This window comes from Methylibium petroleiphilum PM1 (genome assembly GCF_000015725.1).
Classification (GTDB): Bacteria; Pseudomonadota; Gammaproteobacteria; order Burkholderiales; family Burkholderiaceae_C; genus Methylibium; species Methylibium petroleiphilum.
Genome location: NC_008825.1, coordinates 54,356 through 110,385 on the forward strand (window position 1 = coordinate 54,356; position 56,030 = coordinate 110,385).

A 56,030-nucleotide genomic window follows, 5' to 3' on the forward strand; every position below is an offset into this window, starting at 1 on the left:
GTTCGCCGCGGGCTATTCGGCCTGCTTCCTCGGCGCGATGAAGTTCGTGGCCGGCCAGAAGAAGCAGACGCTGCCGGCCGACACCACCGTGACCGGCAAGGTCGGCATCGGCGGGATCCCCCAGGGCTTCGGCATCGAGGTCGACCTGGCGATCAGCATCCCCGGCATGGCCAAGGCCGACGCCGAGGCGCTGGTCGAGGCGGCGCACGGCGTGTGCCCGTACTCGAACGCCACGCGCGGCAACATCGAAGTGCGGCTGAGCGTGGTCTGACGCGGGCAGCATCCGCGCAGGATCCGCGGCTCGCCGTGTATCCTGCGCGCCATGAAGATCCTCGTCCGATGGCTGCTGCTGGCGGCCGCGCTGCTGCTGGTGGCCCATCTCTACCCGGGCGTCGTGGTGCAGAGCTTCGGTGCCGCGATGATCGCGGCGCTGGTGCTCGGCCTGTTCAACGCCGTGCTGCGCCCGCTGCTGGTGCTGCTGACCCTGCCGGTCACGCTGCTGACGCTGGGCCTGTTCCTGTTCGTCATCAACGCGCTGATGTTCTATTTCGCCGCCAGCGTGCTCGACGGCTTCAGCGTGCGCGGCTTCGGCGCTGCCCTGATCGGCTCGCTGATCTACAGCGTGTGCGGGCTCGTGATCGACGCGGCGATGGAGCGGCTGTTCAGCCGCTGAGGTGCCGGTGGGTCGTGCCGTCGCTCCGACGCGCCGACCTCAAAGCTCGCCGCGCTCCTCGGCAATGATCTGCCGGCGCTGCAGCTCCAGCTCGCGCAGCCGGGATTCGAGCACCGAGGCCTCGATGAAGTCGCTGCCGGTCGCCGTGCGGGCCAGCTTCTGCGCTGCACGCAGCCGCTCGACGGCGCCCTGCACGTCACCGACCGCCGCGCGCGACTCGGCGTCCGCGCGCACGGCCCGCAGCCGCTGACCCAGCCGTTCCCACAGTTGCGCAGCGCTGCCCCAGGCCAGCGCATCCTGCCGGTGGACGGCCACCCAGGTCTGAAGGCGGTCGACGGCCGCGCGCTGCATCTCGGGCGGGCTGCCTGGCAGCAGCGCGCGTTGCGCCTGCGCAAGCAGCAGCGTGCGGGAGTCCTGCCCTCCCGGCGCGGCCAGCAGGCTGCCGAGCACGGGGTCGGCGCGCATGCCATCGCTGCGCACCAGCAGACCTTGCAGCGTCAACAGCGCCAAGGCATTCATGGCGTCCTTGTCGCCGTCCGCCAGCGGACGTGCAGCGCTCAAGGCCGCGTCGGCGCGCGAGAAATCGCGCCGCAGGATCGACGCCAGCGCACTGCCGTACAGCGCCCCCAGCCGGTCGGCGGGCGCGGCGACGGTGGCCAGGGCCCGCTCGGTGTCGAAGTCCTGGGCGCGCTGGAGCGCGCTGTCGCGCGTGTCCATCAGCACGCGGGCGCGGGCCTGCATCAGCACGTGCAGCAGCGGCCGGGGCGGCGGCGCGGTATGGGCCACACCGAGGCGCGAGCGGGCTTCGCCGATGCGTTCGGTGGTCAGCGGGTGGCTGCGCAGGTAAGGGTAATTCTGGCTGTCGTTCAGGCGCGAGGCCTGCAGCAGCTTCTCGAACATCGCCGGCATGCCGGCCGGCGAGTAGCCGGCGCCGGTGAGTACGTTGAAGCCCACGCGGTCGGCCTCGCGCTCTGCATCGCGCGAATAGTTCAGCTGCCCCTGCACGGCCACCGCCTGCCCGCCGGTGATCAGCGCATTGGCGGCCTCCGGGCTGCGACTGGCCGCGAGCACGCCGAGGATCAGCCCTGCGATTCCGGCCAGAGACGTGAGCTTGTTCGCGCCCACGCTGCGCGCGATGTGCCGCTGCGTCACGTGCGACAGCTCGTGCGCCAGCACCGAGGCCAGTTCGGCAGGCGTCGCCGTGATGGCCATCAGGCCCAGGTGCACGCCCATGTAGCCACCCGGCAGCGCGAAGGCGTTCACCGTGCGGTCGCGCACGAGGAAGGCCTCCCACGCGAAGCGCTCGTCCAGCTCCGTCGGGATGTTGCCGCGCTCGCGCGACGACACGATGAGCGCGCTCATCATGGTCTGCACGTACTCGAGCAGGATCGGGTCGTCGAGATAATCCGCATCGCGTCGGATGTCGCGCATGATGCGGTCGCCGATGCGGCGCTCGTTCGGTACCGAGATGTCGTCGGACGCGCTGTCGCCCAGGGCCGGCAGGTTGTTGCGCGAGCCAGGACTGCCCTGCTGCGCCAGGGCGGCGGGCGCCAGGCCTTGTGCGGCAAGGGCCAGGCTCAAGGCCAGCGGCAGAGCACGCGGCCAGCGGCGGCGTCGGTCAGAAGCCATCGAAAGGCGCATAGCCCACCAGTTCGCCGCTGCCGGCGTCGAGTAATGCGACCCAGTCGGCACGGCGCGCGAACAGGGGGAGGAACTTCAGTTGCTCGTCGCTGCTGCCAGTTGCGGCAATGTACTTCTGCAGTTCGGCGGATCGCGTGATGTGGCGCTTTCGCAGTTCGGAGAGAGGTTTTGCGCTTTGAAGCAATGCGGCCTTCGTTTCGGACGCCGGCAGCCAGAACTCCGGGCGCTGACCGATATCGACGCCGGCCATGGCCATTTCGATAGATTCGAGGCGTTCTGCATCCGTGGCTCGGCGCGCGGCCAGCACATGGATCCCGTGCCAAGGCAAATCCCTGAACTCTGGTGGGGCCTTGGCAAGCTCTGCCGCAGGGAGGTCAACGGCAGTGAGGACTCGAAGCCGATCCACCTCGAGGACCATGACCGCTGGGCGCGCCACGTAAACCGTATGCAACCCGTACAGCAGGCCCGCAATTTGTATGATCCCGACGATGGCTAGATCGCGCCGCAGCTCGCGCCACGGCTTGCGCCGATCGAATACGGCGAAAGTGATCAACGGGCCCAGCACCACATCGACGGCCACGACGATAAAGAACAACTCGCGCCCGCCGGAGATCTCACGGAACGGCGTGGGGTACCAGAGCCCGAACACGAGTGCCGCGGCAAGGGCTGCGATCACCGCGCTCAAGCCAAGGTGGATGCCGGCGGCACGCAGCCGAGGACCGAGCGAGAAGCGCTGCGCCGGGGGCGGCGAGGCGGGAGAAGGGAAAGACTGGTCCATCGGGCAGGTCGGCGGCGGGTCTCGGGTGTGACCTTCGCGCAGCAAGGCAGTTCAGCAAGGCGTGCGTCTATGATGCCGCAGCCTTGTTTCCCATTGTTGCCGCAGCCATGAGCGTCACCCCCAAGTCATCTTCACCGGCCAGCGGACTGACCCACTTCGACGCCCAGGGCCAGGCCCACATGGTCGACGTGTCCGCCAAGGCGGCGACGCACCGCGTGGCGGTGGCCGAGGGCTGGATCCGCATGCTGCCGGCCACGCTCCAGGTCATCTCGCAGGGCAGCGCGAAGAAGGGGGACGTGATCGGCATCGCGCGCATCGCGGCCATCCAGGCGGCCAAGCGCACGGCCGAATTGATCCCCCTGTGCCACCCGCTGCCGCTGACGCGCGTGGCCGCCGAGTTCGAGATCGATGAGACCGCCACTCGCATTGCCTGCCGCGTGACGGCCGAGACACTGGGGCCCACCGGCGTGGAGATGGAGGCATTGACGGCCGTGCAGATCGGCCTGCTGACCATCTACGACATGTGCAAGGCGATCGACCGGGGCATGGTGATCGAGGGCGTGCGGCTGCTCGAGAAGCATGGCGGCAAGTCGGGTTCGTTCGTGGCCGACACCGCGGGCTGACGGCGCCCCCCGGCTCAAGGCTCCAGGTCGCGCCAGGTCAGCGCTACCGGATCGGTTCGGCACTGGAAGGGCGGCACCGGGTTGTCGGCCGTGCAATTCTTGAAGTAGGCCTGCGCGTCTTCGCGCCGAAATTCTCGCAATCGCTGGGCTGCGTACAGCGCCTCGGCATCGCGACCATTGGCCTTCAGCGCCTCGACGTACGCGATGAGCAGACGCACATCGACCAGGTGGTGCAGCGGACGGCGAAAGCTTGCAAGCGCCTGATCCTTCGGCTCGTTGGTCACGGCGGCGTAGTCGGCGTGATAGCCGAACAGCACGCTCTCGCGTCCGGCGGCGATGCGTTCCGCCAACGGGCCGGCGCCGGCCGGCGGCGCGAAGATCACCTCGACGCGGCGGTGATCCCAGGCGGCATACGCGGCGCCGACGATCATCAGTGCACCGGCCGCACGCAGAAGGAACGTCGACCACCGCGCCATGATGGCGACCGCCGGACTCGCCGGCTCATTCAGATCGGAGGCAGGCTCCTTCGTCGGCGCCGACCCGAGAAACACACCCAGCGCCCAGGCTGCCGGCAGCAGGAAGTAGGCATACCACAGCGGGTACTCGAGCAGGCTGTGCACCCCCAGCACCACCAGCATCACGAAAGCCGCGCGCGCCGGATGGCCCGGCTGTTCGCCCGCCACCCGCCACGCGCCGCGTGCGCGCCACAGGGCCCATCCGAACAGTCCCAGCACCAAGGCCGTGGCCGGCAGGCCGATCTCGACCGCGAGCTGCAGCGGCAGGTTGTGCGTGTGGTCGAAGAACGCGACCGGCCGGTCCGGGAAGGGCGTGAAGGTCCACGCGAAGTTGAAGTTGCCCCAGCCGACGCCGGTCCACGGGTTCTGTGCGATCAGCGTCAACGCATTGCGCCAGATCGCGAAGCGGGAGCTGCTGATGTCGCTGTGTGACTGCAGTCGTTCGGCGCCGTAGAAATGGGCCTGCTGCCACTCGGCGTACTCCGCCAGGCCGGCCCAGCAGAAGAGATAGACCACGGGCGTCAGCGCGAGCGTCCATCGGGCGGCGCGCGGCAGTGTGCGATCGACCGCGGCCCACAGCAGCAGCACGCCGACCGAAAGCGCGCCGGTCCGCGAGGCGCTAAGCGCCACCGCCAGCACCATGGCGAAGAGCGAGGCGACGGCCCAGGGCGCGCGCAGGCGACCCGCCTGCCAAAGCCACGCAGTCATGACCATCGCGCACAACAGGGCGGTGGCCAGATGGTTGGGTTGGCGCATGTTGCCGACGGCGCGACCGGCAGCACCGGGGTTGGCGACCAGCCAGCCATTGGCCAGCGACGGGGCAAAGTACTGCACCAGTGCCACGGCCACGCAGGCCATTCCAGCGATCCACCAGGCCCAGGCCATCGCCGGCGCACTGCACGGGCCGGCGTTGCCGCTTGCGACCAACAGCGCTACGCTTGCTGCGAGTAACACCAGCGACGGTCCGCCCTGACCGTCATCAAATCTCGCTAGGGAATACACGATGCAAACAACGAACGCCAGAGTTGCGGCCCATCGTGCTGCTTGATGCTCCCCGTTCAACGGCGGTGCCGAACCGCATGATGAAGCAATCAACAGCACGCACAGCCCCCATCCAGCTGTTCCGACAATCTGGTTGTAGAACACCGAGTCCGGAACCGTTGCTGGCGCGAGTAGCAAGGGAAGAGAGACACTGACTAGGGCCAGCAGCAATCCAAGGGGCGCTTGCGTCGAACGTGCGGGACAAGGCATGGGCGCGAGGCCGAGACAGCAAGGCCGAGGAGCGGGGGACCAAACGATAACGGCTACGGCGTAAGCGGTCCCAGCGTGTGCACTATTCTGGCCTTGGTTGTTGAATCCCGAGAAGTCGCCCGCAGAGGCGATACGGATTCTGCGACGTCACGAGGGGAAGTTTGAGAGCACCCGTCGATTCGCGTGTCACGAAGATCGATTTGCCATTGCGCTTGGCTGTCCGCAAGGGCGAGCAAGCACTGCGAGGCGCCCTTTTGCATTGGGGCCTCGGCAATGCAAAAGGGCGCCGAAGCGCCCCTTTGTGGTTGAGTCAAGTCCGTATCAACGGCATTCGGACGGAGCCAACCGAGCAGCAAGGGTGCCGGCGGCTTGACCGGGGTTCAAGTTGCCCGCGAGCGCAGCCGCACAGCGCCACGTAATGTTGCCTTGCGGCGGAGTGAATGCACCGGTGCCGACGGGCAACGCCGCCCCCGCAACTGCGGGCCCAAGTGTGAGCGTGTTCGCACCAGCGGCAGCGACAGACGGCGCATACGAGATCGTGATGATGCCTGTACCAGCAGCAATCGCAACACCGTTGGCGATGACGTTTCGGGTAACACCAGGGGGAACATAGCCAAGGCCATACCCAGCAGCATCAGCTCCCGGGTTGCCGGAGGCCAGAATATCTGCGACGTTGACTTTCGCAGCCGAAGCGAGGCTCAAACCTTCCGTGACGCGCGAGCGGATCGTGTAGTCCTGGTACGCCGGCAACGCAACCGCTGCCAGGATGCCAATGATCGCCACGACGATCATCAATTCGATGAGGGTGAAACCCTTCTGAATGTGCTTCTTCATGATCTGAACTCTCCTTGAGCGGTTGAACCGAGTGAAAGACGTGGTTTGAAAGGCAGGCTCCATGCCAACGGCCTGAATCTGTCGAATGTGCGCTAAACCACGGAGCGTTTGCGCATGGCGGTGAAACTGGGACAGATCACGTCACATGGGACGCTGATTTGAGGAACCGTGGCCATCCGATGTCGACACTTTTGGTCGCATCGCGAAGCGCGCTCAAAGGGTGAACACCAACCCCTTCACCAACGGCTCCACCCGATGCGCCGTGTCGATGGCCCGGATCTGCGCCACCACTGCCGCCACCTCGCCGGGCTTGGGATGGGTGATGTGCACCGGCACGCTGCCGTCCAGCTGGGCCAGCTCGGTGGCCAGGCTGCTGGGCGCGAGGTGGCCGCTCAGGTCGGCGAGCCAGCGCTCGTCGTCGCCGAAGGCAGTCTCGATGATGAGGTGAGCGATGCGGCGGCCCTTCAGCGCCGCCCACAGCGCCGGGTTGGAGCCGGTGTCGCCGCTGTAGACCCACCAGCCTTCTTCGCTGTCGACGGCGAAGCCGCAGGCCGGCACGGTGTGCGATGCCGGCAGCACCTCCACGTGCCGCTCGGCATCGCCGCGGCCGAAGCGCAGGGTGTCGCCAATGGCGAAGGGCAGCAGCCGGATGATCGGGTAGGCGGCGCTCGGGATGCTGGTGAAGTCGGGCCAGAGCTGGCCATTGAAGAGGTGGGCGCGCAGCGCCGCCAGCGTCTCGGGCAGTCCGTGCACGCGGATCGGTCCGCGTTCGGGCTGCGCCAGCCGCAGCTTCATCACGCTGTCGGCGAGCAGCGGGATGGCCAGCACATGATCGAGATGGGAATGCGAGACGAGGATGTCGTCCACGCGGGCCATCGCGTCGAGGGCCAGGTCGCCCACGCCGGTGCCGGCGTCGATCAGCACGTTGTCGTCGAGCAGGAAGGCAGTGGTGCGGCTGCCCGAGGCGATGGAGCCGGAGCAGCCGAGCACCTGCAGGCGCACGGGGGCGCGGCTCATGGAGATACCACCGTCGCGGTAGCGGCGGCAGGGGTCGGCAGAACGGGAAACGTCACCCAGGGATGGTGCCGCCGGGGCGAACGGCGGGCAAGCGCTGCGCTGTGCGATGCCTCACGGCGCGGCCGGCGGCGCACCCGGGGTTGGCGCAAAGCGGTCGCGCGGCGGCATTAATGCCTGCAGCGCCGTCCCGGACGGACGAGGCGGCCCGAGGCCTGCTCAGTTCTGCACGAACTGCATCTGCGTACCGGCGAGTTCGATCACGTCGCCGTTCTTCAGATGCACGGGGTCGCTGCTGACCTCGCTGCCGTTCACCGTGGGGCGGCTGCCGCCCTCGACGTGGGCGAACACGTAGCCGCCGGGGCGCTTGGTGATGGACGCGACCTGCACGCCGGGCTTGCCGACGGTCGTGACCACCTTGGTCAACGCCACCTCGCGGCCCACGGCCGCCCCGTTGAGCACCTTGATCAAGGCCGAGCTGGTGCCGGTCAGCGCTGCGAAGTTGGTGTTGCTCATCGGCGCCGTGTGCTGGAAGTTCGGCGCCGTGGCCGCCGCACCCGGCTTGATGATCATGGTCTTCTCGTAGTCCGAGCTCTCTACGCTCAGGTACTTGATCTTGTACTTGCCGATCTCGACGGTGTCGTTGTGCTGCAGCAGCTGCTTCTTCACGGCCTTGCCGTTGATGTAGGTGCCGTTGGTGCTGTTGAGGTCTTCGATGAAGACGTCCTGGCCCACCATCTGCAGCACGGCGTGCTCGCCGCTGACGGCCAGGTTGTCGATCACGATGTCGTTGTAGGGCCGGCGACCGAGTGTCGTCTTGTCCTTGGTGAGCTGGACTTCCTTGATGACGACCCCGTCCAGCGATACGACCAGCTTGCCCATGCGTGACCCCGTGCGTCTGACTTCTGATGTAGTGGAACCCGGCGACCTGCTGCGCGCCTGAATGTCCGGACGCCGCCCCTCAGCGGCGGAACGGCCACCAGGCCCGCGACACCGGCGCGGTGCCCGAAGCGCGCACCAGAACGACCGAGATGTTATCCCGTCCGCCCGCGTCGTTGGCAGCCTGGACCAGCGCCTGGGCGGCCTGCGGCAAAGAGTCGTGCTGGCGCAACACGGCAGCGATCTGCTCGTCGTCGATCATGTCCGACAACCCATCGGAGCAGAGCAGGATCCAGTCGCCGGGTTGGGTCTGGTGCAGGTGCGTCTCCAGCAGCACGGTGTCCTCGACACCGACCGCCCGGGTGACCAGGTTCTTGTTGTTCGAGGCCGCCGCCTGTTCGGGCGTGATCAGGCCGGCATCGAGCTGCTCCTGCAACAGGGAATGGTCGCGGGTGATCTGCGACAGCTCGCCCTCGCGCCAGCGGTAGCCACGCGAATCGCCGATGTGCCCGAGCAGCAGCCGCGCGTCTCTCAGCACGGCCACCACGAGCGTCGTGCCCATGCCGGCGTATTGCGGATTGGAGTTGGCGGCGTTGAAGATTGCGCGGTTGGCGTTGTCGACGCAGATGTCCATGGCGCGCCGCACGTCGGTGTCGGTGGCCTGGGCGCTGGCTTCGCTGAGCCAGCGGCCGAGCTCGGCCTTGATGAAGCTGGTGGCCATGCTGCTGGCCACCTCGCCGGCGTTGTAGCCGCCCATGCCGTCGGCAAGGACCGCCAGGCCTGCGGCCTCGTCGATCACCACCGCGTCTTCGTTGTTGTTGCGCGATCGGCCAGTGTCCGTGGCACTGACGAACTCGAAACGCAAGGCAGGAGGGGTCGGGAGCGTGGGCATCGGAAAGCGGCTGAGCGCGCCAGTGCGCGCGAACACTAAGGATTGTGCCCGGCTTCTGGCGCGTCGGGCGCCGGCCGGGCGCCGCCGGACGGTGCGTCGGCGGGGGGGGGCGCCGGCTCCCGCGCCTGCTCGCGCAACTGGACCAGCACCGCGTGCAGATCGGCGGCCATCGCCTCGCCGTCGGCGTAGCGGATCTCCGGGCGCTTTTCCAGCGCCAGGGCCACGATGTCGGCCAGCGCCGCGGGCAGTTCGGGACGCAGCGTGCGCACGTCGGGCGCCACGTCGTTGGCGATCGACCGGATCAGCTCGGCCATCGACTCGGGCCGGTGCGGCAGCACGCCGGTCAGCAGCTGGAACAGCGTGACACCCAGGGCGTAGAGGTCGCTGCGGCCGTCGACGCGGGCCCCTGCCATCTGTTCCGGCGACATGAACGAAGGTGTTCCGAGCACGATGCCGGTCCGCGTCTGCGTCGAGTCGATGATGCGGGCGATGCCGAAGTCGGTGACCTTGACCATGCCGCTCTTGAGCTCGACCATGATGTTGGCCGGCTTGATGTCGCGGTGAGTCACGCCCTGACGGTGGGCGTAGGCCAGCGCCTGGGCCACGCGGGCGATGATGCCCAGCACGGCGGGCACCGGCAGCAGGCGGCCGGGCTGGGTGAACTCGCTGAGGTCGCGCCCGCTCAGCAGCTCCATCGCGATGTAGGCGGTGCCGTCCTGCTCGCCGGCCTCGCGGACCGAGACGATGTCGGGGTGCTGCAGCCGGCCGGCCATCTGGGCCTCACGGAAGAAGCGCTCGCGGGCGTCCTCCAGCGCGTCGCCGTGGAATTCGCGGCCGAGCGCCATGGTCTTCAGCGCCACGGCTTCGCCGGTGCGCTCGTCGCGGCACAGCAGCACGGCGCCCATCGCGCCGTGGCCGATGTCGCGCTCGACCACATAGGGTCCGATGCGGCGCTGTTGCGCGTCGAGGACGCGCGGGTCGAGCACGGTGTCGGCTACCGCGTCGTGCTGGGTGCTGACGAAGCTGAAGCCCGATGCCCGGTCAGACCGGCGCTGGGTCCGGGCCGCGCGTTGACGGCGGCGCCAGGCCCACAGCAGGGCGGCGGCCGCAACGCCCAACGCCAGCCCCGCCCAGAGGAGGCCCGTCATGCCGCGCGTGCTGCTGCGGCAGGTGCCGCCGGGCAGGCTGTCCTCAGGCGGCAGCCCGGTGCGCGTTGGCGGAAAAGAGGTATCGCAGCGAGGGAGACGGTCGGTGCCATCCCCGGACGTTAGCAGGCCGCGCGCGCGTTCAGGTGCTTGGCGCCGGAGTGCGGTTGCGCGCCACCCACTTGCCGATCGCCAGCACCAGCAGCGCGCCGCCGATGCCGGCGGCGTACTTGAGGGTGTCGGTCTGCTCGACCAGATGCGTCACGGCAGGGTCGGTGACGGCCATCGTCCCGGCGATCCAGCCCAGCAGCATGCCGCCGACGGTGATGATGATCGGGAAGCGGTCCATCAGCTTGAGCACCAGCTGGCTGCCCCAGACGATGATGGGAATGCTGACCAGCAGGCCGAAGATCACCAGCGGCATCTTGTGATCGCCGCCGGCGCTTTCGGCGGCTCCGGCGATGGCGATCACGTTGTCGATGCTCATCACCAGGTCGGCGACGATCACGGTCTTGATGGCGCTCCACAGCTTGTCGCTGCCCTGGATGTTGCCGTGGCCGTCCTCATGGTCCGGCGCGAGCAGCTTGACGCCGATCCACACCAGCAGCACGGCCCCCACCAGCTTCAGGTAGGGGATGGCAAGCAGCGTCAGCGCGAAGAAGATCAGGATGACGCGCAGCAGGATGGCGCCGGCGGTGCCCCACAGGATGCCCTTGGTGCGCTGTGCCGCGGGCAGCTGGCGACAGGCCAGCGCGATGACCACGGCGTTGTCGCCGCCGAGCACGATGTCGATCAGGATGATCTGCCCCACCGCGACCCAGAAGTCCGGGGTCATGAACTGTTCCATCTGGCTTCCTTCTGCTGCGCTGTGCGGGCCGTGCCCACGGACCACGGGCAGTGTAGAGGCCCCATACCCCGGCGCGGCTTGCGGAGACTACGCATGCGACGCCCGCCCGGCGCCGGTAACGGACAAGGCCGCCCTGGGGCGGCCTTGCGGAGTTGTCTGGGCGTCGCGCGACGCCCGTGCCTGCGGTCAGAGCAGGCCCTTGAGCAGCTTGCCCATCTCCGACGGGTTGCGGGTGACGGTGAAGCCGCACTCCTCCATGATCGCCAGCTTGGCGTCAGCCGTGTCGGCGCCGCCGGAGATCAGCGCGCCGGCATGGCCCATGCGCTTGCCCGGAGGCGCGGTCACGCCGGCGATGAAGCCGACGATGGGCTTCTTCATGTTCGCCTTGCACCAGCGTGCGGCCTCGGCCTCGTCCGGGCCGCCGATCTCGCCGATCATGATCACCGCGTCAGTGTCCGGATCGTCGTTGAAGGCCCTCATCACGTCGATGTGCTTCAGGCCGTTGATCGGGTCGCCGCCGATGCCGACCGCGCTCGATTGGCCGAGGCCCAGTTCGCTGAGCTGGGCCACCGCCTCGTAGGTCAGGGTGCCGGAGCGGCTGACCACGCCGATGCGACCCTTCTTGTGGATGTGGCCGGGCATGATGCCGATCTTGATCTCGTCGGGCGTGATCAGGCCCGGACAGTTGGGGCCGAGCAGCAGGGTCTTCTTGCCGCCGGCGGCCTCCTTGGCCTTCATCTTGTTGCGCACCAGCAGCATGTCCTTCACCGGGATGCCCTCGGTGATGCAGATCGCGAGGTCGAGGTCGGCCTCGACCGCCTCCCAGATCGCGGCCGCGGCACCCGCCGGCGGCACGTAGATCACGCTCACCGTTGCGCCGGTCTGCCCGGCGGCTTCCTTGACGCTCGCGTAGATCGGGATGCCCTCGAAGTCCTCGCCGGCCTTCTTCGGGTTGACGCCGGCGACGAAGCAGTTCTTGCCGTTGGCGTAGTCGCGGCAGCCGCGCGTGTGGAACTGACCGGTCTTGCCCGTGATGCCCTGGGTGATGACCTTGGTGTTCTTGTTGATCAGGATGCTCATGTTCGGTGTCCTTCGAGGGCTCAGGCGACGGCGGCGACAACCTTGGTGGCTGCTTCGGCCATGGTGTCGGCGGCGATGATCGGCAGGCCGGAGTCGGCCAGGATCTTCTTGCCCAGGTCTTCGTTGGTGCCCTTCATGCGCACCACCAGCGGCACCTTCAGACCGACCGCGCGCGAGGCGGTGACGACGCCGTCGGCGATCGTGTCGCAGCGCATGATGCCGCCGAAGATGTTGACCAGGATGGCCTTGACCTCGGGGTTCTTCAGCATGATCTTGAAGGCCTCGGTGACCTTCTCGGCCGTCGCGCCGCCACCGACGTCGAGGAAGTTGGCCGGCTCGCCGCCGAACAGCTTGATGGTGTCCATCGTCGCCATCGCCAGGCCCGCGCCGTTGACCAGGCAGCCAATGTTGCCGTCGAGCTGGATGTAGGCGAGGTCGAACTTGCTGGCCTCGATCTCGGCCGGGTCCTCCTCGTCGAGGTCGCGGTAGGCGACGATCTCGGGGTGCCGGAACAGGGCGTTCGCGTCGAAGTTGAACTTCGCGTCGAGCGCGATCAGGTTGCCCTTGCTGTCGCAGTTCAGCGGATTGATCTCGACCAGCGAGGCATCCGTCTCCATGTAGCAGCGGTACAGGTTCTGCAGCAGCGTCACCGCCTGGGCGTGCGAGCCTTCCGGCAGGCCGATCGCGGCGGCGATCTTCTTCGCCTGCGCGTCGCCGAGGCCGGCCAGCGGATCGATCACCTCGGTGATGATCTTCTCGGGGGTGCTGTGCGCGACCTCCTCGATGTCCATGCCGCCTTCGCTCGAGGCGATCAGGGCCACCTTCTGCGTCGCGCGGTCGGTCACCAGCGAGACGTAATATTCCTTCTTGATGTCCGCGCCTTCCTCGATGTACAGGCGCCGCACCTTCTGGCCCTCGGGGCCGGTCTGGTGGGTCTTGAGCTGCATGCCCAGGATCTGGCCCGACAGTGCCTTCACCTCGTCCAGGCTCTTGCCGAGCTTCACGCCGCCGCCCTTGCCGCGGCCTCCTGCGTGGATCTGCGCCTTCACGACCCACACCGGGCCGCCGAGCTTCTGGGCGGCCTCGACGGCCTCCTGCCCGGTGAACGCCGGATAGCCGCGGGGTACCGGAACGCCGAACTGGCGCAGGATCTCTTTGCCTTGGTATTCGTGGATCTTCATGGTCGCGCTGGATTCGAGGGTGGGTGGTTCGAGTCGAAGAAGTCGGACGGTTCGGCGCCCGCCCGCGGGCGGCACGGCGCGGGTGGCACGCCGGGAAAAGCCGATCGACTTTAGCATGCTGCATTGCACCAAGAACTCCACGGGAACCCTTGATGACACGCGACTGACGCCCGGCGTTGCTACCATCGACCTCCCCGCTGTCCGCCCCTCCTTGCACACCATGAGCACCCGCCCGGCCCGCATCTTCATCGACGGCGAAGCCGGCACGACCGGACTCGGCATCCGCGAGCGACTGGCCGGGACGGACGGGATCGAGCTCGTCAGCATCGACCCCGCTCGCCGCAAGGACGCCGGTGCGAAGCGCGAGCTGATGGCCGGCGTGGATCTGGTGGTGCTGTGCCTGCATGACGATGCCGCGCGCGAATCGGTGGCGCTGGCCGACAGCTTGCCGGGCGGGGGGCCGAAGATTGTCGACGCCAGTACGGCCCATCGCGTGGCGTCTGGCTGGGTCTATGGATTTCCGGAGTTGCTGCCGGCGCAAGCGGCCGCCGTTGCGGCATCGCGCCGCGTGGCCAACCCTGGGTGCTATCCGACCGGCGGCATCGCGTTGCTGCGCCCTTTGGTCGATGCGGGTTTGCTGCCGACAGACTATCCGGTAGCCGTGCACGCTGTGAGTGGTTACTCCGGGGGCGGAAGAACAATGATCGAGGCTTATGAGGCCGGTGACGCCCCATCCTTCGAGCTTTACGGCCTTGGCCTCGAACACAAGCACTTGCCTGAACTGCAGCAGTACAGCCGGCTGGAGCGTCGACCGATCTTCGTGCCCAGCGTCGGCAACTTCCGCCAGGGCATGCTGGTGCAGGTGGCGTTGCACCTCGATCTGCTGAACGGGCGGCCGAAGCCGGCCGACCTCGAGGCGGCGTTGCGGGCACGCTATGCCGGTCAGCCATGGGTCCAGGTGGTGACGGCCGAGCCGGGCGGCAAGATCGAGGCCGAGGCGCTGAACGACAGCAACCGGCTGGAGTTGCGGGTCTACGGCAACGAGGATCGCGGCCAGGCCGTGCTCGTGGCACGGCTCGACAACCTGGGCAAGGGCGCGTCGGGCGCCGCGGTGCAGAACATCGCGCTGATGCTCGGCGTGTGATTGGCTCAGTCTTCGCGCCCAGCTGACTTCACCACGCGGCCCACCGTTTCCGAGCTGAAGCCTCGGGCGCTCAGAAAACGCATCTGCCGCGCTCGATCGGCGGCATCGACGGCCGGCGTGCCGAAACGCTTGGCCCATACCGCACGGGCGCGGGCGAGTTCGCTGTCCTTGAGTTGTTGCGCGGTCTCTGCGTCGAGAGCCATGCCGTGCTGCGCGAGTTCCCGGTGGATGCGCAGATTGCCGAAGCGCCCCTCGCGGGCGCTCACGCGGGTCTCGATGAAGCGGTCGGCGCTGAGCAGGTCCTTCGCCGCGAGCCAGTCGAGCAGGTCGTCGACCTCCTGCTCGGTCGGCAGCGCCGGCGCAGGGGCGTCGGCCGACAGCGGCGATGACCCCGCCGCCCTGCGCTGCCGATCGACGTGTGACAGCAACTTGCGTCGCAGCTCGATGCGGCTGTGCTCGCGCTGCGCAAGATAGGTCAGCGCCTTGGCCTTCAGGGTGGGCGCGGGACGGACCACGAGACGCCTCCGTCGGCCGCGAGCCCGCGGAGCTTCCCCCGCCTCAGGCGCCGGCAGCCGCCTGCTTGGTGCCCTTGGGGACTTCGATCTCGATGCTGGGCAGCAGCGCCACGCCCAGCGATTCACGAATCTTGTTCTCGATCTCGTGGGCCAGTTCAGGGTTCTCGCGCAGGAACTCGCGGCTGTTGTCCTTGCCTTGGCCGATCTTCTCGCCGTTGTAGGCGTACCAGGCGCCCGACTTGTCGATCACCTTGGCGATGACGCCCAGGTCGATGATCTCGCCCTCGCGTGACACGCCCTCGCCGAACAGGATGTCGAACTCGGCGGTCTTGAATGGCGGGGAGACCTTGTTCTTGACGACCTTGACCTTGGTCTCGTTGCCGATCACTTCTTCGCCACGCTTGATGCTGCCGATGCGGCGGATGTCGAGCCGCACCGAGGCATAGAACTTCAGCGCGTTACCGCCGGTGGTGGTTTCGGGTGAGCCGAACATCACGCCGATCTTCATGCGGATCTGGTTGATGAAGATCACCATGCAGTTCGACTTCTTGATCGTCGCGGTGAGCTTGCGCAGCGCCTGGCTCATCAGCCGTGCCTGCAGGCCGGGCAGGGAGTCGCCCATCTCGCCTTCGAGTTCAGCCTTGGGCGTGAGCGCCGCGACCGAGTCGACAACGATCAGATCGACCGAGCCGGAGCGCACCAGCGCGTCGACGATCTCGAGCGCTTGCTCGCCGGTGTCGGGCTGGGAGATCAGCAGCTCCTGCAGGTTGACCCCCAGTTTCTGGGCGTACTGCGAGTCGAGCGCATGCTCGGCATCGATGAAGGCGCAGGTGCCGGCCAGCTTCTGCATCTCGGCGATGACCTGCAGGGTGAGCGTGGTCTTGCCCGAGGACTCGGGACCGTAGATCTCGATGACGCGTCCGCGCGGCAGGCCGCCGACGCCGAGGGCGATGTCCAGGCCCAGCGAGCCGGTGGACACCACCTCGATGTCATCGATGACCTCGCCTTCGCCGAGGCGCATGATCGTGCCCTTGCCGAACTGCTTCTCGATCTGCGCGAGCGCAGCCTGCAGGGCCTTGGCCTTTTCGGTGTTCAATGTCTTGACGCTTGCATCCATGCTGAGCCTCCGGTTTGCTCGGGATTATGGTCGAAACTGGTTATTTGTACAGTAGTTTTTGGCTCTTCCGAAGCCCCTCCCTACAATGAACCCGGCGCTGACCACAACGAAACCCATGGCGCCGCCGAGGGAGACACGTCCATGAGGATCCTCATCGCCGAAGACGACCAGGTGCTGGCCGACGGTCTGTTGCGCACCTTGCGCAAGGGTGGCTATGCGGTGGATCAGGTCGGAAGCGGCAGCGAGGCCGATGCGGCGCTGGCCGACCACGAGTTCGACCTGGTGATCCTCGATCTCGGACTGCCCAAGCTGCACGGCCTGGAGGTGCTGCGCAAGATGCGCGCGCGCGGCACCGTGACGCCAGTGCTGATCCTGACCGCGGCCGACAGCGTGGAGCAGCGCGTGAAGGGGCTGGACCTGGGGGCCGACGACTACATGGCCAAGCCCTTCGCGCTGCAGGAACTGGAGGCGCGCGTGCGAGCGCTGACGCGGCGTGGCCTGGGCACCGCCTCGGCCATCATCAAGCACGGCCCGCTGTCGTTCGATGCAACTGGGCGCGTGGCCTACCTGAACGACCAGATGATCGAGCTGTCGGCTCGCGAGCTCTCGCTGCTCGAGGTGCTGCTGCAGCGTGCCGGCCGGCTGGTCAGCAAGGATCAGCTGGTCGAGCGCCTGTGCGAATGGGGCGACGAGGTCAGCAACAACGCGATCGAGGTCTACATCCACCGCCTGCGCAAGAAGATCGAGCAGGGCCCGGTGCGCATCGCCACCGTGCGCGGCCTGGGCTACTGCCTCGAGAAGATCGCGGGCTGAGCCGGCATGCTGCGCGGCGCGCGCCTTCGGGCATGAACACGCTGCGCGGACAACGCTCGCTGTTCGGCGAGATCCTCGACTGGATGCTCGCGCCGCTGCTGTTGCTGTGGCCGATGAGTGTCGCGCTGACCTGGCTGGTCGCCCAGAACATCGCCAACCGTCCCTACGATCGCGCGCTCGGCGAGATGGCGAGGGCGCTGTCGCAGCAGGTAAGCGTCGACCAGGGCCGCGTTGCGTTCGCTCTGCCGCCCGGAGCCGATCAACTGCTGCGGGCCGACGAGGCGGACCAGATCTACTTCCAGGTGCTGGGCGCGCGGGGCGAGTATGTGGGTGGCGATCACACGCTGCCGGTCCCGCGCGAGGACGACGTGGCGGCGGTCGGAGAGGTCCGCTATCGCGACGACGAGGTGCACAACGAGGCCGTGCGCGTGGCCTACCTGTGGGTGGCGATGCCCGCCGCGCCGCGGATTCCCGGCGCCACCTCGCCGGCGCTGGTGCAGGTGGCCGAAACCCTGGGCAAGCGCTCGCAGCTGGCCACCGAGATCATCAAGGGCGTGATCCTGCCGCAGTTCGTGATCCTGCCGCTCGCGGTGCTGCTGGTGTGGCTGGCACTGGCGCGCGGCATCGCGCCGCTCAACGAGCTGCAGCAGCGCATCCGCCGCCGTGCGGCTGATGACCTGAGCCCGATCGACGAGATGGAGGCGCCGGAGGAGGTGTCGCCGCTGGTGCGAGCCATCAACGACCTGCTGGAGCGCCTGGACCGCTCGCTGGCGACGCAGCGGCGCTTTCTCGCCGATGCCGCCCACCAGCTCAAGACGCCGCTGGCCGGCCTGCGCACCCAGGCCGAGATCGCGCAGCGCGAGATCGACGCGGGTGAACGCGAGCCCGAGGCGCTGAAGCGCTCGCTGCAGCAGATCGCGCTGTCGAGCCAGCGGGCCGCGCACATGGTCAACCAGTTGCTGGCGATGGCGCGCGCCGAGGACCGCGAACTCGCCGCCCGCGTGGCCGAGGTCCGGCTGGCGAGGCTGGCAACGGAGACCGTCCGCGACTTCGTGCCGCGCGCGCTCGAGAAGCGCATCGACCTCGGCTACGAGGGACCGGGCGCCGACGGCGAGACGGCCGAGCCGCAGCGCAGCAGCGTGCTCGGCCATGCGCTGCTGCTGCGCGAGATGATCCGCAACCTGGTCGACAACGCCCTGCACTACACCCCTCCCGGAGGCACGGTGACGGTGAGGGTCGTCAGCGACCCGTTCGGCCAGGTCGTGGTGCTGCAGGTCGAGGATTCCGGCCCCGGCATCCCCGCGGCGGAGCGTGAACTGGTGTTCCAGCCCTTCTACCGCGCCCTGGGGACCGATGTCGATGGCTCGGGCCTGGGCCTGGCGATCGTCGCCGAGATCGCTCGACAGCACGGTGCTACGTTGACGCTGGACGACACCCGCGAAGGCCCCGTGCCTGAAGGCAGCAGCCCCGGCGCGCGCTTCACCGTGCGCTTCGCCGCCTGGCCGGCCGACCGTCTGCCGCGTGCCGCGCCTCTTGCCAGCGGGACGGCCAACCCGGCTTAGTCCCGGCCGACGCCAAGGAGGGTTGTTTGCTGCAATGCAGCATTCGTCGGGGCGCCGGCGTAGACTGGACGCCAGCCGGGAGATGCCATGCCAGAGTCGCCGTCACACCCGAACAACCGCTCGCCCGCCGCACCGCGCCGCGTCGATCTTGCTCTGCAGGGTGGAGGGTCCCACGGTGCCTTCACCTGGGGCGTGCTCGACCGGCTGCTCGAGGACGACGCGGTCGAGATCTCCGCGATCTCGGGCACCAGTGCCGGCGCGCTCAACGCCGCCGTGCTGGCGACGGGACATGCCCGTGGCGGCCGCGCCGGCGCGCGCGCGGCACTCACGGCCTTCTGGCACGACGTCAGCACCAGCAGCCAGATCTTCTCGCCGTTCTCGCTGAGCCAAGCCAGTGCGGCCGGCAGCAGCTTCAACTTCGACAAGCTGCCGAGCTACCAGTGGCTCAACAGCTTCTTTCGCGCCTTCAGCCCCTATGAGTTCAACCCGCTGAACCTGAACCCGCTGCGCGACGTGGCCCGGCGGCATGTCGACGAGGACGCGCTGCGGCGTTGCGACATCCCGCTGTTCATCACGGCTACCAGCGTGCGCAGCGGCCAGGCCCACGTCTTCACCGGCAAGGACCTGTCGATCGATGCGCTGCTGGCCTCCGCCTGCCTGCCGTTCATCTTCCAGGCCGTGACGATCGACGGGGAGGCCTACTGGGATGGCGGCTACACCGGCAACCCGGCGATCTACCCGCTGATCTACAACACCGAGACGCTCGACATCCTGCTGGTGAAGATCAACCCGCTGCAGCACGAGGGGACGCCGACCCGCAGTGTCGAGATCATCGACCGCCTGTCCGAGATCACCTTCAACGCCAGCCTGGTGGCCGAGATGCGCGCGATCGCCTTCGTGTCGCGCCTGGTGCGCGAGGGCCGGCTGGAGGCCGGCCACTACAAGGACCTGCGCCTGCACATGATCGCCGACGACGAAGGCCTGGCGCCGTTCAACGCGAGCAGCAAGTTCAACACCGACCGGGTGTTCCTCGACGGCTTGTTCGAGCTCGGGCGTCGGGCCGCGGACCAGTGGCTGAAGAAGCATGGCGACGACATCGGCGTGCGCTCGACGCTGGATGTGGAGCGCAGCTTCCTCGAGAAGCCGGCCCGCAACGGCCAGCGCCGCGCGCCCCGCCCGCGCGCGGTGCGGCCTCCGGCAGCGCCGCCGATGCCCGCGGTCGACGAGCCGGCGCTGGTCGCCCCGCCCGCTGCAACCATTGCACCCGTCGTACCCGAGGTGCACTCGCCAGTGCCCGCGCCACCTGCGGCGCGGCCAGCCGTGGCGCGGCCGCGCCTGCCTTCCCTCCTGTCGCGCTGGATCAAGCGTCCACGCAAGCCGCCGCGCTGAGTCCGTCGCCGGCCGTTCAGCTCTGCATCAGCCGCTTGCTGCGCGCCACCGACATCAGGATGCCGAGCGCGAGACCCAGCGTGACCATCGCCGTGCCGCCGTAGCTGATGAAGGGCAACGGGATGCCCACCACCGGCAGGATGCCGGTCACCATGCCCATGTTCACCATGCTGTAGGTGAAGAAGCTGAGCGTGATCGCGCCGGCCAGCAGCCGCGAGAACAGCGTCGGCGCGTCCGACGCGATCATCAGACCGCGGAAGATCAGGAAGGTGAAGCCCAGCAGCAGCGCCACGCAGCCCGCCAGTCCGAACTCCTCCGAGAAGGCCGCGAAGATGAAGTCGGTGGTGCGCTCGGGGATGAACTCCAGATGGGTCTGGGTGCCGTTCATGAACCCCTTGCCGGTGACCCCGCCCGAGCCGATGGCGATCATGCCCTGGATGATGTGGAAGCCCTTCCCCAAGGGATCGGTGGTCGGGTCGAGCAGGGTGCAGACGCGGTGCTTCTGATACTCGTGCAGCAACACCCAGTCGACGCCGGGCTCGCAGATCTGCGTCTGGAACCAGATCAACCCGCCGATGCCGACCGCGCCCAGCCCCAGCACCGGCAGGATCAGCGCCCAGCTCAGGCCGGCGAAGAACATCACGTACAGCCCGCCCGACAGCACCAGGATGGCAGTGCCCAGGTCCGGCTGCTTCACGATCAGTGCGACCGGCACCGCCAGCAGCACGAAGGCCACCACGAAGTCCGGCGCCTGCAGCTGGCCTTCCCGGCGCTGGAACCACCAGGCCAGCATCAGGGGCGTGGCGATCTTCAGCAGTTCGCTGGGCTGGATCACCAGCACCTGCAGGTCGAGCCAGCGCGTGGCGCCCTTCTTCGTCACGCCGAACAGCTCGACGGCGATCAGCAGCGCCACACCCAGCACGTACAGCGGCACCGCCAGCTGCGCCAGGCGCTGCGGCGAGAGCTGCGCCACGATGAACATCACGCCGGCGGCCAGCAGCATGTTGCGGCCGTGATCGACGAAGCGCGTGCCATGGTCGTAGCCGGCCGAATACATGGTCAGCAGGCCCGCGGCCGCCAGCAGCACGATGGCCAGCGCCAGCGGTCCGTCGAAGCCCATGAACACGGTGGCGGCACGTTGCCACCACGGACGCTTGTCGAACACGGTGCTCATCGATTCGTGGCCTCGGCCGGTGCTGTCGGCGCCGGCGCCTGGGCGATCTTCGCCGGCGGGGCTGCCGCCGCTCCCCCGGGCGCCGAAGCCGCCGGGGCGGGTTGGGAGGCGGGGGCGGCAGGCGCCGCGGCGGCCTCACCGCCGGCGGTCGTGACGGCGCCGGGCGTGAACGGCATCAGCGGCACCTCGGCGGCGAGTCGCGGCGTGCCGACCGGCGGACCGGCTTGGCCCTTCTGGACCAGCGCGATGTCCTCGGCGTTCGGGTAGCGCCCCGTCAGCACGAAATCGAGCACGCGCCGCGCGATCGGCGCGGCCGCCTCGGCGCCGAAACCGGAGTTCTCCACGATGACGGCCAGTGCGACCTGCGGGTTGTCGACCGGCGCGAAGGCGGTGTAGAGCGAATGGTCGCGCAGGTAGTCGGCCATCTTGCTCTTGTCGTACTTCTGGTCCTGGCGAATGCCGACCGCCTGCGCCGTCCCGGTCTTCCCACCACTCGGGTAGCTCGCCCCCATGAAGACGCGCGTCGAGGTGCCTTCCTGCGTCACGCCGTGCAGCGCCTTGCGGACCACCTCCACGTGATCGGGCTGCAACGGCAGCGGACTCAGCGCCTCGGCCGACATCAGTCGGGTCTCCCGGGTTGCCACATCCTCGATCTCGCGCACCAGCCGCGGCACATAGCGCTGCCCGCCCGATACCAGCGTGGCGGTGGCGGTGGCGAGCTGCAGCATCGTGAAGTTGTTGTAGCCCTGGCCGATGCCGAGCGAGATGGTCTCGCCGGCGTACCACTTCTGCAGCTCCGGCTTCTTGTAGTACTTGCGCTTCCACTCGGTCGAGGGCAGCACGCCGGTGACCTCGCCGTTGATGTCGATGCCGGTGCGGCGGCCGAAGCCGAAGGGCTCGAGCTGCTCGTGGATCAGGTCCACGCCCATGTCGGCGGCCAGCTGGTAGTAGTAGACGTTGCTCGACTTGACGATCGAGCGGTTCATGTCCACCACGCCCAGCCCGCCGTCACCGTGGCTGCGGAAGCGGTGGTTGCCGAACATGAAGACGCCGTTGTCGTAGGTGGTCTGCTGCGGCGTGCGCTTGCCGGATTCCAGCGCGGCGATCGCCATGAAGGGCTTGAAGGTCGAGCCGGGCGGGTAGGTGCCGCGCAGGGCGCGGTTCAGCAGGGGCTTGTCGATCGACTCGTTGAGCTCCTTCCAGCTCTCCGAATCGATGCCGTCGACGAACAGGTTGGGGTCGAAGGTCGGCTTGCTGACGAAGGCCAGCACCTCGCCGGAGCGCGGGTCGATCGCGACCAGCGCGCCGCGCCGGTCGCCGAACAGCTGCTCGACCATCGCCTGCAGCTTGATGTCGATCGACAGCCGCACCGTGTTGCCCGGCGTCGGCGGGCTGGCCCGCAGGCGCCGCACCGCGCGGCCCGAGGCGCTGGTCTCGACCTCCTCGAAGCCGGTGATGCCGTGCAGCTCGGCCTCGTACTTCTGCTCGATGCCGAGCTTGCCGATGTAGTCGGTGCCCTTGTAGTTGGCCGCATCGTCGGTCTCGTCGATCGCGTCCTTCTCGGCCTGGTTGATGCGGCCGATGTAGCCCAGCACATGGCTGCCGAGCTCGCCATAGGGGTAGTTGCGGAACAGCCGCGCCTTGATGTCGACCCCGGGGAAGCGGAAACGCTGCGCGGTGAAACGCGCCACCTCCTCGTCGCTGAGCTTGGTGCGGATCGGCAGGGACTCGAAGCTCTTGGCGTCGTCCATCATGCGCTTGAAGCGGCGACGGTCGCGCGTCGTGATGTCGATCACTTCCTGCAGCGCATCGATGGTGCCCTCCAGGTCGTCGATCTTCGACGGCGTGAGCTCCAGCGTGTAGGCCGAGTAGTTGTTCGCCAGCACGACGCCGTTGCGGTCGAGGATCAGGCCGCGGTTCGGCGTGATCGGCAGTACCGTGATGCGGTTGCTCTCGGCGCGCGTGGACAGCTCGTCGTGCCGCAGCACCTGCAGCGTGACCAGGCGCGCCGTCACCAGCCCGAAGCCGAACAGCACCAGCGCGCCGGCGGCGATCAGGCGCAGCCGGAAGCGGCCCAGCTCCTGGTCGACGTTCTTGAGTTCGGTCACGGTCCTGTCCGGCGTTGCCGCGCTGCGGTCACAGCGGTCGATTCTCGTCCCGGTCCGGCGCACGGCGCTGCGGCGCCAGCAGCAGCACGGCGGCCACCGGCCACAGCAACGCTTCGATGACCGGCGCGAACACCAGGTTCCACCCCGGGAACACGCCGCCGGCCGCCAGCCGGACCAGCACCGAGACCGCGTGCGCCGCGACGAACAGCGGCAGCACCTGCAGCGCCTGCCCGAGCACCGAGAACCACAGCAGGCGGCGGTGGATGGTGGTGGCGAAGAAGCTCAGCAGCGTGTAGGCCAGCGCGTGCTGGCCCAGCAGCGCGCCCTGGTGCACGTCCATCAACAGGCCGAACACGAAGGCCGCGCCGATGCCCACGCGGCGCGGCTGGTGCACGTTCCAGAACACCAGCGCCAGCGCCAGCACGTCGGGCATCGCGTTGACGCGGCCGAACGGGATGAGGTTGAAGGTGAGGGCCAGCAGCAGCGAACCCCACATGAACACCGGGTTGACCGGCAGCAGCAGCTGGTCGGAACTGCGCGGCATGATCATCGGCGTGCTCCCGGTCGGCGCCGCGGCGCGGCTTCGCTGGCCGCCGGCTCGGTGGGGCGGGGCGGCAGCTGCAGGCCGAGCGGCTGCAGCACCAGCACGTGGCGCACGCTGTCGGGCCGCGCCGCCGGGGCCAGCGTGACCTTCGCGAAGGTAGTGCCGGCGCGCCGATCGACCGCGACCACCTTGGCCACCGACAGCCCGGGCGGGTAGACGCCGTCGACGCCCGAGGTGTTCAGCACATCGCCCGGCTCGATGTCGGCATTGCTGGCGAGGAAGCGCAGTTCCATGCCGGCGCCGGCGGCCACGGTGGACGGATCGCCGTAGGCGGCCGCTCGAGCCTGCGTGCGGACGTTCAGCACCGGGATCGCCGCGTCCTTGTCGGTCAGCAGCGTCACCTCCGACGCCAGAGGGTAGACGCGCGTGACCTGGCCGAGCACCCCCGCGGCGTCGATCACCGGCGAGGCAGGCGCCACGCCGTGCGTCGCACCGCGGTCGATCACGATCTTGCGCGAGTAGGGATCGGCGGCCTCGTACAGCACCTCGGCCGCCTCGGTGTTCACGGTGAACTGCGGGCGCAGTGCCAGCAGCTCGCGCAGGCGTTGGTTTTCCTCGGTCAGCGGGCCGACGCGCGCCGCCACCTCGGACTGGGCGGCCAGCTGCACCAGCGCTGCCGTCTCGCGCTCACGCGCGCCGGCGATCCCGGTGAAGTAGTCGTGCACCGTGTCCCAGGCGCGGACCGGGACCAGCAGCACGCGCTCGACCGGGTGCAGCGCGGTGGACAGGGCTGCGCGCAGCGGCTGCGTGAGCTTGAAGCGCGTGTCGGCCACCATCAGGAACAGCGCGAAGGCCGAGAAGAACACCAGCTTCGTCAGGGCAGACATGCCCTGCTTGAAGAACGGCGGCGGAGTGCGATCGAGGGTGCCTAGAGGCATGGCGCTCGGCGGTGAACGACGAAGCCGGCCACGTGCGACATCGGGCCCCTGGGCCGCGGCTTGCCGCAGCCGATCCCCCGAGGGGATGGCGCCCGGCTTGGGGCGGCCCGGCGCTCGGGCGCTCGCGCCGGCGCCATCGACTTACTCGGAGGTGAAGATGCTGCCCAGGCGCTCCATGCGCTCCAGCGCCATGCCGCAACCGCGCACCACGCAGGTCAGCGGGTCCTCGGCCACCAGCACCGGCAGGCCGGTTTCCTCGGCCAGCAGACGGTCCAGGTCGCGCAGCAGCGCGCCGCCGCCGGTCAGCATCATGCCGCGCTCGGAGATGTCGGCGCCGAGTTCGGGGGGCGTCTGCTCCAGCGCGTTCTTGACGCTGGAGACGATGTTGTTCAGCGGATCGGTCAGCGCCTCGAGGATCTCGTTGCTGCTGATCGTGAAGCTGCGCGGCACGCCTTCGCTGAGGTTGCGGCCCTTGACCTCCATCTCGCGCACTTCGGAGCCCGGGAAGGCCGAGCCGATCTGCTTCTTGATGGCCTCGGCGGTGGGGTCTCCGATCAGCATGCCGTAGTTGCGGCGGATGTAGTTGATGATGGATTCGTCGAACTTGTCGCCGCCGACCCGGATGCTGCCCTTGTAGACCATGCCGCCGAGCGAGATGACGCCAACCTCGGTGGTGCCGCCGCCGATGTCGACCACCATCGAGCCGGTGGCCTCGCTGACGGGCAGCCCGGCGCCGATGGCCGCGGCCATCGGTTCCTCGATCAGGTAGACCTCGGAGGCACCGGCGCCGAGCGCCGACTCGCGGATCGCACGCCGTTCCACCTGCGTCGAGCCGCAGGGCACGCAGATGATGATGCGCGGGCTGGGCTTGAGCACCGAGCGCGGATGCACCATCTTGATGAACTGCTTGAGCATCTGCTCGGTGACGGTGAAGTCGGCGATCACGCCGTCCTTCATCGGCCGGATGGCCTCGATGTTGCCCGGCACCTTGCCGAGCATGGCCTTGGCCTCGGCGCCGACGGCCTGGATGGTCTTCTTGCCGTTGGGGCCGCCTTCGTGACGGATCGCGACGACCGAAGGCTCGTCGAGCACGATGCCCTTGCCACGCACGTAGATCAGCGTGTTGGCGGTGCCGAGGTCGATCGCGAGGTCGGTGGAGAAATAGCGTCGCAGGGAGGCGAACATGTCTTGGCGTTTCTGCAGGGCGCCGCAGCGAGGAAGCCGGGGGCTACGAGGGCTGCGCCGCCTGGGTATGGGGAGGGGCGGTGTTCGAAGCGATCTGGGCCAGCAGGCCGGTCGCGATGTCTGCGCCCCCACTGCGCTCGTCGCGTAGTGAACGCCTCCATCCCGGCCGGGTGAGGAACTCCGAAGATAATACCGCACGGTCCCAGCGCGACGCCCGCGAAAAGCGGCGTTGAATCGCGGCAGTTCTCTGGCGCAGGGCCGTTGCATCCCTCCATTTCGACCCTCCCATGGCCCTGACCCCCACCGACGTGAGCCGCATCGCCCTGCTGGCCCGGCTCGAACTCAGCGAGGCGGAGCAGTCCGCGATGCTCAGCCAGCTGAACGGCTTCTTCGACATCGTCGAGCGCATGCGCGCCGTCGACACCACCGGTGTCGCGCCGCTGTACACGCCGCTGTCGGCGGTGCAGGAAGTCGCGCTGCGGCTGCGCGAAGACGCGGTCACCGAGGTCGACCAGCGCCAGGCCAACCAACTCAGCGCACCGGCCGTCGAGGCGGGGCTGTACCTCGTGCCCAAGGTGATCGAATGAGCACCGAGCTGCACCAGCTCGGCGTGGCCGACCTGTCGGCCCGTCTGGCCGCCAAGACGGTATCGACTGCCGAAGTCACGTCACACCTGCTTGCGCGCGTTGCTGCCCATGAACACCTGGGGGCCTTCCTGTGCACCGATGTCGAACTGGCGCTGCAGCAGGCCCGCGCGGCCGACGAGCGGCGCGCCCGTGGCGAGACCCTCGGCGCGCTCGACGGCGTGCCGCTGGCCCACAAGGACATCTTCGTCACGACCGACTTTCCCAGCACCGCGGCCTCGAAGATGCTGGCCGGTTACCGCTCGCCCTTCGATGCAACGGTCGTCGCGAAGCTCAAGGCGGCCGGCACCGTGACCTTGGGCAAGCTCAACTGCGACGAGTTCGCGATGGGCGGCAGCAACGAGAACTCGGCCATCCGGCCGGTCCGCAACCCCTGGGACGCGGAGCGCATCCCGGGCGGGTCGTCGGGTGGCTCGGCGGTGGCGGTGGCGGCGCGGCTGGTGCCGGCCACCACCGGCACCGACACCGGCGGCTCGGTGCGCCAGCCGGCCTCGCTGTCCGGCGTGACCGGCATCAAGCCGACCTACGGGCGCTGCTCGCGCTACGGGATGATCGCCTTCGCCTCCAGCCTCGACCAGGCAGGCCCGATCGCCAAGAGCGCCGAGGACTGCGCGCTGCTGCTGGGCGCGATGAGCGGCTTCGACGAGCGCGACGCCACCTCGGCGCAGCAGCCGGTGCCCGACTTCGCCGCGCTGCTGCGTGCCCCGCGCGACGGTGCAAGCGCCGGCCGGCCGTTGCACGGCCTGCGCATCGGTCTGCCGCGGGAGTTCTTCGGTGCCGGCGTGGCCGGCGACGTGACGCAGGCGGTACGTGCTGCACTGGCCGAGGTCGAGAAGCTCGGCGCCACGTTGGTCGACGTGAGCCTGCCGCGCACCGAGCTGTCGATCCCGGTCTACTACATCATCGCCCCCGCCGAGGCGAGCTCCAACCTGGGCCGCTTCGACGGCGTGCGCTACGGGCACCGCGCCGCGCAGTACGGTGACCTGCTCGACATGTACCGCAAGAGCCGCAGCGAAGGCTTCGGGGCCGAGGTCAAGCGCCGCATCATGATCGGCACCTACGTGCTGAGCCACGGCTACTACGACGCCTACTACCTGCAGGCGCAGAAGCTGCGCCGCATGATCGCCGACGACTTCCAGGCGGCCTTCGCCCACTGCGACCTGATCGCCGGTCCGGTGGCGCCGACCGTCGCGCGCCGGCTGGGTTCGCAGACCGACCCGGTGGCCGAGTACCTGGCCGACATCTTCACGCTGCCGGCCAGCCTGGCCGGACTGCCGGGCATGAGCGCGCCGGCGGGATTCGGCGAGGGGGGGCTGCCGGTCGGCCTGCAGCTGATCGGCAACTACTGGCAGGAGGCGCAGCTGCTGCACGCCGCCCACAGCTTCCAGCAAGCCACCGATTTCCACCTCCGGACGCCGGAGGGCTACTGACATGAACGTCGCCCCCGCGCTGATCCGTGGTTACGAAGTCGTCATCGGCCTCGAGACCCACACCCAGCTGTCCACCGCGTCGAAGATCTTCTCCGGTGCCCCCACCGCCTTCGGCGCGGCGCCGAACACCCAGGCCTGCGCGGTCGACCTGGCTCTGCCCGGCAGCCTGCCGGTGATGAACCGCGGTGCGGTCGAGCGCGCGATCCGCTTCGGCCTGGCCGTGGGCGGCCAGATCGCGCCGCTGTCGATCTTCGCGCGCAAGAACTACTTCTATCCCGACCTGCCCAAGGGCTACCAGATCAGCCAGTACGAGCTGCCGGTGGTGCAGGGCGGCACAGTGGAGTTCTACCTGGCCGACGTGCCGCACCAGGTGCGGCTGACGCGGGCCCATCTCGAGGAAGACGCCGGCAAGTCGGTGCACGACGCCTTCGACGGCCTGAGCGGCATCGACCTCAACCGCGCCGGCACGCCGCTGCTGGAGATCGTCTCCGAGCCCGACATGCGCTCGTCCAAGGAGGCGGTCGAGTACGCCAAGGCGCTGCACGCGCTGGTGGTGTGGCTGGGCATCTGCGACGGCAACATGCAGGAAGGCAGCTTCCGCTGCGACGCCAACGTCTCGGTGCGCCGGCCCGGCGCGCCGTTCGGCACGCGGCGTGAGATCAAGAACCTCAACAGCTTCCGCTTCCTGCAGCAGGCGATCGACTTCGAGATCCAGTGGCAGATCGACCAGATCGAGGACGGTCTCGCGATCCGGCAGGCCACCGTGCTGTTCAACCCCGACAGCGGCGAGACGCGAGCGATGCGCACCAAGGAAGACGCGCACGACTACCGCTACTTCCCCGACCCTGACCTGCCGCCGCTGGTGATCGCGCCGGAATGGATCGCGCGCGTGACCGGCGAAATGCCGGAGCTGCCGCGCGTGATGGCGGCGCGCTTCGAGCGCGAGGACGGCCTAGCCGCCTACGACGCCTCGATGATGACGCAGAGCCTCGCGGTGGCGCGCTATTACGAGGCCACGAAGGCGGCGGGTGCGCCGGCCAAGCTGGCGGCGAACTGGCTGATGGGCGAGCTGTCGCGGCGGCTCAATGCCGAGGAACTCGGCATCGATGCGAGCCCGGTGAGCCCGGCGACGCTCGCGGCGCTGATCGCCCGCATCGCCGACGGCACGATCTCGAACAACGGCGCGAAGCAGGTGTTCGATGCGCTGTGGAACGGCGAGACGGACGTCGACGCGGTCATCTCCGCCAAGGGCCTGAAGCAGATGTCCGACAGCGGCGAGCTCTCCGCCATCGTCGACGCCGTGCTCGCCGCGAATCCGAAGTCGGTGGACGAATACCGCGCCGGCAAGGACAAGGCCTTCAACGCGCTGGTCGGCCAGGCGATGAAGGCGAGCAAGGGCAAGGCCAACCCCACGCAACTCAGCGAGCTGCTCAAGAAGAAGCTCGGTTGACGGCGGAGAGCGGCGGCCTCCGGCCGGCGCGGCTCAAGGCTTGGGTGGCGGCGCGGCCTGACCGGCCAGCGCCGACTGCGGCAGCGGGCCGAGCGATCCCGGATCGGCGCCACCCCACAGCCGCTTGAGCCGGGCCAGTTCGGCGTCGAACAGCGCCGTGATGCGACCGACCTCGGCCTGCTGGTTGACGATCAGCGCGCGCTGCGCCTCGATGCTCACGTCCACCGACTCGATCTGCCCCTTGAGCTTGCCCGGTAGGTTTTTGCCCTTGTAGAACTCGGCCTCGTCGAGCAGCGGCTTGCGCTCCTTCTGCAGGTCGGCCAAACGCTGCTCCGAGGCCTGGATGCCGCTGCGCGTGGCGTTCAGCGCGGCATCTCGGGCCTTGTTGTGCGCGGCCTCGTTCGGAAAGCGCGCCAGCAGGTTGCGATCGCGGCGGATCGCCTCCTGCTTGTTCGCGCGCTCCTGCGCCTTGCGGCGCTCGGCCTCCTCATGCGCCGCGCGCTCATCGGACGTGAGACTGGGTTGCAGCACGGTGCGCAGCGAACCATCGCTGTTGAGCACGCGCTGCTCGCGGTCCATGCATTCGGCGATCGGGCGGTCGCGCGTGAGGGTGCGGCCGGCGGCATTGGTGCAGGTGTAGATGGCGCTGCCCTGCTTGACCTCCTGCGACGAGGCGTCCACCGCCAGCGACCCCAGCACGCCGAGCATCAGGGCGGCGTTCAGTCCGCGCACACGACAGATCCTCATCCCGCCCGCTCCCCGTTCCTTCATGTCTCAGACGCCGTAGCGATCCCGGTAGGCCTGCACCCGTGGCAGGTGTTGTGCCAGCGCCGGGTCAGCCTGGCGCGCCAGATACTGCAGCAAGTCCGACAGCGTCGCAATCGCACAGACCGCCAGGCCGAGTTCACGCTGCACGAACTGCACCGCGGAATGATCGGCATCGCGCACTCCGTCTTGAGTGGTTTCGGTGGCCCGCTCCTGGCGGTCGAGCGCGATGGCCACGCCGCAGGGTTCGGCCCCGGCGGCCCGGATCATCGCGACCGATTCGCGCACCGAGGTGCCGGCCGAAATCACGTCGTCGATGATCACAACGCGGCCGTGCAGCTTGGCGCCGACAAGGCTGCCGCCCTCGCCGTGGTCCTTGGTCTCCTTGCGGTTGTAGGCATACGGCAGATTGCGGCCGAGCCGGGCGAGCTCGATCGCCACCGCGGCGGCCAGCGTGATGCCCTTGTAGGCCGGGCCGAAGATCATGTCGAAAGCCAGGCCGGAAGCCTGCATCCGGCGTGCATAGAATTCGGCGAGGCGGCCCAGCTTGGCGCCGTCGTCGAACAGCCCGGCGTTGAAGAAATACGGAGACAGGCGCCCGGCCTTGGTCTTGAATTCGCCGAAGCGCAGCACGCCGGCCTCGACCGCGAAGGCCACGAAGTCCTGTGCGAGGTCGTCTCGCGCCGCAGTGCCCGGGCCGCCGAATGTGCTCATCTGGACATCTGAAATAGGTAGGTGCGTCGTGTTGCGTCTGGTCTCGCTCAATCTCAACGGCATCCGTTCCGCGGCCAACAAGGGCTGGGTCGAATGGGCCGAGAAAAGCGCCATCGATTGTATGGGCGTGCAGGAGCTCAAGGCCCAGGCGGCCGACCTGGGCGGGCGTTTCGACCAGGTGGCCGGCCTGAAAGGCCACTTCCACTATGCCGACAAGAAGGGCTACTCCGGCGTCGGCCTGTACACGCGCGGCACGCCGAGCGACGTGATCACCGGCATCGGCGAGCCCGAGTTCGATGCCGAGGGGCGCTACGTCGAGGCCCGCTTCGACACGCCCCAGCGCAAGCTGTCGATCATCAGTTGCTACTTTCCCAGCGGCTCCAGCTCCGACGAGCGGCAGCAGGCCAAGTTCCGTTTCCTGGCCCTGTTCTACCCTTACCTCGAGCTGCTGAAGGCGACCCGCGAGTTCATCCTGGTGGGCGACGTGAACATCGCGCACCGCGAAATCGACCTGAAGAACTGGAAGAGCAACCAGAAGAACAGCGGCTTCCTGCCCGAGGAGCGTGCGTGGATGAGCCGCGCGCTCGACGAACTGGGCCTGGTCGACGTGCACCGCACGCTGCGACCCGACGACACGGGCGAGGCTTACACGTGGTGGAGCAATCGAGGCCAGGCCTGGGCCAACAACGTCGGTTGGCGCATCGACTACCACCTGGCGACGCCGGCGCTCGCCGCGCTGGCGCGTTCGGCGTCGGTCTACAAGGCGCAGCGCTTTTCCGACCACGCCCCGTTGACGGTCGATTACGAACTTTCGCTGTGAACCTGCACGGCGTTTTCCCAGGAGATTTCTCATGCGCACCACGGCCCTGATCGTCGGCGTCTTGTTGCTTGTGGCGGGCGGGCTGATCTCGGCCGGCGTCCTGAGCTTCGACAAGGAAGAAACCGTGGCGAAGCTCGGCCCGCTGGAGATCACCACCACCGACCACAAGAAGCCCGCTCCGGTGGTGGGCTACCTGCTGCTCGGCGTGGGCGCGCTGGTGCTCGTGGCCGGGTTGGTCGGCAGGAAGTGAACGGGTGTCGATCGTGGTCTGGGCGCTCCAATGACGCGGCTCGAGGCCGCTGAGCCGACGCGGGCGACCAACGCCCCTCCCGATCTGACGGAGCTGACGAGCCTGCGTTTCATCGCAGCGCTCGCAGTGTTGGTACTGCACTACCGAGACTTTCTGGGTCCGCTGCCCGGCTGGGTCCTGCGCGGCATCGTGGGAGGGCAGTACGGCGTCACCTTTTTCTTCATCCTCAGTGGTTTCATCCTCACCTACCGTTATCACGGTTGGTTCGCCACAGGGGTCGGCGACGTCGCGTTCTGGCGATTCCAGCGCCTGCGCGTGGCGCGTCTCTATCCGGTCTACCTGTTCGGGCTGCTGCTCGACACACCGTGGCATCTCATCGAACGCGCACAGGTCAGCCAACTGGCCGCCGTTGGGACCACCTACTGGGCTTCTTGGCTGCTCAATGCGGTCGGCCTGCAGGCCTGGGTGCCTGCGGTGCCTTTTGCGATGTTCTGGAACACGCCGGCCTGGAGCGTGTCGGCAGAATTCTTCTTCTATGCGAGCTTTCCGTTCCTGGTGCATTGGCTGAGTCGGCGATTGCGGTCGACGGCATGCCTCGCTTTCGCCTTCGTTCTGGCCGTGTGTGGCGGCATTGCGCTGTACGGTGCGGTGATCTACACGATGAACTATGTCGTTGCGGTCGGTGCGGAGGCGCAATACATCGTGCTGGTCTACAACCCGGTGCTGCGTTTCAGTGAGTTCGTCGCCGGCAGTTTGGCGGGGTGGTATTTCGTACGGATGCAACACCAGCCGGACGGCCTCCGGCACCGGGGCGCTTCGCTAGGATCGGCGCGCAATGTGGTCGTCATGGTGGCCCTCGCCGCCATCGCGGCGCGTGTCTGGATGCCGGACTACACCGGTCCCGATCGCTGGGTCTGGTTGCTCGACGTGTCGGTCAAGTACGGTAGCTTCGTACTGCCGTTCACGGCTCTGATCCTCGCGGTCGCCTCGGGACATACAGTTCTGAGCGGCTTGCTCCTCAGGCCTTGGATGGTCGCGCTCGGTGAGGCCAGCTATGCGCTTTACATCATCCACTGGTCAGGGGTGACGATCCTGAAGATGGGCTACTTCGGCGGGAAGCCCTCGTGGGCGGTGGTTGCCGTGTTCCTGTTCGGCACGGTTGGTGCATCGGTGCTCTGCCATCGATGGATCGAGGCGCCCTGGCGAGCGAAACTGCGCGGACCTTCCGTCTTTTGAGAGGGCGCTTGCGCACGCCGCACGGCAACCCGGTCATACGATGCTCCAGTACCTCACTGTCCCCGTCACCGCCTTCCAGCAGAACTGCTCCATCGTGTGGTGCGACGCCACGCGCCGCGCCGCCGTCATCGATCCCGGCGGTGAGCTGCCGCGGCTGCGGGCCGAGGTGCGGCGGCTGGGGCTCACGCTCGAGGCGATCTGGCTGACCCACGCGCACATCGACCATGCGGGCGGCACCGCGCAACTCGCCCGCGAGGACGCGCTGCCGATCATCGGGCCGCACGCGGCCGACCAGTTCTGGATCGACGGGCTGGCGCAGCAGAGCCGGATGTTCGGCTTTCCCCCCAGCGAGCCGTTCACGCCGACGCGCTGGCTCTGCCCCGGCGGCGTGGACGACCGCGTGACCCTGGGCGACTGCGAGCTCGAGGTGCGGCACTGTCCCGGGCACACGCCGGGGCACGTGGTGTTCGTCTCGCGAGAAGCCCAAAGGGCCTTCGTCGGCGACGTGCTGTTCGCTGGCGGCATCGGCCGCACCGATTTCCCGCTGGGCGATCACGACACGCTGGTGGCGGCGATCCGCACCCAGCTCTGGCCGCTCGGTGATGACATCGTGTTCATCCCCGGCCACGGGCCGGAGAGCAGCTTCGGCCGCGAGCGGCGCCACAACCCCTACGTGCGCGACGTCTGAGCGCCCGCGCTCGCGCCCCTGCGCTCAGCGCGACTGCTCGCGCGTCGGCGTGGCGGGCTTGGTGGCCTTGCGGTCACCGCTGTCGGTCAAACCGGCGTCCCAGCGTTGCGGTGGCTTGGGCGCGCGCTCGTACAGCGGCAGCACCTTCGGCAGGTTGGCCTCGATGTCGCGGATGCGGGTCGGCCCCTGCGGGTGGGTGGAGCCGTACTCGGCCAGCTTGTTGCCGCTGCCCCCACCCCCGCCGCCGGTGGCCTGGCCCATCTTGGTCCACAGGCTCACGCCGGAGCGGGGGTCGTAGCCGGCGCGCGCAGCCAGCTCCATGCCCACCAGGTCGGCCTCGGACTCGTCGTCGCGGCTGAACTTGAGCTGCAGCAGCTGCGCGCCCATGCCGGCGAGGGTGCGGCTGGCATTGCCCAGCCCGAGCAGGGCCGCGCCGATCTCCAGGCCGATGTTGGTGGCGGTCGACTTGCCCATGCGCTCTCGGGCGTGCTCACGCAGCGCGTGCGCGACCTCGTGGCCCATCACCATCGAGACCTCGTCGTCGGTCAGCTTGAGTTGTTCGATCAGGCCCGTGTAGAAGGCGATCTTGCCGCCCGGCATGCAGAAGGCGTTGATCTGCTTGCTGGCCAGCAGGTTCACCTCCCACTTCCAGCCGGGCGCGCGCCCGTTCCATTCAGGCGTGAACGGGATGATGCGCCGCGCGATGGCGCGCAGCCGCACCGTCTGCGTGTCGTCGGCGCCCACCAGCGCGTTCTTGTTGCGGGCCTCCTGCAGCAGTTGCGCGTACTGCTGCGTCGCGGCCTGCTCGACCTGCTCGGCCGGCACCAGCTTCGAGAAGCTCGACTGCTTGCCGACATCGACGCCCTCGCGCGCGCCGGCAGCCGGCAGCAGCAGCGCGGCGCCCGCGCCAGCCAGCGCGGCATTGAAGCGGCGACGCCCGGGGCGGGCGGGCGTAGGGGTGTCCACGGCGTTCTCCGGTGCGTTCAGTCGCGCGAAGGCGGCGCACAGGCTGCAGTGGTAGCGGGGTGACGAGATGAACTGGCTCATGGCGATGAGACTCCGGGCGCGGCTTCGCGTTCCAGCATCCGGCGTACCGACGGCAACAGCAGGTAGGCCGGGAACGACAGCCAGAACGTCAGGAAGAAGTAGACGGCATACCCCAGCTCCTGGGCGCCGATGCCGCCGGCCCAGCCGGCCACCGCGCGGCTGAAGGCGAAGATGCTCGACAGGATGGCGTATTCGGTGGTCGCGCGCGCCTTGCTGGTGATGCCCATCAGGAAGGCGAGGAAGGCGCCGGTGCCCAGCCCGCCGGTGAAGCTCTCGAGCGCACTGGCCGAGTAGACGATGGCCTGGTGCAGCGGCTCGACGCCGATCGTCGCGGCCGCACCCGGCGTCAGCAGCGGCACGGACCAGGCCGCTCCCGCGTAACCGAGGTTGGACAGCGCCTGCCACAGACCCAGCACCCACAGGCCGCGGAAGATGCCGCGCTTGTCGACGTACCAGCCGCCGACCAGCCCGCCAGCGATCGACAGCGCCAGCCCGAGGTTCACGCTGACGAAGCCGATCTGCCCGGCCGTGAAGCCGGCGTCGACCCAGAACGGCTTGACCATGAAACCCATCGCCGCGTCGCCGAGCTTGAAAAGCAGGATGAAGGCCAGCACCGCCACCATGCCGGGCCGCAGCAGCAGCTCGACCCAGGCGCCGAACACCGGCCCGTCGCGCAGCGCCAGCGCCTGCGGTGCGCGCGCCGCACGCACCAGCAGTGCCGCGCCGGCAAACATCAGGCCGACCGGCAGCGCGCCGCGGAACCACCAGGTGGTGCTCACGGCCTCGACCGCGCTCCACTGCAGTGCGCGGGCCAGCGGCCCCAGCACCGGCCACAGCAGGCCGACCAGTACCAGCCCCAGCGCGACCAGGAAGCCCGGCTGGGCGCGCAGCAGGCCGAGCTCCTTGCCCACGCTGCTGGGCGGTGCGCCGACGCGCGGCCGCTCCGCCGGGGCCAGCAGCGCCATGCCGGCATTGAGACCGAACACCACCGCGCCGAGCGCATAGGCCGCGCTCCAGCCGAGCGTGCCCGACACCATCAGCAACACCCCGGCGGTCAGCATCCCGGCGCGATAGAAGCCGATGCGCAGGCCGTTCGCCAGGCCGTACTCTCGCTGGTCGAGCAGCTCGATCGTGTAGCCGTCGGTCGCGATGTCGTTGGTGGCCGACAGCACGGTGAAACAGCCGATGGCCACCCACACCCAGGGCCCGAGCGCGAGACCGAACACGGCGAAGCCGATCATCACGGCGGCCATGCCGAGGTTGGCCGCAGCGACCCACCAGCGGTGCCGGCGCGCCCAGTCGACCATCGGCGCCCACAGGAACTTCACCGTCCAGGCCAGGCCCAGCAGCGACAGCAGACCGATGTCCGCGAGGTTCACGCCCTGCTGGCGGAAGTAGACCGGGAACAGATCGAAGAACACCCCCAGCGGCAGGCCTTCGCTGAAATACAGCAGGGCCACCCAGAACAGCTTGCGCCGGTAGGCGGGGCGGGCCGTCGTGGGGGCGGGCGCAACGGGAGGCACGGCGGTCATTGCGGGCATTCTAGGGAGGGCCCCCGCTGCGCTGTCGCCCCGCCGTCGGCACGGAGTCCAGCGCGGGACTACAGTGCCGACGGGCCCCGACCGTGGCCTATTCCTCATTCACAGGAGACCCGACGATGAAGAAGCTGCTCCCCCTGGTGCTGGCCGTCGCGGCCGGCGCCGCCATGGCTCACAATTGTCCGAACGAGATGAAGGCGATCGACGCCAAGCTCGCCAGTTCACCGAATCTGGGCGAGGCCGACCTGGCCAAGGTCAAGGCCCTGCGCAGCGAAGGCGAGGCCGCGCACAAGGCCGGCAAGCACGACGAGTCGATGAAGGCGCTGGGCGACGCGAAGAAGATCCTCGGCATCTGAGCGCGGCGTGATCCTTGCCCCGCGTTTCGCGCGGGCCGTGCCTTGCGGCGCGGCCCGTTTGTTTTTCCTGGCACCTCGAACCGGCGACGCTCGATCGATCTCCCCACACGCCCGATGACATTCGCACACGCCTCCTGGCACTGGCTCACCCGATTCGGAGAATCCGGCATCGTGATCCCGATGGCCCTCCTGGCTGCTGCGTGGTGGTGGTGGGCCACGCCGAGCCGGCGGCCCCTGTTCGCGTGGCTGCTGCTGCTGGGCTCCGCAGCCTTCCTCACGCTGGTGACCAAGGTCGCGTTCATGGGATGGGGCCTCGGCATCGAGGCGCTCGACTTCACCGGCCTGTCGGGGCACTCGATGCTGGCCGCCGCGATCTACCCGGTGCTGGCGCGCACGCTGGCCAGCCCGGCCGCGGTGCCGCCGCGCTGGGCGATCGTCGCCGGCTATGCGCTGGCGGCGGTGATTTCGCTGTCGCGCGTCGTCATCGGCGCGCACTCGGTGTCGGAGGTCGTGCTGGGCTTTGCGGTGGGCGGGGCGGCGAGCGCGGTCGCGCTGATGCTCGAGACCCGTCATCCGCCGCCGCTGCCGAAGCACTGGCTGGTGGTCGGGCTGGCGGGCTGGCTGACGCTGATGCCCGTGGTCGCCGCGCCATCGGGAACGCATGGGATGGTGCAGCGGCTGGCCAAGGCGTTGTCGGATCGCGACGTGCTCTTCACGCGGGCCGATCTGCACCGCCTGCGGCCGCCCGGCTGAGCGGGCCGGGCCCCGGCCGTCAGCGCGGCGGCTGCAGTCCGCGCCGCGCCTGCAGCGCTCGTTCGCGCACGTGGCAGCCGTCGAGGTGGTCGTTGACCAGCCCCATCGCCTGCATGAACGCGTAGACCGTGGTCGGGCCGACGAAGCTCCAGCCGCGCCGCTTCAGGTCCTTGCTCATCGCCACCGACTCGGGCGAGGTGGTCTGCGTCTTCAGTGTCTCGAGCGTCATGCGGCGGGGGCGCGAGGCGGGCGCCGGCTCATGGCGCCAGGCGTAGGCCGCCAGCGAACCAAACTCGGCGCGCAACTCGATCACACGGCGGGCGTTGTTGAGAGTCGACTCGATCTTGCCGCGGTGGCGCACGATGCCGGCGTCGCCCAGCAGCCGCTCGACATCGCGCCCGGTGTAGCGCGACAGCCGCTCGGCATCGAAGTCGGCGAACGCGGCGCGGAAATTCTCGCGCTTGTTCAGGATGGTGAGCCAGCTCAGGCCGGCCTGGAAGCCTTCGAGGCAGAGTTTCTCGAACAGCCGCCGGTCGTCGGTGACCGGGAAGCCCCATTCGTGGTCGTGGTAGTGCTGGTAGGCCGGCGTGGCCGCGCACCAGGTGCAGCGTGGCGCGCCATCGGTGGCGGTGTCGAACAGGCCGGAGGGAAGCGGTGGGCTCATGCGGTGGACTCCTCGGCGCGCATCATGCCTGCCGGAGAGCCGCCCCGCATCTTCAGTGCAACCACACCGCGACGGCCAGTGCCACCGTCGCGCCGTCTTCCAGGCCGCCGTGCTCGGTGACGGCGAGGCCGCGACGCAGCTCGTAGCTCGAATCGAACCAGCCGCAGGCCGGCAGGCCGTCCTCGGCAGCCGCTGCACGGTCGTCCTCGCGTGCGGCGCGGCGCGCCCGCACCAGGGCCAGCGCCGAGGTCTTGCGGGCGAACAGGCGGGGGGTGAAGCTGAGCATCATGAAGGCCTCCGTTAAGCGTGTGCCTTCAATGTCGTCGCCGCCGGGCGCGGCGACCATCGCCCCGAGGGCGGCCCCGCGGGGGCACCGGGCCGAGGGCCCCCGCGGGGCGAAACCGGAGCGGTGACGGGGCGTGAAAGCAGGCCTCAGGCGGTACCGTCCAGCACGGCGTCGAGCCCGGCCAGCACCTGCGCCACATCGATCGGCTTGGTCCAGTAGTCGTCGAAGCCGGCACGGCGCGCCGCCGCGATCTGCTCGTTCATCGCGTCGGCCGACAGCGCGATGCAGCGCAGCGCCCGTGTCGACGGATCGGCGCGCAGCGCCTGCACCAAAGCCAAGCCGTTGGTATCGGGCAAGTTCATGTCGATCAGCATCAGGTGCGGGGAGAGCTCGCGCGCCAGTCGCAGGCCGCTGGCGCCGTCGTCGGCGATGTGGAGCTGCCAGTCGGGGCGGGCTCGAAACACCTCCTGCAGCAACACCTGGTTCAGCAATTCGTCCTCGATGTAGACCACCTGCCGCTGCGCGCGCCGCGGCGCGGGCGGTTCGTGCAGCAAGGCTGCCGGCTGTGTGGCGAGGTAGGCGCTGCCGCTCGGCTCCTCGGCCTCGGGCAACTGCAGGGTGAAGGTCGAGCCGGCGCCCGGCACGCTGACGACATCGATGCGACCGCCCATCGCCTCGGCCAGCTGGCGTGCGATCACCAGGCCGAGACCGCTGCCTTCGATGCGGCGTCGTTCGGCACCCAGCCGATCGAAGGGTTGGAACAGCCGCGCCTGCTGCTCGGCCGTCAGGCCGACGCCCCGGTCGCGCACCGCGATCTTCACCGTCCCGTCGCTGCGCTGCAGGTTCAAGACCACCGGACTCTGTTCGCCGCTGTACTTGATGGCGTTGGACAGCAGGTTCACCAGCACCTGTTCGAGCGCACGCTCGTCGCCGCTGACCCACAGCCCGCTCGGTGGCGTCGGCTCGATGGTGATCGAGCGCCCGCGCGCCAGCGACTGCACCAGGCTCAGGCTCGCGTGCAGCGCGGCGTCGAGATCGACCGCCAGCGTGCGCACCGCGACCTCGGCGCTTTCGATGCGGCTGATCTCCAGCACGTCGTTGATCAGATTCAGCAGCCGGTTGCCGGCCCGCTGCACGCTCGCGAGGCGCTGCGCCTGCGGAGCCGCCAGCGGATGGTCCTCGTCCAGCGCCATCAGCTGCGTGAAGCCGAGGATGCCGTTCAGTGGCGTGCGCAGCTCGTGGCTCACCCGCGACAGGAATTCGCTCTTGGCGCGGCTCGCCCGCTCGGCCTCCTGCATGCCGCGGGACAACTCGTCGGCCAGCTGCTGCTCGTGCACGTCGCGGCAGGTGCCGATGACACCGGTCGGCGCGCCGGCCTCGTCGCGCGTGGCACGCACCACGAACTCGAGCCAGCGCACGCTGCCATCGGGCTGGCGGATCCGATACCGGCCCTCGAACGGTCGTTCGCCGGCCAGCGCCTCGCCGATACCGGCCATCACGGCGTCGCGGTCGGCCGGATCGATCTGTGCCATCCAGTCGTCGAGCGTCACCCGGCCATGCGGGTACGAAAGTCCGTGATTGATGCAGGCGCGGCGATCGAGGTTGACAAGGCCGTCGGCCAGCACGAACTCGGCGATGCCGATGCGCGCTGCGTCGGCGGCGATCTGCCAGCGCTCTTCATGGGCCTGCAGCGCCTCCTCGATCGCCTTGCGCGCGGTCACGTCGGCGGTGAATCCGTGCCACAACGTACCGCCGTCACCCAGGCGCGTCGGCGCCGCACGCATCTCGAACCAGCGCAGCGAGCCATCGGGCAAGGTCATGCGGAAGCTGTGCTCCAGCCGTGTCAGCCGCGCCGCGCCCTCGGCCAGGGCCTTGCCGAGCGGCGCGAGATCCGGTGGGTGAACGTGGCGGAAGAAGGTCAGCGCATCGGCCTGCAGCGTGGCCGCCGCCATCCCGAGCACGCGTTCGGCGCCATCGCTGACGAAGGGGTAGCCGGCCCGGCCGTCGGGATGCTCCTCGAAGGTGAACAGCATGCCCGGCACCTGCGCGGCCAGTTCGCGCAGCGTGACCTCGCCGCGACGGGCCTCGCTGGCTGCCGCCAGCGTCGACGTGACGTCGCGCACCGTGCCGCGATAGCCCTCGAAGCGGCCAGCCGCGTCGAACACCGGCACCGCGCTGCGCGACAGGTAGAGCAGCCCGCGCGGCGTGTGCTTGGCGGTCAGCACCCGTGCGAACGGCTCCTGGCGGTCGAGCAGCGCCCGGTAGTACTGCGCCGGCACGCGCGGACTCCCGTCGGCGTCGAGCAGCTGGGCGTCGGTGATGGGTTCGCCGAGCTGCCGGCGCGGGTCGATGCCGGTGATGGGCTGGAAGGCGTCGGAAAGCCACCGGTAGCGATGCCGTGCATCGCTCTCCCACATCCAGTCACCGCCGGCGCGCGCGAAGTCGAACAGGCGCTCGCGCAGCTGCGACGCTTCGCGCAGGCCCTGCCGCGACTGCAGCAGTTCGACCGCGGCACAGCCCAGTTGCGCCAGCGCTTCGCGTTCGCCGGCACCGAGCGTGCGGGGCTGGAGGTCGAACACGCACAGCGTCCCGACGGCCAGCCCGTCGATGGCCAGCGGCTGGCCGGCATAGAAGCGCACGCGCGGGCCGTCGGTGACCAGCGGGCTGTCGCGAAAGCGGGGGTCGCGGGCCAGGTCCGGCACGGTGAACAGGCTCTCGCCGAGGATCGCGTGCGAACAGAAGCCCTGGCTGCGCGGAATCTGGGCGAGCTCGAAGCCGCTGCGCGACAGGAACCACTGCGCGTCGTCGTCGACCAGCGAGATCGCTGCCAGCGGCGCACCCGTGAGCCGCGCCGCGCAAGCGGTCAGCGCGTCGAGGCCGGCACCTGCTGCGCCGCCGAGCACCCCGAGCTCGCGCAACAGCGTCAGGCGCTGCGCCTCTCGGGGGTGGAAGGGGATCGGCATGGTGTCGCGGGGGGCGGGCCCGCGTATTGTGGCGTTGCCGCCGCGGCCTCGACCGCCGGCCGGCGGTGCCGCGTTCAGCCGGCCTTCAGGCGCCGTTCGAGGAAATCGAGCCGGTCCTGGCCCCAGAAGATCTCACCCTGCACCACGTAGCTCGGCGCGCCGAACACCCCGGCATCGACCGCCGCCTGCGAATCGGCCTCGTAACGCTCCTGCACCGCCTGCGAGTGCGCGGCCTCGAGCCGCGCGGCCGGCAGCTCGCGCTCGACCAGCAGCGATGCGAGCACCGCTTCGTCGGCGATGTTGCGGTCGTGGACCCACACCGCGCGCAGGATGCTGTCGGCGATGGCCATTGCGGCATCGGCGCCGTCGTGCAGGTCGACCGCGATGATCAGCCGTGCGGCGTCGTCGCCGTTGACCGGGAAGTACTTGGGTTCGAGGTTCAGCGGGGCGTGCAGCCACTCGCTGAAGCGCTTGAGCTCCACCAGCCGGTACGCCTGGCGCTGTGGCGCGCGCTTGCCCAGCGGCAGGCCGCCCGACACCGGGAACACCTTGCCCCCCAGGTCGACGGGCATCACGCGGATCGTTGCGCCGGCCTTGCGGGCGATGTCCCAGAAGCGCAGGTGGCCGAGGTAGGTGTACGGCGACTGCGGCGCCAGGTAGTAATCGATGGTGGGGCGCATGGGGTCTCCGCTCGCGTGGGGATGGGCCGGCGCTCGGGCGCCTGTGCAGCGAGTCTAGAGGCTGCCCGCAATCGGTGCGGCGGCGTACGGGAGTGGCCCTTCACGCCGGTGGCGACCCGCGGCCGCACCGACATCGAGGGCGGGCTGCCGTCAGTGCTCCCCGCGGCCGCAGGTGGCCAGCCGGGCCAGCGCGTCCTCGGTGAGCACCGGCAGCATCTGGCGCAGGTCTTCCCAGGGATGCGGCCCCGGCTGCCGCTGCAGCGCGAGCGACAGGTGGCGTACCAGCAGGAAGCGGTGCTGCAGGCTTTCCACCTGGATCGGCGAGGGCCATCGCACCAGGGCCCGGTCCAGCAGGTCCAGCGCCACGGCGAAGTCGTCGAGCGGATGGGCGGGGTCCTGCAGGTGCGCGAGCAGCGTGCGGGCGACCAGCAGCTCGAGCTTGGTCGTCTGGTGCCAGAAACTCGCCAGGTCGTCCAGCGCCGCCAGCTCGTCGAGCAGCGCGCCGGCCTCCGCGAGCCACAGCGCGATCGGGCCCAGCGCCGGAGACCCGGGGTGCGGCGTGCCGGCCTCGGCGAGGGCGGCCTCGGCCACACCGAGCTCGCGCCGGGCCAGCCCCGCCAGTGCCGCCGCGAGCATGGCGTTCGACAGCGCATAGGCGCGCCGGTCGGCCGCGTCCCCGAAGTGGCGCTTGCTGCGGTACGCGCTGGCGAACAGCTTTGCGGCCTTCACCAAGGCCTCGGCCACGGCGCCCAGCGCCTTGTCCTCGTCGAGCAGCCGGGCCGCCTGGCGCAACACGAAGCCGCCGCGCAGGCCCTGGCGTTCGGACGAGGCCGAAGTCGGCGCCACGTCCTGGTCACCGAGCGGCCAGCGGCCGAGCGTGTCGTTCGACACGTCGTCCAGCCGATCGAGCAGACTCTCTGCGGCCAGTTGCGCGTCGGGTGAGGCCGAGCGCGACAGCGAGTTCACCAGCAGCTCCAGCTGACCGATCTGCACCTGCGAGTAGGCGCTGCGCGCGCCCAGCTGCAGCGCGCGGGCTGCGCTGTCGTGGTCGCCCAGCTCGCGGTAGGCGCAGCCGAGCGCCGAGCGCACCCTTGAATCGCTGAGCCAGGCGCGGCGCGCCTCGTCCGCCGCCAGCGTGGCCAGCAGCCGGTCGATCTGGCCCAGCACCGCCGCCGCCGGCTTGTCGCCGGCCACCGCCACCACCTGCACGATGCGGTCGGCCAGTTCGTGCGCGCTCATGCAGCCGTCGGCATCGCGCAGCAACGAGGTGCCGGCCGACGCGGCGGCGGCACGCGCCGGGGCGTGCAGCCGCCACTGCGGGTCGCCATAGCACTGGTAGGCGCCCCAGGTGTTGTGCTGCGCACCGCTGTCGGCGTGCACCGCCTCGCGGGCCCCGCGAACCGCTTCGCCGAAGGCCTCGCCGTCGAGCAGCGCGCGGTACAGCGTCTTCGCGAACAGCAGCGCCGCCGCGTCGTCGACCTGCCAGCCCGCGGCGACCACCGCCTTCGAACCCATCTTGATGAACTGCAGCGCCAGGCTCGCGGCGAGGATCGGGTGCTTGCGCGGGCCGGTGCCGGGTGTCGTCAGCCCCTCGGCGTCGCGGCCCGAGTAGCAGCAGTTGATGAACACGAATTCGGGTGGCGGACTCATCTGCTCCACGTCGGCCGCGGTCAGCACCTCCTGATCGCTGAGCACCATGCCGGTCTTGCGGACCTCGCGCGCATCGGGTCCGCTGCCCATCGTGCGCACCCACTGGTCGACCACGCCGTGGCCGCACAGGTGCAGCAGGCGGTAGGGCTTCTCGAGCAGCGCGATGCGCACCTGGTCGAAGCTGACCGTCGGGCCGATCAGCGACGACGGCAGCCACTCGCGGTCGTCGTGCAGCAGCAGCTCGTTGACGGCGTGGGCCTCGGCCTCCGCGCCCTCCAGGGTGCTGAAGGCCAGCGGCTCGCGTCGGTCGTCCTGCCAGTTCGCCGTGCTCGGCGCGCCGACGATCAGCGCGTCGTAGCCGGTGATCGCCTGCGGCAGGCGCCGGAAGTCGTCGGTCACGCGCTGGCGCACCAGGCCGGCGTGCACGACGAACGGCCGCGGCGTCTCGCCATCGGCTGGACCGGCGAGTGCCGGGCTCAGCAGTTCCCAGGGGTAGCGCGCCGATTCGTCGTCGACCACCAGCACCGTGTTGTCGAGGTTGGCCAGCCGCTCCTTCAGCTCGTAGGGCAGCAGCATCTGGAACAGCACGCCGCCGAAGCGCGGATCGGTGGGGCTGGCGATGCGGTCGGCGGCGCCGGTCTGGTGGTCGCTCACGCGGTCGATGAAGCGGCGCAGGCTGGCCACGTCGGAATAGACCTGCGTGGATTCGACCCGCGCGCGCTCGCCGATCAGCGCGAAGTTCAGGCCGCCCAGCGCGTCCTGCCTCACCACCAGGCGTTGCCACACCGAGCCCACGGCACGCGGTCGGTAGCCGCGGATGCCGCCCTCGCGCACCTCCAGCACCGGGTGGTCCCAGCGCAGGCGCTCGGCCCATTCGTCGCGCGCCAGCAGTCGCCGCAGCTCGTAGGCTGCGTCGAGCGCGATGTGCTCGTCGATCTCGATCACCTCGACCTCGCGGATGCGCACCGGCTGCGGCCCGCCGGGCATCTGCAGCAGCAGCTGCGCCGCGCGCCACACCCCGTAAAGCAGCCCGGCCAGGCTGTCGCGCGCGGTGACGGCCTGCACGTGGGTGCCGACCAGCACGGTCGACAGCCGCAGGTCGACCGGCTCGCTGCCCCGCGCCGCATAGGGGTCGCGGTGCACGTGCTCGAAGGCATAGCGCAGCACGCCGCGCGTCACCGTCTCCGACAGCAGGCCGGGTGTCAGCTCGCCCACCGTGCCCAGCCCCAGCAGCAGCGCGCCGGGGTAGGCGGGCGGGGTCACGCCGTGGTTGTTGGGTCGCAGATAGTGCCCGGTGCGGCTGGCGCCGACGAACAGCTTCAGGTCGATCAGCCGCTGCAACTGGCCGTCGAGCTTCTCGTCGACGCGCTTGGCGGCACCGGACACACCGTCGTCCTGGTAGTGGCCGACCATCAGCGGGTAGCGTGCGAAATCGAGGCTGCCGTGCACCACCCGCACCTCGATCGGATCGGGGCTCGGTACCGGCTCGGGGCCGCTGCCACCGTGCGCCAGGATGTAGTCGGCCAGCTCGTCGTCGTCGGTCGGCAGCAGCGCCGGCTGCGGGGTCGGGGGCCACACCGTCAGTGCCGTTCCGGCGCCGCGCCGCTGCGGTGGCTGCTGCGGCAGCCGGCGGGTGCGGCCCGCGGTCAGCAGCTCGAAGTAGGCCTCGAAGCTTTCGCGGTGGTCGGGCAGCGTGCCGTGCTCGCAGGGCGCGTACCAGGTGCGCTCGGGCGCCAGCGCCGAGTTCCACGGCACCGTGCCGTCGCCGCCGTCGCCGGCCAGGAAGTCGATGCCGCGGCGGGTGGCGATCACCGCCTCACCCTCGCCGAACACGGTCTCCCAGGCATCCTGCGGCGGGCGCATCTGGAGCACCGTGCTGCCGGTGCCGGCCACGTAGAACACCGAAGGGTCTTCACACAGCGCCTGGAAGCTGTCCTGGAACGGGCGGCTGCGCACGAAGTCACGCGCGGCCTTCAGCACCTGCGGGTCGGGCAGCTGGGCGCCATGCTCGGCCTCGGCGATGCGCTGCCAGCTGGCGGCATCGAACAGGTCGCCGAAGGCCGGGTCGCTGTCGTGCGGCAGCATCTGCAGCAGACCGGGGAAGCCGGCACCGAAGCGCGCCATGTCGCGGTCGGACACCTTGCGCGCCAGCATCGCGAGCATCGTGGCCAGCCGGTACTGACGCAGCAGCAGCATCGCCGGCGCGTAGGAACCCTTGTTCGGCGTGCCCAGCATCACCAGGCGGCTGCCGCGCTGCTTGAGGTCCTGCCACAGCGCCTTGCCGGCGACGTCGACATAGAGCGCCTGGCGCGCCACCAGGCCGCCCATCGAATGCACCAGCAGGTGCACCGGCACCGTGCCGTCGTCCAGCCGCTCGACGATGGCGCGCAGTTGCTCGCGCAGGCCCGCGCCGCTGTGCTCGATCGACAGCCGCCAGTCGAATGGCACCGCGACGACGCGAAAGCGCGAGCGCGCCTCGTCCAGCAGGCGCTCGTAGCTGGCCGCCAGCAGGCCCCCGGCGCGCAGTGCGCTGCCGTCGGCACGCGCGTCGGGATCCTCGAGCCCCAGCCGCTCCAGCGATCCGTCGAGCATCGCGCCGAGCGTGAGCCAGATGCGATCACCGCCGTCGCGGCGCTGCAGCTCGCTGCCCATGATGCCGGGCAGCACCAGCAGGACCGGCTTGCGGGCGTTCTCGCGCAGCCCGAAATCGGCCAGCCAGGCCTCGAATGGCCGCCGGCTCAGCGGGTCGGACTTCAGCGCCTGCAGCAGGCCACGTGTGCGGCGTTCGTCGTCCGCCAGCGCGGCGAAGCCGTCGTCGCGTCCGGCCAGCGCGCTGAACAGCGCACTGCGCGACAGGCTGCCGGCACCGAAGTAGGCGAAGTGCGTGACGGTGGGCCCCTCGCAGCGCAGGCTGCGTGGCGGCTGCGCGCTGCGCTGCAGGCCGCCGAACATCGAGCGCGTGTGGACCACGAAGTCGTGGTCGTGCAGGCCGTAGAACACGTCGCCGAGCAGCGTGACGATGCCGCCCCAGCCCTTGCCGCGCGAATCGCCGGCGATCACGCGCAGGCGGTCGGTCGGCTGCGCGCCGCAGCCGGCCAGCGCCAGCGTCAACGGCGAGCCGGGGATCATCGCTTCCAGCCCGGGCACGATGCGCGCATCGGCGCGGGCTGCGACCAGTGAGCGCACCAGGCGCGAGACGCGCTCGAACGCCAGGCGACCCACGCCGCCGGTCGCGCCGCCGACCGCCAGCCCGACGGCGCGCAGCAGCAGCGACAGGAACAGGTCGGTGCGGCCGTCGGCCAGCAGCGTGCCGCGTGCCGGGCAGGCCACGCGGACGAAGCACCCCGGCCGCAGCCGCTGGGCCGCGCCGGCCAGCGCGGTGAACAGTGGCCGCAGCAGCGGCGCATCGGGGTGCGACGGCTGGCCCTCGCGGCCGGCGTAGGACGCGGTGAAGTGGCGCTGCGCCTGCTCCAGCGTCGGCGCGCTGCGCAGCGCGAACAGCTCGCCCACCAGACCGCCGCGTGAATGCGAAACCACGTCGACCGTGAAGACGCGGTCGTCCGGCAGCGCGGCCAGCAGCGCGCCGACCAGGCCGTGCGCGTTGTCGATCGGGCTGAGGGTGAGGCTGCGGTGCTCCCAGGCCAGCAGCGTGCTGCGCGCAGCGAGCGCGGTGAAGTCGCCTGGCCGTTCTGCGTCGCGCGCCTCGGAGTTGCCGGGGCCGGCCCACAGCGCGCCGAAGCTGCCCTCGGTGGACGACGCAGTGCCGTGCAGGAACAGCAGCACGCTGTCCTTCGCGTCGCTCAGCGGCAGGCTGCCGGCGGGTTGCCAGCTGCCGTCGACCCAGCGCAGCAGCACGCCACCCTCATCGCCCAGCGCGTCGTGCAGGCTGGCGTTCTCGAACGCCGCGCACAGCTTCGCGGCGAGCGGGAAGTCGGCCGCGGCGTTGCCTGGGAACCAGCGCGCGACGCTGCGGCCGAGGATCGCACCGAAGTCGTACAGCTTGTCAAGGCTGGTCGGGTCGGTCAGCTCGCTCACCGTGTAGCGCTCGACCGGGGCGCCGGGCGCGCCGCCGCGCGAGCGGGAGCGCGGGCTGCTCGCCAGGTCGAACGGCAGCTCGATGGTCGGTGCGCCGTTCGCGACACCGCGCTGTGCGGCCGCCTGCCGGCCGTGGCGGGCCGCGAACTCGACCGGGTCGGTGTAGAACACCGAGCCGTCGGCGAAGCGCACCTCCAGCACGGCGCCCGCCTTGCCCAGCTGCACGGCGTCGAGCCCGCGCGACGCGGCGCCGGCGCTGCCGCGCTGCTGGCGTTGCACGCTGGCGCCGTCGGCCAGATGGGCGTCGCACCACAGATCGAAGCTGCGTTTGCCGTGGATGGGAATCGGGGCGGCGCGACCGCTCCTGGCGGTGGACTTGCGGGCCATGGTGTCTCCAGGGAGCGCGTGAACCGCGCTTCATGCGCCGATGTAGCTTCGGCCGCGCAGCCCGTCAATCCTGCGAAGCCTCGGACCGGGGGCGGGCCTCGTGCGGCCCCCGTCACCTTCGCTCCCTAGAATCGCGCTTCGCTCAACAACGGATCTGCCAAGGCAGCACGAACATGTTCGATCAAGAGGATGAAGGCACGCGCATCGGCGTCTGGACGGCCCTGGCCGTGGTGTTCCTGGTGGTGGCCGGCCTGATCGGCGGCCTCGCGATCCGGGCGATGAACGCCGCTGCGGGCGGTGATGGAGCGCAGGCCGTGGCGGGCACCGAGACGCTGGCCTTCGTCGACGGTCCGCTCGAGGGCGAGGTGGTCGGTACGGTCTACTTCGCGGTCGGCCAGGCCGTGCTGCCGGACGGCGCGCTGGTGGCGCTGGACAAGGCGATCCAGGCCGTGAAGGACGCGCCTCAGCAGCGCGTCGTGCTGTCGGGCTTTCATGACGCCAGCGGTGCTGCGGCTCTGAACGCCGAACTCGCCAAGGCGCGCGCGAAGGCCGTGCGTGCGGCGCTGGTGGCCGAGGGCGTGGACGCGGCGCGCATCGCGCTGCGCAAGCCCGACGTGACGCTGGGCGACGGCGCCGCGCCGGAAGCGCGTCGCGTGGAGATCCGGCTGGTGGAGTGATTCTCGCGAGACCCTCTCCCACGTGCGGGGGAGAGGGCGGGACACCGAGCGCTATTCGCCCAGCAGCGGCTGCAGGTAGCGCCCGGTGTGGCTCGCCGGATTGGCGGCCACGTCCTCGGGCGTGCCCACCGCCACCACCTGGCCGCCTCCGGCGCCGCCTTCGGGGCCCATGTCGATCAGCCAGTCGGCGGTCTTGATGACATCGAGGTTGTGCTCGATCACGACGATGGTGTTGCCGGCGTCGCGCAGCTGGTGCAGCACCTTCAGCAGCAGGTCGATGTCGGCGAAGTGCAGGCCGGTGGTCGGTTCGTCGAGGATGTAGAGCGTGCGGCCGGTGTCGCGCTTGCTCAGCTCGAGCGCGAGCTTGACCCGCTGCGCCTCGCCGCCCGACAGCGTCGTGGCGCTCTGGCCCAGCGTGATGTAGCCCAAGCCCACGTCGAGCAGCGTCTGCAGCTTGCGCGCGATGCTCGGCACGGCGCTGAAGTAGGCGTGGGCGTCCTCCACCGTGAGGTTCAGCACCTCGGTGATGTTCCTGCCCTTGTAGAGCACCTCGAGCGTCTCGCGGTTGTAGCGCTTGCCATGGCAGACGTCGCAGGGCACGTAGACGTCGGGCAGGAAGTGCATCTCGACCTTCAGCACGCCGTCGCCCTGGCAGGCCTCGCAGCGCCCGCCGGCCACGTTGAACGAGAAGCGGCCCGGTCCGTAGCCGCGCTCGCGCGCCGCCGGCACCTCGGCGAACAGCTCGCGGATCGGCGTGAACAGGCCGGTGTAGGTGGCCGGGTTGGAGCGCGGCGTGCGGCCGATCGGGCTCTGGTCGACGTTGATCACCTTGTCGAAGTGCTCGATGCCGTCGATCTCGTCATGCGGCGCCGGGTCGAGATGGCTCTGGTAGAGCTTGCGCGCCACCGCCGCGTACAGCGTGTCGTTGACCAGCGTGCTCTTGCCGGAACCCGACACGCCGGTCACGCAGGTCAGCAGGCCGACCGGGATCTCGACGCTCACGCCCTTGAGGTTGTTGCCGCGCGCGCCGGCGATGCGCAGCGCGGTGATCGCACCGCGTTCGGCCCAGGCCCGCTGGCCGGGCGTGGGTTCATTCTTGCCGGCCTTGCGCGGCGGCAGGCCGGCCGCGGCGACAGCGTCGATGTGCGGCGTGGCGTCGCTGCGCCAAGGCGTGCGCTGCCGCGGCACCGCGATGCGCAGCGCGCGGCCGAGGTACTGGCCGGTCAGCGATTCGGGCGCCGCGCACACGTCCGCGAAGCGACCCTGCGCGATCACGCGGCCGCCGTGCACGCCGGCGCCCGGGCCCATGTCGATCACGTGGTCGGCGGCGCGGATCATGTCCTCGTCGTGTTCCACCACCAGCACGCTGTTGCCGATGTCGCGCAGGTGCTTCAGCGTCGCGATCAGCCGGTCGTTGTCGCGCTGGTGCAGGCCGATGCTGGGCTCGTCGAGCACGTACATCACGCCGGTCAGGCCGGAGCCGATCTGGCTGGCCAGGCGGATGCGCTGCGCCTCGCCGCCCGACAGCGTGTCGGCGCTGCGGTCCAGGCTCAGGTAGTTGAGCCCCACGTCGTTCAGGAACTTGAGCCGCGACGAGATCTCGCGCACCACCTTGTCGGCGATCTCCGCCTTCGCGCCCCGCAGCCGCAGCCCGTCGAACACCTGCTGCGCCTCGCGCAGCGTCGCGTGCGCGATCTCGTAGATCGGCCGCGCCGTGCCGCTCGCCACGTCGACCAGCTTCACGTGGCGCGCCTCGCGCCGCAGCCGCGTGCCGTGGCAGTCGGGGCAGGGCTTGGCGGCCTGGTAGCGCGCCAGGTCCTCGCGCACCGCGACCGAGTCGGTCTCGCGGTAGCGTCGCTCGAAGCTAGGGATGATCCCTTCGAAGGGATGCGAGCGCTTCACGATGCGCTTCTTGCCGCTCGCGGCCTCGCTGGCGTAGACGAAGGCGATCTCGGTCTCGCCCGAGCCGTGCAGCAGCACCTGCCGGTGCTCGGGCGCGAGCTGCTCGAACGGCGTGTCGGTGTCGAAGCCGTAGTGCCGCGCCACGCTCTCCAGCATCGAGTGCGTGTAGGCATTGCGCCGGTCCCAGCCCTTGATCGCGCCGCTGGCGAGGCTGAGCGACGGGAAGGCGACCACGCGCTCCGGGTCGAACACCGTCACCTCGCCGAGCCCGTCGCAGCTCGGGCAGGCGCCCACCGGCGAGTTGAACGAGAACAGCCGCGGCTCCAGCTCGGCCAGCGAGTAGCTGCAGATCGGGCAGGCGAACTTCGCGGAGAACAGGTGTTCCTGGCCGGAATCCATTTCCCACGCGATCGCGCGGCCGTCGGCGAAACGCAGCGCGGCCTCGAAGCTCTCGGCCAGGCGCTGTCCCATCTCGGGCCGCACCTTGAGCCGGTCGATCACCACGTCGATGTCGTGCTTCTCGTTCTTCTTCAGCTTGGGCAGGTCGGTGATCTCGTGCACCGCACCGTCGATGCGGAAACGCACGTAGCCACGCGCCTGCATGTCCTCGAACAGCTCGCCGTGCTCGCCCTTGCGCTCGCGCAGCACCGGCGCCAGGATCATCAGCCGCGTGTCCTCGGGCAGCGCCAGCACCGCGTCGACCATCTGGCTCACGCTCTGGGCCTGCAGCGGCAGTTCGTGGTCGGGGCAGAACGGCGTGCCGGCGCGGGCGTACAGCAGGCGCAGGTAGTCGTGGATCTCGGTGACGGTGCCGACGGTCGAGCGCGGGTTGTGCGAAGTGGCCTTCTGCTCGATGCTGATCGCCGGCGACAGGCCCTCGATCACGTCGACGTCGGGCTTGTCCATCAACTGCAGGAACTGCCGCGCATAGGCGCTGAGGCTCTCGACGTAGCGGCGCTGGCCCTCGGCGTACAGCGTGTCGAAGGCCAGGCTCGACTTGCCCGAACCCGACAGCCCGGTGATCACCACCAGCTGCAGGCGCGGGATGTCGAGGTCGATGTTCTTCAGGTTGTGGGTGCGCGCGCCGCGCACGCGGATCGTCGCGGCGGGCTCGGCGGCCGGCAGGCGGCGCGGCGCGGCCTCGTGCCCGTCGGCGGCTGAGGCTGCGGCAGCGCGATCGGGTGGGGGCGTGTCCAGCATGGTGGGTTAGGGCCTGTTAACGCTACCGGAGGGCTCGCGCCCGTGCTGCGCAGGCCGCAGGGGTAGGCGCGAGGGAGGCGGCGTGCTGTTGCACGCAACGACTGAGCAACGCCTCCCTGCGGTCTGCGCAGCACGGGCCCGAAGGGTGATCCCAGGAAACGGGCGCCCTCGGCGTTGCCCATGCTCGCCGGGGGCCGACCCCGGCTGCGCTGTGCGCCTTGATGGCGTCCGTTTCCTGGGTCACGCGAGCCCTCCGGTAGCGTTAACAGGCCCTAGCCCCGCAGGCATGCAGGGCAACCCGGCATTATGCGGGGCCGACCGTTCGCGCGCAGGCACTCAGGGTGGCGGCGACCGATCCAGTGCGCCCGAGGCCAGCGTCGCGGCGAGGCGCTGCGCGGCATCACCGGCCGGCAGCGGCGCCCGCCAGATGCGGCCGTCCGTGCCGGCCGGCTGCCACCACAGCGCGCCCTCCAGGATCGCCACGCGGCCCAGCGGGCGGCCGTCGGTCGACAGCACCTCGGTCCAGGCCGTCGGCAGCGCCGCCGACGAGGTGGCCGCCACCGGCCGCCACCGGCCACGCGTCAGCGCCTGCGCGTCGCCGAACCACGCCAGCGCGCTCGGTGGCATCCCGGCCGCGGACGACGGCGCCACCGCGGTGGCCGCGTCGCGTCGCGCCAGCCGGGCGGGCGCGTCGCCACCGCTGCCGCGCAGGGCTGCGATCGGCGCGGCCAGCGGATCGTCGGGCGGTGCGGCCTGGGCCGATGGCCTGTCGTCCCGTCCGCTGCGCTCGGCGGTGGCGCCGAGCGGGGTCTGGTTCTGCGCCGCGGCGCCGGAGCGCTCCGACGGCGTGACGGCCGGTGCAGCGGGGGAGGCCGCCATCGGGGTCGGCGGCGGCGAAGCAGCAGCCGGCGGATTCGCCGCCTCGGGCGCTGCGATCCTCTTCTCCTGGGCCGCTGCCTTCCCGGCGGGCGGACCCGATGGCGCGGGGCCGGTCGTTCGAGGCCGCGGGGCGGCGGCCTCGCGCCGTCCGCCATCGTCGTTGTCGGCGCGCCGCGCGGTGATGGCGGCCGTGTCGCGCGCGGCTGCGTCTGCGGCCGTCTCGGCCGGTACGTCGCGGTGTGCCGGCGGCCGGTCCGCTGCGGGGTCTGCGGCGGTGGTTGAGGCGGACGGTGCGGTCGACGGCCCCGCCGGGGCAGCGCCGTCATGGACCGGTTCGGTCTCCGGCGGCGGGCCGTCGCGCCACATCACTCCGATCACGGTGGCGAGCATCAGGCTCGCGAACGCGGCCGTCGCGCCCGGATGGCGCAGCCACGCGGTGCACGAGGCGAACCCGTCGCGCACGCGGGCCCAGGGCGCCGCGGCCGGTCGCGCTGCCTTTTTCGGCGCGGACCCTGAGGCGACCCGGGCGGCGTCGAGGATGCGCCGGCTCAGCTCGGCCGGCGGGCGGGCGTCGCGGTCCGGCGCATGCCGCAGCGCGGCGCGCAGATGGGCGTCGCGCGCCACGTCGTCGTCACCGGCCGGCTCGGGCGGGTGCGGACGGTTCATGCGCTCCCCTCGGGCGCGGTCAGCACGCCCGCACCGGGCAGGTAGGCGCCCATGCAGGTGCGCAGCTTGCTCATCGCATAGCGCAGCCGGCTCTTGGCGGTCTCGAAACCCAGTTCCAGCGCGGCGGCCAGTTCGGCGAGCGACAGGCCGTCCTCGTGGTGCAGCAGGAACACCGCCTTCTGCGCGGCGGGCAGGCCATCCAGGCAGTCGAGCAGGCGCTGGCCGGCCGCACGCCAGAAGGCCTGGTCGTCGACGCCCTGCCCGTCGGCGCCGTGGGCGACCGGCCAGCGGGCCCAAGGCTCGCCGTCGGGTTCCCAGGGGTCGGGCCCCGGCGCGTCGACCGATACCTCCCGGCCGCTCCTGCGCAGGCAATCGACCGCGCGGTGGTGGCCCAGCGTGAACAGCCAGGTGCGAAAGCTCGCGCCCTGCGGTGCCCAGCGGGTGCGCGCGTCGATCACGCGCAGCCAGGTGTCCTGGAACACCTCGTCGGTCTGTGCCGCGCAGGCGCTGCCGAGCAGCCTGCGCACGAAGCGGTAGAGCGCGACGTGGTGGCGTGCGTAGAGCCGTTCGAAGGCGCGCGCGTCGCCGCCGGCGAAGGCCTGCATCAGCGTGTCGTCGGAGGGTTCGGGCGTGGGGTCGGGCATGGGCCTGCTCAGTCTGCCATCGCGGCGGTTCGGGCTTGTACGTGCGAGGGCCGCGAACGGGGTTGAACGGCGCGACGGCATTGGTCTTGACCCCGTTCGGGCGGCCCGGCCGTATCAGCCAGCCTGGGCGCGCGACGGATCGCGCGCCTCTGTCCTGTTCACCGACTGGAGTCGACGATGACCCTGCCTTCTTCCTTGTTCCCGGGTTGGCTGCGGCCGGCCGGGCTTGCCGCCGTCAGCCTGCTGAGCGCCTGCAGCGTCGGCTGGAGCGAGGCGCACGACTGGGTCTCGCCCGCGCCCGCGCGGACCGAGGCCGTGCGTCCGCTGCCCCGGCCGACCGGCCCCGGCTGGGATGCCACGCTGTGGGCCGGCCCGCAGTCCGGGCCGCCGGCCAGCCCGGACGCGCGCGACTGCGACCGCGCGCCGCAGGCCTTCGAGCTCGACGGCCCGGGCGACGCCCAGGCCCTGCAGCGCGAACGCCGGGAACGCCGCGAACGCGACGACGGCGACCGCCGTGCCGACCGCCACGGCGCCGCCAAGGCCGCGGCGGAATCGGCGGTGGCCGGCGCGGCGCCGTCGGGGCGTACCGATGCGCTGCGCCACAGCGCGCCGGCCGCGGCCCCGGCGCTGCAGCCCGACGAACGGGCGGCCGGGCCCGCGCCGCGCCGGCCGCGCGACGAGCCGGTGTCGGCCGGCGTGGTCGACGACAACGCCGACTTCGGCGCCTACCTGGCCTACCGCGCGCGCAACGAGCACCTGCCGGTGCGTCCGCGCGACGTGCAGGAGCGCTACCGCCTCACGGTGCACGACGCCGCCGGCCGGCCGGTCGCCGACGCGCAGGTCAGCCTGCACGCCGACGGCCGCGCGCTGCCGCTGTGGGCCCGCACCGACGCCGGCGGCCAGGTGTGGCTGCATCCGGGCGTGATGCCGGGCGGCGCGCCGGCGCTGATGGAGGTGCAGGTGCGCAAGGGCGGCACCGTGGGCCGCGCGCTGCTGCAGCGCGGCCAGCGCGATGCGCTGCAGGTCCGGCTGGACCGGGACCTGCCGCTGCAGCGCGCCCGTCTCGACCTCGTGTTCCTGGTCGACGCCACCGGCTCGATGGCCGACGAGATCGACAAGCTCAAGCGTTCGATGCGCTCGATGGCCGACCAGATCGCGCGCCTGCCGAGCCGTCCCGACACCTGCTTCGCGCTGGTGGCCTACCGCGACCGCGGCGACGCGTTCTTCGTGCGCGCGCACGACTTCGGCAAGGACCTCGACGCCTTCCAGCGCAGCCTCGGCGCGCTGCAGGCCGGCGGCGGCGGCGACTATCCCGAAGCGCTGAACGAGGCGCTGCACACCGCGGTGCACCGGCTGTCCTGGCGCGGCGACGGCGCCACGCGGCTGGTGGTGCTGGTGGCCGATGCGCCGCCCCACCTCGACTACGGCGCGCCGTACTACGACGACGACATGCAGGGCGCGCTGGCGCGCGGCATCAAGCTGTTCGCGGTCGGTGCCAGCGGACTCGACCCGACCGGCGAGTACGTGTTCCGCCAGGCCGCGCAATACACCGGTGGCCGGTTCGTGTTCCTCACCTATGCGAAGGCCGACGACCCGTCCAGCGGTCCGGGCCGCGAGACGGCGCACGACGTGGGCAACTACTCGGTCGAGTCGCTCGACCGGCTGGTGGTGCGGCTGGTGCGGGAAGAACTGGCGCGGCGGCCGGCCGGTTGACGGTCGAGCACCGGCAACGACCCTTCGGGTTGATCGGCCCCGGGCCTCGCGCTAGGCTGCGGGATGATCTCCTTCCTCTCGGCATGTGCAAGGCGCCGCGGCGCCGCCCTGTTCGCGGTCGTGGCACTCGCCGGATGCGGCGGCAGCGTGT

At 70.1% G+C, this 56,030-nt stretch carries 49 protein-coding genes (2 of these 49 running past the window's edge); 19 read left to right on the forward strand and 30 right to left on the reverse strand.

Features of this window, described 5'->3' with window-relative positions:
* Together MPE_RS00280 and MPE_RS00285 are read left to right on the forward strand one after the other, a co-directional pair.
* Positions 1–271, forward strand: the 3' portion of a protein-coding gene (locus MPE_RS00280; RefSeq protein WP_011827659.1) for an organic hydroperoxide resistance protein. The gene continues 158 nt to the left of window position 1, outside the view; the window shows 271 of its 429 coding nt (coding positions 159–429); its start codon lies off the left edge, out of view; the stop codon is at positions 269–271.
* 51 nt (positions 272–322) lie between these two features.
* Positions 323–673 carry a phage holin family protein gene (locus tag MPE_RS00285; RefSeq protein ID WP_011827660.1) on the forward strand — a complete coding sequence of 117 codons (351 nt, stop codon included), beginning with the start codon at positions 323–325 and terminating at the stop codon, positions 671–673.
* Between the two features lie 39 nt (positions 674–712).
* Here MPE_RS00285 and MPE_RS00290 read toward each other — a convergent pair whose 3' ends face one another.
* Together MPE_RS00290 and tfpZ are read right to left on the reverse strand one after the other, a co-directional pair.
* Positions 713–2,302: a M48 family metalloprotease gene (locus MPE_RS00290; protein WP_148210860.1), complete on the reverse strand. Its 1,590-nt coding sequence runs from the start codon at positions 2,300–2,302 to the stop codon at positions 713–715.
* Positions 2,292–3,092 carry a TfpX/TfpZ family type IV pilin accessory protein gene (gene tfpZ / locus MPE_RS00295; RefSeq protein WP_011827662.1) on the reverse strand — a complete coding sequence of 267 codons (801 nt, stop codon included), beginning with the start codon at positions 3,090–3,092 and terminating at the stop codon, positions 2,292–2,294. Before tfpZ ends, MPE_RS00290 begins: the two co-directional genes overlap by 11 nt.
* Before the next feature lie 107 nt (positions 3,093–3,199).
* Here tfpZ and moaC point away from each other — a divergent pair, with 107 nt between their 5' ends.
* Positions 3,200–3,715, forward strand: coding sequence for a cyclic pyranopterin monophosphate synthase MoaC (gene moaC, locus MPE_RS00300; RefSeq protein WP_011827663.1), 516 nt, complete (start codon positions 3,200–3,202; stop codon positions 3,713–3,715).
* A gap of 14 nt (positions 3,716–3,729) precedes the next feature.
* On the opposite strand, the gene MPE_RS00305 is transcribed toward moaC, so the two are convergent.
* The 9 genes from MPE_RS00305 to sucC form a co-directional block, all read right to left on the reverse strand.
* The gene (locus tag MPE_RS00305; RefSeq protein ID WP_158304590.1) at positions 3,730–5,442 is read right to left on the reverse strand and encodes a PglL family O-oligosaccharyltransferase; all 1,713 of its coding nucleotides are present in this window, start codon (positions 5,440–5,442) and stop codon (positions 3,730–3,732) included.
* 360 nt (positions 5,443–5,802) lie between these two features.
* A complete protein-coding gene (locus MPE_RS23100; RefSeq protein WP_083767920.1) occupies positions 5,803–6,378 on the reverse strand; it encodes a pilin in 576 nt (191 codons plus the stop codon).
* 150 nt (positions 6,379–6,528) lie between these two features.
* Positions 6,529–7,332 (reverse strand): 3',5'-cyclic-nucleotide phosphodiesterase, encoded by an 804-nt coding sequence (locus tag MPE_RS00315; protein WP_011827667.1) that lies wholly within the window; start codon positions 7,330–7,332, stop codon positions 6,529–6,531.
* Between the two features lie 216 nt (positions 7,333–7,548).
* A complete protein-coding gene (locus MPE_RS00320; protein ID WP_011827668.1) occupies positions 7,549–8,211 on the reverse strand; it encodes an FHA domain-containing protein in 663 nt (220 codons plus the stop codon).
* Between the two features lie 79 nt (positions 8,212–8,290).
* Positions 8,291–9,100 carry a Stp1/IreP family PP2C-type Ser/Thr phosphatase gene (locus MPE_RS00325; protein ID WP_011827669.1) on the reverse strand — a complete coding sequence of 270 codons (810 nt, stop codon included), beginning with the start codon at positions 9,098–9,100 and terminating at the stop codon, positions 8,291–8,293.
* A gap of 35 nt (positions 9,101–9,135) precedes the next feature.
* On the reverse strand, positions 9,136–10,248 hold the full coding sequence (locus MPE_RS00330; RefSeq protein WP_148210861.1) for a serine/threonine-protein kinase: 1,113 nt from the start codon (positions 10,246–10,248) through the stop codon (positions 9,136–9,138).
* A gap of 139 nt (positions 10,249–10,387) precedes the next feature.
* Positions 10,388–11,092, reverse strand: coding sequence for a TerC family protein (locus MPE_RS00335; protein ID WP_011827671.1), 705 nt, complete (start codon positions 11,090–11,092; stop codon positions 10,388–10,390).
* 186 nt (positions 11,093–11,278) lie between these two features.
* Positions 11,279–12,172: a succinate--CoA ligase subunit alpha gene (sucD, locus tag MPE_RS00340; RefSeq protein WP_011827672.1), complete on the reverse strand. Its 894-nt coding sequence runs from the start codon at positions 12,170–12,172 to the stop codon at positions 11,279–11,281.
* Between the two features lie 20 nt (positions 12,173–12,192).
* Positions 12,193–13,353, reverse strand: a complete 1,161-nt coding sequence (gene sucC / locus MPE_RS00345) for an ADP-forming succinate--CoA ligase subunit beta (RefSeq protein ID WP_011827673.1) — start codon at positions 13,351–13,353, stop codon at positions 12,193–12,195.
* A 220-nt stretch (positions 13,354–13,573) separates the two neighbouring features.
* Between sucC and argC the strand changes: the two genes are divergently transcribed.
* Positions 13,574–14,497 (forward strand): N-acetyl-gamma-glutamyl-phosphate reductase, encoded by a 924-nt coding sequence (gene argC / locus MPE_RS00350; protein WP_011827674.1) that lies wholly within the window; start codon positions 13,574–13,576, stop codon positions 14,495–14,497.
* 5 nt (positions 14,498–14,502) lie between these two features.
* Here the strand turns inward: argC and MPE_RS00355 are convergent, their stop codons facing one another.
* Positions 14,503–15,012, reverse strand: coding sequence for a regulatory protein RecX (locus MPE_RS00355; RefSeq protein ID WP_011827675.1), 510 nt, complete (start codon positions 15,010–15,012; stop codon positions 14,503–14,505).
* 43 nt (positions 15,013–15,055) lie between these two features.
* On the reverse strand, positions 15,056–16,129 hold the full coding sequence (gene recA, locus MPE_RS00360; protein ID WP_011827676.1) for a recombinase RecA: 1,074 nt from the start codon (positions 16,127–16,129) through the stop codon (positions 15,056–15,058).
* A 141-nt stretch (positions 16,130–16,270) separates the two neighbouring features.
* On the opposite strand from recA, the gene MPE_RS00365 reads away from it, so the two are divergent.
* From MPE_RS00365 to MPE_RS00375, 3 genes are all read left to right on the forward strand, one after another.
* Complete coding sequence (locus MPE_RS00365) at positions 16,271–16,942, forward strand: response regulator (RefSeq protein WP_011827677.1); 672 nt, start codon at positions 16,271–16,273, stop codon at positions 16,940–16,942.
* A gap of 32 nt (positions 16,943–16,974) precedes the next feature.
* On the forward strand, positions 16,975–18,504 hold the full coding sequence (locus MPE_RS00370; RefSeq protein WP_011827678.1) for a sensor histidine kinase: 1,530 nt from the start codon (positions 16,975–16,977) through the stop codon (positions 18,502–18,504).
* Between the two features lie 87 nt (positions 18,505–18,591).
* A complete protein-coding gene (locus tag MPE_RS00375) occupies positions 18,592–19,893 on the forward strand; it encodes a patatin-like phospholipase family protein (protein WP_011827679.1) in 1,302 nt (433 codons plus the stop codon).
* Positions 19,894–19,909: 16 nt separating this feature from the next.
* Here the strand turns inward: MPE_RS00375 and rodA are convergent, their stop codons facing one another.
* The 5 genes from rodA to MPE_RS00400 all read right to left on the reverse strand — a co-directional run bounded on the left by rodA (position 19,910) and on the right by MPE_RS00400 (position 25,842).
* On the reverse strand, positions 19,910–21,067 hold the full coding sequence (gene rodA / locus MPE_RS00380; protein WP_011827680.1) for a rod shape-determining protein RodA: 1,158 nt from the start codon (positions 21,065–21,067) through the stop codon (positions 19,910–19,912).
* Positions 21,064–23,175, reverse strand: a complete 2,112-nt coding sequence (gene mrdA, locus MPE_RS00385) for a penicillin-binding protein 2 (RefSeq protein ID WP_011827681.1) — start codon at positions 23,173–23,175, stop codon at positions 21,064–21,066. Before mrdA ends, rodA begins: the two co-directional genes overlap by 4 nt.
* Before the next feature lie 28 nt (positions 23,176–23,203).
* Complete coding sequence (gene mreD / locus MPE_RS00390) at positions 23,204–23,725, reverse strand: rod shape-determining protein MreD (RefSeq protein ID WP_011827682.1); 522 nt, start codon at positions 23,723–23,725, stop codon at positions 23,204–23,206.
* Positions 23,722–24,657, reverse strand: a complete 936-nt coding sequence (mreC, locus tag MPE_RS00395) for a rod shape-determining protein MreC (protein ID WP_011827683.1) — start codon at positions 24,655–24,657, stop codon at positions 23,722–23,724. Before mreC ends, mreD begins: the two co-directional genes overlap by 4 nt.
* Before the next feature lie 141 nt (positions 24,658–24,798).
* Positions 24,799–25,842 carry a rod shape-determining protein gene (locus MPE_RS00400; RefSeq protein ID WP_011827684.1) on the reverse strand — a complete coding sequence of 348 codons (1,044 nt, stop codon included), beginning with the start codon at positions 25,840–25,842 and terminating at the stop codon, positions 24,799–24,801.
* 287 nt (positions 25,843–26,129) lie between these two features.
* Here MPE_RS00400 and gatC point away from each other — a divergent pair, with 287 nt between their 5' ends.
* Genes gatC through gatB form a run of 3 tightly spaced genes read left to right on the forward strand, consistent with a single transcriptional unit; the run spans position 26,130 to position 29,366 of the window.
* Complete coding sequence (gene gatC, locus MPE_RS00405) at positions 26,130–26,429, forward strand: Asp-tRNA(Asn)/Glu-tRNA(Gln) amidotransferase subunit GatC (protein WP_011827685.1); 300 nt, start codon at positions 26,130–26,132, stop codon at positions 26,427–26,429.
* Positions 26,426–27,916, forward strand: a complete 1,491-nt coding sequence (gatA, locus tag MPE_RS00410; RefSeq protein WP_011827686.1) for an Asp-tRNA(Asn)/Glu-tRNA(Gln) amidotransferase subunit GatA — start codon at positions 26,426–26,428, stop codon at positions 27,914–27,916. The genes gatC and gatA overlap by 4 nt, the downstream gene beginning before the upstream one ends.
* Position 27,917: 1 nt before the next feature.
* Positions 27,918–29,366 carry an Asp-tRNA(Asn)/Glu-tRNA(Gln) amidotransferase subunit GatB gene (gatB, locus tag MPE_RS00415; protein WP_011827687.1) on the forward strand — a complete coding sequence of 483 codons (1,449 nt, stop codon included), beginning with the start codon at positions 27,918–27,920 and terminating at the stop codon, positions 29,364–29,366.
* Between the two features lie 33 nt (positions 29,367–29,399).
* Here the strand turns inward: gatB and MPE_RS00420 are convergent, their stop codons facing one another.
* Positions 29,400–30,113, reverse strand: a complete 714-nt coding sequence (locus MPE_RS00420) for a hypothetical protein (RefSeq protein ID WP_011827688.1) — start codon at positions 30,111–30,113, stop codon at positions 29,400–29,402.
* A gap of 27 nt (positions 30,114–30,140) precedes the next feature.
* A complete protein-coding gene (gene pyrE, locus MPE_RS00425; protein ID WP_011827689.1) occupies positions 30,141–30,845 on the reverse strand; it encodes an orotate phosphoribosyltransferase in 705 nt (234 codons plus the stop codon).
* A gap of 28 nt (positions 30,846–30,873) precedes the next feature.
* On the opposite strand from pyrE, the gene MPE_RS00430 reads away from it, so the two are divergent.
* From MPE_RS00430 to MPE_RS00445, 4 genes are read left to right on the forward strand one after another with little or no spacing between them, the layout of a single operon-like run.
* On the forward strand, positions 30,874–31,665 hold the full coding sequence (locus MPE_RS00430; protein WP_011827690.1) for an exodeoxyribonuclease III: 792 nt from the start codon (positions 30,874–30,876) through the stop codon (positions 31,663–31,665).
* 31 nt (positions 31,666–31,696) lie between these two features.
* Positions 31,697–31,915 carry a hypothetical protein gene (locus MPE_RS00435; RefSeq protein WP_011827691.1) on the forward strand — a complete coding sequence of 73 codons (219 nt, stop codon included), beginning with the start codon at positions 31,697–31,699 and terminating at the stop codon, positions 31,913–31,915.
* Positions 31,916–31,945: 30 nt separating this feature from the next.
* Entirely contained in the window at positions 31,946–33,151 is a 1,206-nt protein-coding gene (locus MPE_RS00440) for an acyltransferase family protein (protein ID WP_011827692.1), read from the forward strand.
* 40 nt (positions 33,152–33,191) lie between these two features.
* Positions 33,192–33,839, forward strand: a complete 648-nt coding sequence (locus MPE_RS00445; protein WP_011827693.1) for an MBL fold metallo-hydrolase — start codon at positions 33,192–33,194, stop codon at positions 33,837–33,839.
* Between the two features lie 24 nt (positions 33,840–33,863).
* Here MPE_RS00445 and MPE_RS00450 read toward each other — a convergent pair whose 3' ends face one another.
* Together MPE_RS00450 and MPE_RS00455 are read right to left on the reverse strand one after the other, a co-directional pair.
* The gene (locus tag MPE_RS00450; RefSeq protein ID WP_011827694.1) at positions 33,864–34,886 is read right to left on the reverse strand and encodes a M48 family metallopeptidase; all 1,023 of its coding nucleotides are present in this window, start codon (positions 34,884–34,886) and stop codon (positions 33,864–33,866) included.
* Entirely contained in the window at positions 34,883–36,418 is a 1,536-nt protein-coding gene (locus MPE_RS00455; RefSeq protein WP_011827695.1) for an MFS transporter, read from the reverse strand. The genes MPE_RS00450 and MPE_RS00455 overlap by 4 nt, the downstream gene beginning before the upstream one ends.
* A 125-nt stretch (positions 36,419–36,543) precedes the next feature.
* On the opposite strand from MPE_RS00455, the gene MPE_RS00460 reads away from it, so the two are divergent.
* Together MPE_RS00460 and MPE_RS00465 are read left to right on the forward strand one after the other, a co-directional pair.
* Entirely contained in the window at positions 36,544–36,780 is a 237-nt protein-coding gene (locus tag MPE_RS00460; protein WP_011827696.1) for a PA2433 domain-containing protein, read from the forward strand.
* 114 nt (positions 36,781–36,894) lie between these two features.
* Positions 36,895–37,533 carry a phosphatase PAP2 family protein gene (locus tag MPE_RS00465; protein WP_041929481.1) on the forward strand — a complete coding sequence of 213 codons (639 nt, stop codon included), beginning with the start codon at positions 36,895–36,897 and terminating at the stop codon, positions 37,531–37,533.
* A gap of 19 nt (positions 37,534–37,552) precedes the next feature.
* On the opposite strand, the gene MPE_RS00470 is transcribed toward MPE_RS00465, so the two are convergent.
* The 5 genes from MPE_RS00470 to MPE_RS00490 form a co-directional block, all read right to left on the reverse strand.
* Positions 37,553–38,197 carry a DNA-3-methyladenine glycosylase I gene (locus MPE_RS00470; protein WP_011827698.1) on the reverse strand — a complete coding sequence of 215 codons (645 nt, stop codon included), beginning with the start codon at positions 38,195–38,197 and terminating at the stop codon, positions 37,553–37,555.
* Positions 38,198–38,249: 52 nt separating this feature from the next.
* Entirely contained in the window at positions 38,250–38,486 is a 237-nt protein-coding gene (locus tag MPE_RS00475; protein ID WP_011827699.1) for a hypothetical protein, read from the reverse strand.
* Positions 38,487–38,629: 143 nt separating this feature from the next.
* The gene (locus MPE_RS00480; protein WP_011827700.1) at positions 38,630–41,446 is read right to left on the reverse strand and encodes a hybrid sensor histidine kinase/response regulator; all 2,817 of its coding nucleotides are present in this window, start codon (positions 41,444–41,446) and stop codon (positions 38,630–38,632) included.
* Positions 41,447–41,520: 74 nt separating this feature from the next.
* Entirely contained in the window at positions 41,521–42,126 is a 606-nt protein-coding gene (locus MPE_RS00485) for a 2-hydroxychromene-2-carboxylate isomerase (RefSeq protein ID WP_011827701.1), read from the reverse strand.
* Positions 42,127–42,276: 150 nt separating this feature from the next.
* Positions 42,277–48,198, reverse strand: a complete 5,922-nt coding sequence (locus MPE_RS00490; RefSeq protein ID WP_041929482.1) for a DUF7379 domain-containing protein — start codon at positions 48,196–48,198, stop codon at positions 42,277–42,279.
* 173 nt (positions 48,199–48,371) lie between these two features.
* Between MPE_RS00490 and MPE_RS00495 the strand changes: the two genes are divergently transcribed.
* Positions 48,372–48,875 carry an OmpA family protein gene (locus tag MPE_RS00495; protein WP_036235694.1) on the forward strand — a complete coding sequence of 168 codons (504 nt, stop codon included), beginning with the start codon at positions 48,372–48,374 and terminating at the stop codon, positions 48,873–48,875.
* A 51-nt stretch (positions 48,876–48,926) separates the two neighbouring features.
* Here the strand turns inward: MPE_RS00495 and uvrA are convergent, their stop codons facing one another.
* From uvrA to MPE_RS00510, 3 genes are all read right to left on the reverse strand, one after another.
* The gene (gene uvrA, locus MPE_RS00500) at positions 48,927–51,977 is read right to left on the reverse strand and encodes an excinuclease ABC subunit UvrA (protein WP_011827704.1); all 3,051 of its coding nucleotides are present in this window, start codon (positions 51,975–51,977) and stop codon (positions 48,927–48,929) included.
* A gap of 336 nt (positions 51,978–52,313) precedes the next feature.
* Positions 52,314–53,522 (reverse strand): heavy-metal-associated domain-containing protein, encoded by a 1,209-nt coding sequence (locus tag MPE_RS00505; RefSeq protein WP_011827705.1) that lies wholly within the window; start codon positions 53,520–53,522, stop codon positions 52,314–52,316.
* Entirely contained in the window at positions 53,519–54,166 is a 648-nt protein-coding gene (locus tag MPE_RS00510) for a sigma-70 family RNA polymerase sigma factor (RefSeq protein WP_049820730.1), read from the reverse strand. Before MPE_RS00510 ends, MPE_RS00505 begins: the two co-directional genes overlap by 4 nt.
* Before the next feature lie 177 nt (positions 54,167–54,343).
* On the opposite strand from MPE_RS00510, the gene MPE_RS22595 reads away from it, so the two are divergent.
* Together MPE_RS22595 and MPE_RS00520 are read left to right on the forward strand one after the other, a co-directional pair.
* Positions 54,344–55,879: a VWA domain-containing protein gene (locus MPE_RS22595; RefSeq protein ID WP_011827707.1), complete on the forward strand. Its 1,536-nt coding sequence runs from the start codon at positions 54,344–54,346 to the stop codon at positions 55,877–55,879.
* A 63-nt stretch (positions 55,880–55,942) separates the two neighbouring features.
* A protein-coding gene (locus MPE_RS00520; protein WP_011827708.1) for an Ig-like domain-containing protein crosses the window boundary here: on the forward strand, positions 55,943–56,030 show its start. It continues 314 nt past the right edge of the window; the window shows 88 of its 402 coding nt (coding positions 1–88); its start codon is at positions 55,943–55,945; its stop codon lies off the right edge, out of view.

What these genes read in the sequence shown, in the direction of transcription:
- MPE_RS00285 (WP_011827660.1), top strand. Translation starts at nt 323, where the DNA reads ATGAAGATCCTCGTCCGATGGCTGCTGCTGGCGGCCGCGCTGCTGCTG.
- MPE_RS00290 (WP_148210860.1), bottom strand. Translation starts at nt 2,302, where the DNA reads ATGGCTTCTGACCGACGCCGCCGCTGGCCGCGTGCTCTGCCGCTGGCC.
- tfpZ (WP_011827662.1), bottom strand. Translation starts at nt 3,092, where the DNA reads ATGGACCAGTCTTTCCCTTCTCCCGCCTCGCCGCCCCCGGCGCAGCGC.
- moaC (WP_011827663.1), top strand. Translation starts at nt 3,200, where the DNA reads ATGAGCGTCACCCCCAAGTCATCTTCACCGGCCAGCGGACTGACCCAC.
- MPE_RS23100 (WP_083767920.1), bottom strand. Translation starts at nt 6,378, where the DNA reads ATGGAGCCTGCCTTTCAAACCACGTCTTTCACTCGGTTCAACCGCTCA.
- MPE_RS00315 (WP_011827667.1), bottom strand. Translation starts at nt 7,332, where the DNA reads ATGAGCCGCGCCCCCGTGCGCCTGCAGGTGCTCGGCTGCTCCGGCTCC.
- MPE_RS00320 (WP_011827668.1), bottom strand. Translation starts at nt 8,211, where the DNA reads ATGGGCAAGCTGGTCGTATCGCTGGACGGGGTCGTCATCAAGGAAGTC.
- MPE_RS00325 (WP_011827669.1), bottom strand. Translation starts at nt 9,100, where the DNA reads ATGCCCACGCTCCCGACCCCTCCTGCCTTGCGTTTCGAGTTCGTCAGT.
- MPE_RS00330 (WP_148210861.1), bottom strand. Translation starts at nt 10,248, where the DNA reads ATGACGGGCCTCCTCTGGGCGGGGCTGGCGTTGGGCGTTGCGGCCGCC.
- MPE_RS00335 (WP_011827671.1), bottom strand. Translation starts at nt 11,092, where the DNA reads ATGGAACAGTTCATGACCCCGGACTTCTGGGTCGCGGTGGGGCAGATC.
- sucD (WP_011827672.1), bottom strand. Translation starts at nt 12,172, where the DNA reads ATGAGCATCCTGATCAACAAGAACACCAAGGTCATCACCCAGGGCATC.
- sucC (WP_011827673.1), bottom strand. Translation starts at nt 13,353, where the DNA reads ATGAAGATCCACGAATACCAAGGCAAAGAGATCCTGCGCCAGTTCGGC.
- argC (WP_011827674.1), top strand. Translation starts at nt 13,574, where the DNA reads ATGAGCACCCGCCCGGCCCGCATCTTCATCGACGGCGAAGCCGGCACG.
- recA (WP_011827676.1), bottom strand. Translation starts at nt 16,129, where the DNA reads ATGGATGCAAGCGTCAAGACATTGAACACCGAAAAGGCCAAGGCCCTG.
- MPE_RS00365 (WP_011827677.1), top strand. Translation starts at nt 16,271, where the DNA reads ATGAGGATCCTCATCGCCGAAGACGACCAGGTGCTGGCCGACGGTCTG.
- MPE_RS00370 (WP_011827678.1), top strand. Translation starts at nt 16,975, where the DNA reads ATGAACACGCTGCGCGGACAACGCTCGCTGTTCGGCGAGATCCTCGAC.
- MPE_RS00375 (WP_011827679.1), top strand. Translation starts at nt 18,592, where the DNA reads ATGCCAGAGTCGCCGTCACACCCGAACAACCGCTCGCCCGCCGCACCG.
- rodA (WP_011827680.1), bottom strand. Translation starts at nt 21,067, where the DNA reads ATGAGCACCGTGTTCGACAAGCGTCCGTGGTGGCAACGTGCCGCCACC.
- mreD (WP_011827682.1), bottom strand. Translation starts at nt 23,725, where the DNA reads ATGATCATGCCGCGCAGTTCCGACCAGCTGCTGCTGCCGGTCAACCCG.
- mreC (WP_011827683.1), bottom strand. Translation starts at nt 24,657, where the DNA reads ATGCCTCTAGGCACCCTCGATCGCACTCCGCCGCCGTTCTTCAAGCAG.
- MPE_RS00400 (WP_011827684.1), bottom strand. Translation starts at nt 25,842, where the DNA reads ATGTTCGCCTCCCTGCGACGCTATTTCTCCACCGACCTCGCGATCGAC.
- gatC (WP_011827685.1), top strand. Translation starts at nt 26,130, where the DNA reads ATGGCCCTGACCCCCACCGACGTGAGCCGCATCGCCCTGCTGGCCCGG.
- gatA (WP_011827686.1), top strand. Translation starts at nt 26,426, where the DNA reads ATGAGCACCGAGCTGCACCAGCTCGGCGTGGCCGACCTGTCGGCCCGT.
- gatB (WP_011827687.1), top strand. Translation starts at nt 27,918, where the DNA reads ATGAACGTCGCCCCCGCGCTGATCCGTGGTTACGAAGTCGTCATCGGC.
- MPE_RS00420 (WP_011827688.1), bottom strand. Translation starts at nt 30,113, where the DNA reads ATGAGGATCTGTCGTGTGCGCGGACTGAACGCCGCCCTGATGCTCGGC.
- pyrE (WP_011827689.1), bottom strand. Translation starts at nt 30,845, where the DNA reads ATGAGCACATTCGGCGGCCCGGGCACTGCGGCGCGAGACGACCTCGCA.
- MPE_RS00435 (WP_011827691.1), top strand. Translation starts at nt 31,697, where the DNA reads ATGCGCACCACGGCCCTGATCGTCGGCGTCTTGTTGCTTGTGGCGGGC.
- MPE_RS00440 (WP_011827692.1), top strand. Translation starts at nt 31,946, where the DNA reads ATGACGCGGCTCGAGGCCGCTGAGCCGACGCGGGCGACCAACGCCCCT.
- MPE_RS00445 (WP_011827693.1), top strand. Translation starts at nt 33,192, where the DNA reads ATGCTCCAGTACCTCACTGTCCCCGTCACCGCCTTCCAGCAGAACTGC.
- MPE_RS00450 (WP_011827694.1), bottom strand. Translation starts at nt 34,886, where the DNA reads ATGAGCCAGTTCATCTCGTCACCCCGCTACCACTGCAGCCTGTGCGCC.
- MPE_RS00455 (WP_011827695.1), bottom strand. Translation starts at nt 36,418, where the DNA reads ATGACCGCCGTGCCTCCCGTTGCGCCCGCCCCCACGACGGCCCGCCCC.
- MPE_RS00460 (WP_011827696.1), top strand. Translation starts at nt 36,544, where the DNA reads ATGAAGAAGCTGCTCCCCCTGGTGCTGGCCGTCGCGGCCGGCGCCGCC.
- MPE_RS00465 (WP_041929481.1), top strand. Translation starts at nt 36,895, where the DNA reads ATGACATTCGCACACGCCTCCTGGCACTGGCTCACCCGATTCGGAGAA.
- MPE_RS00470 (WP_011827698.1), bottom strand. Translation starts at nt 38,197, where the DNA reads ATGAGCCCACCGCTTCCCTCCGGCCTGTTCGACACCGCCACCGATGGC.
- MPE_RS00475 (WP_011827699.1), bottom strand. Translation starts at nt 38,486, where the DNA reads ATGATGCTCAGCTTCACCCCCCGCCTGTTCGCCCGCAAGACCTCGGCG.
- MPE_RS00480 (WP_011827700.1), bottom strand. Translation starts at nt 41,446, where the DNA reads ATGCCGATCCCCTTCCACCCCCGAGAGGCGCAGCGCCTGACGCTGTTG.
- MPE_RS00485 (WP_011827701.1), bottom strand. Translation starts at nt 42,126, where the DNA reads ATGCGCCCCACCATCGATTACTACCTGGCGCCGCAGTCGCCGTACACC.
- MPE_RS00490 (WP_041929482.1), bottom strand. Translation starts at nt 48,198, where the DNA reads ATGGCCCGCAAGTCCACCGCCAGGAGCGGTCGCGCCGCCCCGATTCCC.
- MPE_RS00495 (WP_036235694.1), top strand. Translation starts at nt 48,372, where the DNA reads ATGTTCGATCAAGAGGATGAAGGCACGCGCATCGGCGTCTGGACGGCC.
- uvrA (WP_011827704.1), bottom strand. Translation starts at nt 51,977, where the DNA reads ATGCTGGACACGCCCCCACCCGATCGCGCTGCCGCAGCCTCAGCCGCC.
- MPE_RS00505 (WP_011827705.1), bottom strand. Translation starts at nt 53,522, where the DNA reads ATGAACCGTCCGCACCCGCCCGAGCCGGCCGGTGACGACGACGTGGCG.
- MPE_RS00510 (WP_049820730.1), bottom strand. Translation starts at nt 54,166, where the DNA reads ATGCCCGACCCCACGCCCGAACCCTCCGACGACACGCTGATGCAGGCC.
- MPE_RS22595 (WP_011827707.1), top strand. Translation starts at nt 54,344, where the DNA reads ATGACCCTGCCTTCTTCCTTGTTCCCGGGTTGGCTGCGGCCGGCCGGG.